Origin of the sequence: Amycolatopsis sp. lyj-84 (assembly GCF_046549075.1) — a bacterium.
In the GTDB taxonomy this organism is placed as follows: domain Bacteria; phylum Actinomycetota; class Actinomycetes; order Mycobacteriales; family Pseudonocardiaceae; genus Amycolatopsis.
In genome coordinates, this window is record NZ_JAJPWO010000009.1 from 283,770 (window position 1) to 339,686 (window position 55,917).

The window sequence follows — 55,917 nt, forward strand, 5'->3', positions numbered from 1 at the left end:
CTAGCTACTACATAGCGCCGGCTCTGGAGCACACCCACACCCGTAAGCCTCCCTGGCGACGCCGCTGACCCACGGAAGCTGCTGAAAGAGGGCCGGGGCCGCGATCATCGCGGTCCCGGCCCTCTCGTGTCAGCTGGTCGCCGCGTTCTTGGCGATCCTGTCCGCGAACTGGGTGGCGGTCGCGGCCCGCTTCACCTTGCCCGAAGGCGTCTTGGGCAGGCTTCCCGCCGGAAGCACCACGACCGCGAAGGGCCGCATGTCGACCGCGCCGCGCACCTTGGCCGCGACTTCCTTCGCCAGCGCTTTCTCCGTGTCCGGATCCCCTGCGAGCTTCGATTCGAGGACGACGGCGAACCGCTCCCGGCGGCTGCCCGCGTCGATCCGCACGGCCACGGCGTTCCCGGCCCGAACCCCCTCGACCGACGTCGCCGCCCGCTCGATATCGGTCGGGTACAGGTTCCGGCCGCCCATGATGATGACGTCCTTGCGACGGCCGCAGATCACGATCATGCCGTCGACCAGGTAACCGAGGTCGCCGGTGAGCAGCCAGCCGTTCTCGTCCTGTGTCGCGAGAGGACCTTCCATGGTCAGGTACCCCGGCGTCACGGCCTCACCGCGCAGGCGGATCTCCCCGACCTGGCGCTCGCCGAGCACGGTGCCCTCGTCATCGACGATCTCGGCCTCGAGCCCGTCGAGCGGCGGCCCGAGTACCGCGAAAGAACGGACGTCGTCGGTCCCGCGCCGAGGGTCGCCCTCGGGCACCGGCACCGCGCGGTTGTCCGCCTCGAGCGCGTCGGCTTCGACGATGTCCAACGTCAGTCCGGTGAACAGCGGCGCGAACGAAACCGCGAGAGTCGCCTCCGCCATGCCGTAAGCCGGGAAGACGCACTCGGCGGGCATCTTGAACCGTGCCCCTGCCTCGACAAACGTCTGCACAGCCGTTTCGTCGATGGGTTCGGCACCGTTCAGCGCGATCCGAAGCTTCGAGAGGTCGTACGCGTTGTCGTCGTCGACACGAGCCATCCGCCTGCCGACGATCGCGTACGCGAAGTTCGGCGCGGCCGTGGTCGTGCCGTTGTACTTGCTGATCAGCTGCGGCCAGATCAGCGGACCGGACAGGAACTCGAGCGGCGTGATCTTGACGAGTTCGACGCCGAACGTCATCGGAACCGTCAGGAAGCCGACCATGCCCATGTCGTGGAAGGTGGGCAGCCACGAGACCATCACGTCGACGTCGAAATCGAACTCGGCGCGATCGACCATCGCCTTGACGTTCGAATACAGGTTTCCGTAGGTGATCTGAACGGCCTTCGGATCGGCCGTCGACCCACTGGTCAGCTGCAGGAGCGCGGTGTCGGACTCGGCCGTCGGCACGGGCTCGGCCAGTGGTTCGGCCTCGAGCAGCTCGGTGATCACCTGGAACGCGATGCCGTGCTCGGTGAGCACGGGCGCCAGCTGGTCGAACGGCTCACCGAGCAGAACCAGCCCGGAGCCGATCATCCGCAGCACGCGAACGGTGTCCTCGGCCCACTCGGCCAGGTCGGTGCGCTGGGTCGGCTGGTGCAGCATCGTCACGCTGCCACCGGCGAGCCATACCGCCTGCACCGTCGGCGCGATCAGCGACGGCGCCGCGGCCAGCACCGCCACCGCCTTGCCCTGCTCGAGCCCTGCTGTGACCAGACCCCCGGCGACCCGTTTGGCCTGCTCGTGAATCTCGGCCCAGGTCCGCCGAACCGGCTCCTTGGGCTCCCCGGTGACCATTCCCCGCTGCTGACCTCGCCCCGCCGCGGTGGCGACGAGCGTGTCCACGAACCGACTCATGCGCGTCACAGTACTGTCCGCCCTGGAAGACCCGCTCGCCGTCGAGTGAACTCACTCGATAGCTTCGGAGGTCTCGAGCCACTGGGCCTCGACCTCCTCCTTCTCCGTTTCGACAGCCTTCAGTTCAGTGTTGAGCTCGATGAGCTTCGACGGATCGGTCGCCGCGGCGAGCAGGGCCGCGTGCAGCTTCTCTTCTTTCGCGTGGAGCTGGTCGAGCTTGCGCTCGAGGCGGGACAGTTCCTTCTGCGCCGCCCGCTGTTCCGCGGCGCTCTTCTTGGGCTCGGAGGCCTGCTTGTTGCCCGGCTTCCTGTCGCTCCCTGCCTTCTCCAGGCTCTTGGCGCGCCGGTCCAGGTACTCCTCGATCCCGCCCGGCAGATGGGTCACCTGCCCGTCCCCGAACAAGGCGACGATCGTGTCGCAAACGCGTTCCACCAGGTACCGGTCGTGCGAGACGACGACGAGGCTGCCCGGCCAGGAATCGAGCAGATCTTCCAGTTGCTGCAAAGTGTCGATGTCGAGATCGTTCGTCGGTTCGTCGAGCAGCAGCACGTTGGGCTCGGCCATCAGAAGCCGGCACAGCTGCAGACGGCGCCGTTCACCACCGGAAAGGTCTTCGACCGGGGTCCATTGCCTCGCCGCGGGGAACCCGAGCTTTTCGGCCAGCTGCGAAGCGGAGAGCTCCTGCTTGCCGAACACGACCCTTCCTGAGATCTCTTCGATCGCCTGCAGGACGCGCAGGTCACCGGGCAGATCGTCGAGTTCCTGCCGGAGATGCGCGAGACTGACCGTCTTCCCCTGGACGCGGCGCCCAGTCTCAGGCTCCTTGTCACCACCGAGCAGCTTTAGCAGCGTCGTCTTGCCCGACCCGTTGACGCCGACCAGGCCGATCCGATCGCCGGGACCGATCCGCCACGTGACGTGATCGAGCAGGGTGCGGTCGCCGACGGTCAAAGTGGCGTCCTCGACCTCCAGGACGGTCTTTCCCAGCCGTCGCCGGGCGAACGCCTGCAATTCGACCGAATCACGCGGCTCCGGCACGTCGGAGATCAGCGCCTCCGCCGCCTCGACTCGATAGCGCGGCTTCGAAGTCCTGGCCTGCGGACCACGACGTAGCCACGCGAGCTCCTTGCGTGCCAGGTTCTGCCGCTTCTCCTCGGCCGTCGCCGCCAGCCTCGCTCGCTCGGCCCGCGCGAAGATCCAGTCCGCGTAACCGCCTTCGTACTGCTCGACGCGACCGTTGGTGACCTCCCAGGTCACACTCGCGACGGTGTCGAGGAACCACCGGTCATGGGTCACGACCACGACCGCGATCCTGCGGTTGAGCAGATGATCCGCGAGCCAGCGCACACCTTCGACGTCAAGGTGGTTGGTCGGTTCGTCGAGGACCACGAGGTCCAGCTCACCCGTGAGGGCCGCCGCCAGCGCGACACGGCGGCGCTCGCCACCGGACAGATTCGTCGTCGATTTTTCGACACCGAGAGCGGTGATCCCCAGACCGTCCATAATGGACCGTACTCGCGCGTCAGCGGCCCACTCGTGCTCCGCGCCGTAGCGCTCCAGCACGACGTCGCCGACCGTGCTGCCGACGGGGAGTTCGGTCCGCTGGGTGACCACGGCCATCCGCAGGCCGCGGACTTGGCTCACCCGCCCCGTATCCGGCTCGCTGATCCCCGCGAGGACCTCCAGCAGCGTCGTCTTCCCGCCCCCGTTGAGACCGACGACGCCGATGCGCTGCCCCTCCGCGACACCGAGCGAAACACCGTCGAGCAGCGGGCGCACCCCGAAGGACTTGCTCACCGACTCCAGGTTGACCAAGTTGGCCATGCCTCAGCCGATCCTTTCCAAAAAGCTTGCACCACAACGAATTAGTCGATGTCCATTTCGGACATCCTCATGCGTGCACCCGAGGCGGCGCCGGCCGCGGCGCGTCGTCCCCGCCCACCAGCCGGGCTCCGGGAACAGGCCCGTGCGCGACGCGCACCGTACGACAGACACCAGCGCCGGACAGTTCCGCGGCTACCTCGACGGCCGACTGCGCGTCCGCGCACAGAAAAGCGCAGGTCGGCCCGGATCCGGACACGGTGCCGGCGAGCGCACCCGCGTTGACTCCAGCCCGCAACGTCCGGCGAAGCCCGGGACGCAACGAGACCGCGGCCGCCTGCAGGTCATTACCGAGAAGCAACGCCAGCTGCCGCGGGTCACCGGACGCCAGTGCCTCGACCACCGGAGTGTGCGAACCGATCCGCGGCGGGCTGCCCTCTTCACGCAACCTGTCGAGCTCGCCGAACACCCGCGGGGTCGAAAGACCGCGCTGATCGAACGCCAGGACCCAGTGGAACGTGTGCCTCGACAACACCGGCACCAGCTGCTCACCCCGGCCGGTGCCCAACGCTGTCCCGCCGTAGAGCGCGAAGGGAACATCGCTGCCGAGCTTGGCGGCGATACCAGCGAGTTCGTCTCGGGAGATCTCGAGCTTCCACAGCGACGCGAGCCCGACCAGGGTCGCGGCCGCGTCGGCACTGCCCCCGGCCATCCCGCCCGCTACCGGGATGCCCTTGCGAAGTACCACCCGGACCTTGGACTCGCCATCGGCCTTGCCGACGTGGGCCGCCAGGGCCTGCGCCGCCTTCCAGGCGAGGTTGTTGGCCCCTGTCGGTACGGAACCTTCACCTTCGCCATAGACCTCGATGCCGGGCTCCTCGGTGACCGCGACAGTCACCTCGTCGGTCAGGGAAAGCGCCTGGAAAACGGTCACCAGCTCGTGGTAGCCGTCCGGGCGTACGTCACCGACCGACAGGTGCAGGTTGACCTTGGCGGGAACCCTGACGGTAACTGGGGGCGGTACGACGGCGAGCACGAGACAAGCCTACGTGCCCGCTCCACTTGTACTGCCACCAGGAGAAAGAGAACAGGACGACGCGGACGCAAACGGGCCGCCCTGGACAGAGTTCGTCCTGAGCGGCCCGTTCGTCGGGGAATCAAGCAGCGACGCCCTGCGGCCCGCGGACCGGGTGGGTCACGTGGCCACCACGTTCGGCGATCCAGGCGAGTGCGGCATCCGCGCGCTCGCCACGCACACCGAGGCGGAACCGGCCGACGGGCGTGTCGCCGATCCGGGTGAGGCCGCCTCCGATGGTGGCGAGTTCGACGTCGAAGCGACCGGCCGCCTCAGGCAGCAGCGCACCGACCGACGCGAAGCCGACGAGCACGACGTCCACCGCGCGGTCGTACTTCGAAGCCTGCGCACGGCCGGTTTCGATCGAAGGCAGGAGCGCCTGCGCGGTCCGGCTGTTCGGGTCGGAGACCAGGTCGAGCACGGTTCCGCGTTCGATGATCGCCCCGGCTTCCAGGACCGCGACGTCGTCGCAGACACGGCGCACCACGCCGGCGTCAGGAGTGGTGAGCAGCACGGTGACCCCGAGCTCGGCACGCGCACGGTCGAGCACGGTCAGGACCGCGCCGGATTCCTCGGGCTGCACACCCGCGGTCGGGTCGTCGGCCAGGAGCACGGAAGGTCCGGCGGCCAATGCCTTGGCGATGGCCACCCGGCGCAGCTGCCCCTCGGTCAGCTCGCCCGGACGCTGCCCCGCTCGCGGGGTGAGTCCGACCAGATCGAGCAGATTGCCGACCCGGTTACGGCGCTGCGGCCCGTCGAGGCCGAGTTGTTCGAGCGGCGACGCGATGTTGCCGGCGATGGTGCGCTCGGCGAGCAACTCCGCCTTGGTGTTCACCACACCGACCTGACGGCGGATTTCCCGCAGACGGCGCCCGTCGAGGGTCCCGGTGTTGAGGCCGTCGAGGCGGACGACACCTCGGTCGGGGCGCTCCTGAAGCCCGATGCAACGAGCGAGGGTGGACTTGCCGGAGCCGGCCGGACCGACGACTCCGAACAGCGAGCCGGCTTGGATGTCCACGCTGACATCGCGCAGGGCGACGACGGGATTTCCGTTGAGAGGAAAGGACTTGGACAAGTTTTCGACAGTGATCACGAAGGGCTCCATGCGAATGGGGCGCTGCTTCTTTCGAGCGCGCCAACCGTCACCGATTGCCCGTCCGAACGGACAGGCTTCAGAGGTAAGGGAAAGACTCAGGCAGTAACGGTTGAGCGTCGACACGCACTTACCGTGCGGCGACCTTCGTCGACTACGCGTCGCCTGGTCAGCAGGAGCGGGTGGGTGACCCTGTTCATTAGGCACAGCCTCCATCGGTCCTGGCGGTAGCACCTGCCCTGTGGAGGGTGGTTGCTGCGACTTCGGCGAGCCAGGTCTCTCAGTCGCTCGGGATGGCTCACTGAGTAAAACCGATCCCACTGGATGAAAGCAAGCACGTAGGCGCAGATCACACGTCTGGTCGCGTCCATCATACAGGATCGCCTGTCCATATAATGGGAAGGCGGCGAGTGTTATCGTGCCGGACCAGAGCCCCTGCCTGCTAAGACAGGTTTGGATCATGCAGATCCAGAAGAGGATTTACGCAGTCGTGCTGACCTTGACCAACTCGCTTCCGCGCGGTGCCGGTCACAGCTGCAACAGGGGAAACACCGCTCCCCTGACCGGGCCCGTGTCAGCCTGCGAGACGGTCTTGCCTGCCGTGGTCAGTCGGTCGCCGCTGCGATCCGAGCGAACTGATGAACGTCCAACTGCTCGCCGCGGGTCTTGGGGTCGATACCCGCTTTCTCGAGCAACTCCCCCGCGCGTTCGGCAGAGCCGGCCCAGGACGCCAACGCCGCACGCAAGGTTTTCCGCCGCTGCGAGAAGGCCGCATCGACCACCGCGAACAATCGCTCCCGGCTCACGGACGACACGACGTCGTCGCCTCGCTCGAAAGCGACCAGTGCGGAATCCACGTTCGGAACGGGCCAGAACACCGAGCGGGGAACCGCGCCGACCTTGCGCGTCTTCCCGTACCACGCGAGCTTGACGCTGGGGACGCCGTAAGTCCTGCTCCCCGGGCCGGCCGCCATGCGGTCCGCGACCTCGGTCTGGACCATCACGAGACCGCTGGTCAGCGACGGCAACTCGGCGAGCAGGTGGAGCACGACGGGAACGGCGACGTTGTACGGCAGATTCGCGACGAGTGCCGTCGGCCGTTCAGGCAGGTCGTCCGCCTTGATCCGCAGAGCGTCCGCCCCGACGACCGTCAGCCTTTCGGCTCCGCCGCGTTCGGCCACGGTGTTCGGCAGCCGCCCGGCCAGCACGGGGTCGATCTCGACCGCGACGACCTCGGCGCCGGTCGCGAGCAGTCCCAGCGTCAGTGAGCCGAGGCCCGGTCCGACTTCCAGTACGACGTCACCTTCACCGACCCCGGAAAGGTCGACGATACGGCGCACCGTGTTGGGGTCGTGCACGAAGTTCTGGCCGAGCTTCTTGGTCGGCCGGACGTCCAGCTCGGCCGCCAACGCCCTGATCTCCGCGGGCCCGAGCAGTTCAGTCACCCGACGATCGTAGCCAGCCCTGGCGGGCGCCTCCGATCGCCCGACCCGCCCGCATCATCCATCCGCAGTTTCCAAACCGGCCTGCTTCCCACGCAAGAGTGATCGGTGCAAGTTGGCATCGCCGGAGCGTGATCATCATCTACCCGATCGATACCGTGCATTCGTTCGACTCTGGGCCGACAATCGAGGGATGACCAGCACAAACACTCCCAAGGCCTTCCCGCTCAATCTGCCGGAAGGTGACCCCGAGCTGCTTCTCGACGAGTTGCAGACACGGCTGCGCGAAGGGCGACGTCTGTTCGCCGAAGTCGGCCAGATCCTGGCCGAAATCGAGTCACGAGGTGTCCGAGAGCTCTACGGATACAACTCGATCGCCGTCTTCTACGAGCATGTGGCCCGGGTCCCCCGGGCCGAGGCGCAGAAGGTGACCGGTCGGGCACTCGCGCTCAACTCGAGACGCTCGCGCGACGGGACTTCCACTCCGCCCGTCGCGCCTTTGACCGGAGCCGCGGCCGCCACCGGCGTACTGGCCGATGGCAGCATCGATCGAATCGTCAAGGTGATGCGGAGGCTGCCCGAGCACGTCCCCGCAGACACCCGGCTCGACGCCGAGAAGGTCCTGGTCGATCTTGCCGGCGTCGCGAGACCGCGCGACGTCACGATCGCCGGGACAGACCTGCTCGCGCGTCTCGATCCGGACGGAGGTGACACCAAGGACCCCGGCTCGAAAAACCCCCGAAGCGAATTCTGGTTGCGTCAGAAACGCACCGGCCGGTGGGACCTGCGCGGCAACCTCGATCCCGAGACCGGTGCCCGCTTGAACGCGCTTCTGGTGCCACTGGCACATCCGGCCCCGAACGGAGAACCCGACGACCGCACTCCGGCGGAGAGACGTGGTGACGCTTTCGCGGAGATCGTGGATCTCGCGGCAGACGGCCCGGAGATCCCCTTGCCTCGGCGAAGCTCGGAGCAGGCCGCCGAGCAGCCTCCGCACGCGGAGCCTGTCGAGAAACCTGAACGAGTACGGGATCTGGCCCACATAAGGCCTCCGCGCTGGTGGGCACGGCTGTCGAGACCGAGACCCGGCGCGCGAACCTCATCCGCATCGGAGCCCAAAGCGGCCTGAGGGCCACCTTGCGGGCGGAACCCACAGATGACCCTCAGGAAGGAGAATTTTCTGGCTGTCAGGCCTTCTTGCCGCAGTGCGGCCAAGCGCCGTAGCCACCGCGGTCGTCGCGGACCTTCTCGGCGACGGCGATCTGCTGGGCCTTGCTGGCCTGATGCGGGTACGCGGCGTACTGCGAGCCGCCGTAGGCGTCCCAGGTGCTCTTGTTGAACTGCAGGCCACCGTAATAACTGTTGCCGGTGTTGGCGGCCCAGTTGCCGGTCGACTCGCACTGCGCGATGCGGTCCCAAGCGCCGGCGTCGCCGATGACCGGGTCCGCAGGCTTCTTCGTTCCGACCTTGACGATCTTGGGCTTGGCCTCGGTGATGACCTCTTCCGAGACCTTCTCGCGGCCGACCTCTTTGCCGTTGCGCTTGGTGACCTTGTAGGTCACGGTCTTCTGGCCCGGGGTGCCCGGGTCTTCGACCTTGGTCTTGCCCTTTTCGAGCTCCGGGTCGTCGACCTTCTGCTCGGGCGGCGCGATTTCCTCGTTCTGCTTGACCATGGTGACGCCGGTCCGGCTGACGTGGACCTCTGCACCGTCGACCAGCTTGACGTCGAGGCCACCGACGGCCTCGTCGTCCGGGCCGAGGGTCATCCGCAGCTCACCGAGGAATTCCTTGGTGGTGACCGAGTTGGTCTGAACCTTGCGCGGTTCGTTCGCGCCGTCGTAGACGGTGACGTTCTTGAGGGTCCTGACCTCGACGGTGGCGCCCTCGAGCGGGAGTTCACCGTTCTGCGGGAGCGAAGTCCAGGTGCCGGCCTTCGCGAGGTCAGCGCGACCAAGCTGGTTCAGCGCTTCGCCGAGGTTGGCCGCGCGGACCCAGGACTCCTGCTGCGGCGCGCCGTCGACGATCAGGTTCAGCTTGCGGCCACGCTCCAGCTTGATGACGCCGCCGTCGCCGACCTCGGCCTGGGGCGAGGGCGAGAGGGAGTCGTGCGCGCCGACCGAAAGACCGGCGTCTTCGAGGACTTCGCCGACCGTGTCGCCGAAGCTGTGCACGGTCTGCTGCTTGCCGTCGATGTCGAGCGTGACGCTCTTGTTCATCGCCATCGCGGCCGCGCCGCCACCGCCGAGGGTGAGCAGCACCGCCATGACGGTTCCCTTGAGGAAACGCTTCTTCCAGACGCGGGTCGCGCTCGCGATGACCTCGTCCTTGGTCGCGGCCTTCATCGCCGCGCCCGCGGTGCGGTCCTCGGCCATCTCGTCCGGAATGACGATCGGCGGGAGCATGGTGGTCTCGGCGCTGATGAGGCGGATCAGCTCGTCGACATCGACGTCGATCTCGGCCATCAGGGTTTCGGCGTCGGAGCCGAGCGCGGCCAGGACGTCCTGGTGCGTGATGCGCGGATCGTCGGAGTAGTCCAGCTCGCCGTAGTGAGTGTCGCGGTCGAGCACGGCAACCGAACCGGCGGAAGCGAAGGTGTTCGTCTCTGCGCCGAGGCGCGAGCCATCCTGCCTACTGCTACCAGTCACTGGGTCGTTCCCTTTCCCAAGACGTGAAGGAGCTCGACAACCGCTCCACAACGTCCTTCGTCTCGATGCGCACTTCGGCACACCTCTAGAAGTCCGACACCCGCAGTCAGCGCCATCGTCACGGTTCCAGGCCGTACCGCTCCTGGTTCCGCTTCCCCGACGTGCACTGACGTGACTGTGGGCGTAACAGCCGGAAACCGCATGAGCGGATACCGACCGGCACGATCACGGGACAGTAACGAACCTCGCCGGGTTGCGCAAACACCCCCCGGAGTGTCGTGACGTTGGTCACTCATCAGAGTGGACCATTGATGATCACTAATGTCGCAATCCGTTCAACTGGGGGTGACTGTCGGCAAACGAAAGACCCGCTCAGCGGTCACTCGCACTGATTCGGCCACCTCGTGCACCGCCTCGCCCCTGAACGTGGCGAGGTGGCGAACGGTGTAGGCGGCGCAGTAGGGCTCGTTCGGTCGCCCACGGAACGGATGAGGGGTCAGGAACGGTGCGTCCGTTTCGACGAGGTACTGGCCCGCCGGAACGATGCGTGCCGCCTCGTGCAACCCGCGCGCGTTGCGGAAACTGACCGTTCCCGCGAAAGAAAGGACATAACCTGCGTCGACGCACCGGCGTGCGATGTGCTCGTCCCCCGAGAAACAGTGGAAGACGACCTGCTCGGGTGCTCCCTCTTCCTCGAGGATCCGGAGGACGTCTTCGTGCGCGTCCCGATCGTGGATCATCAAGGGCTTGCCGATCCGCTTGGCGAGATCGATGTGCCACCGGAAGGCGTCCTGCTGCGCATCGTGAGGCGAGTAGTCCCAGTAGTAGTCGAGGCCGGTCTCGCCGACCGCAACCACTCTGGACTCCTTCGCGAGACTCTCCACTTCGGATTTCTCGGCCTCGCCGAATTCCTTGGTACGCGTGGGATGGATCGCGACGGCTGCCCAGACCCGGGAGTCCCAAGTGGACGCTTGCGCGGCCCATCGGGCGGCCGCGAGATCGTCCGCGACGGTGATCACCCGCGAAACGCCGGCGCGTTCGGCGCGATCGACCATGGCTGTCACGTCAGCCGCGGTGACCGCGCCACACGCGTCGAGGTGGGTATGCGCGTCCACCACCGAAACCGGCAACCGGTCCGGGATCGGCGGCAGTTCCTTCTTCTCCGCACCCATCAGCTGATCACTTCGAGATCGGTGCCCATTCGGGACCGGTCTCGCCTAGTTCCGGGTCCAGTTTGGCGAACAACGGGGTCGGCTTCTCCAGCGGCTTGCCGACCTCGATCGGCACGGACTTCCAGCGTGCCTGTTCGGTCTTGTAGTCCCCGGTGATGATGGGGTTGATCCGGCCGGGGATGTCGAGATCCTCGACTTCCTGGAGTTCCGGCTGCGCCGCCCAGACACCGGAGCCGCCGAGTGCCTCGTGCACCTTCTGAGCCGAGTGCGGCAGGAAGGGGGTCAGCAGCGTGTTGGCGTCCGAGACGACCTGCAAAGCGGTGTGCAGGACGCTGTCGCGGCGGGCGGGGTCGTCCTTGAGCTTCCACGGCTCCTGGTCCGACAGGTACCGGTTCGCGGCGGTGACGACGCGCATGGCCTCACTCGCCGCCGCCTTGAACCGGGACCGCTGGAGGTGGGCGCCCGCGGTGTCGAACGCCTTGCGGGAGAGCTCCTTGAGCTCCTCGTCGGCGGCCGTGGGGGCGTCCGGACGCGGAATGGCGCCGACGTTCTTGTGGGCCATGGAAATGGACCGGTTGACGAGGTTGCCCCACTCGTTGGCCAGTTCGAAGTTGGTCCGGCGGACGAACTCGTCCCAGGTGAAGTCGGTGTCCTGGGTCTCGGGGCCCGCGACGGAGATGAAGTACCGAAGGGCGTCCGGGCCGAACTCACGCAGGAAGTCGTGGACGTAGATGACCGTGCCGCGCGAGGTCGAGAACTTCGAGCCGCTCATCGTGAGGAACTCGCTGGAGACGATCTCGTCGGGCAGGTGCAGCTTGCCGTACTTGCCGGGCACACCACCGCGGTCGCCCTCGCCGTTGTGGCCGAACAGCAGGGCGGGCCAGATCTGGGCGTGGAAGGTGATGTTGTCCTTGCCCATGAAGTAATAGGAGCGGGCGTCCGGGTTGCTCCACCACTCCTGCCAGGCGTCCGGGTTGCCGGAACGGCGCGCCCATTCGACGCTCGCGGAGAAGTAGCCGATGACAGCGTCGAACCAGACGTAGAAACGCTTCATCGGCTGGTCACGCCAGCCGTCGAGCGGGATCTTCACACCCCAGTCGAGATCGCGGGTGATCGGCCGCGGGCGCATGTCGTCGATCAGGTTCTTGGTGAAGTTGAGGACGTTCGGGCGCCAGTCGGTCTTGCTGGACAGCCATTTGCCCAAGGTCTCGACGAACGCGGACAGGTCGAGGAAGTAGTGCTCGGTCTCGACGAACTTCGGCGTTTCACCGTTGATCCGGGACTTCGGGTTGATCAGCTCCGCGGCGTCGAGCTGGTTGCCGCAGTTGTCGCACTGGTCACCGCGCGCGCCGTCGTAGCCACAGATCGGGCAGGTGCCCTCGATGTAGCGGTCGGGCAGGGTGCGGCCGGTCGAAGGGCTGATCGCGCCCCGCGTGGTCTTGGGAACGACGTAGCCGTTGCGGTGCAGCGCGAGGAAGATCTGCTGCGTGACGTCGGCATGGTTGCCCGTGGTGGTGCGGGTGAACAGGTCGTAGGTGAGACCGAGTCCCTGCAGGTCCTGGCCGATCTGACGGGTGTACTTGTCCGCCGTCTGCTGGGAGGTCAGGCCTTCGTTGTCCGCCTGGACGGTGATCGGGGTGCCGTGTTCGTCGGTGCCGGACACCATGAGCACCCGGTTGCCGGCCATTCGCTGGTAGCGGGAGAAGACGTCGGACGGGACGCCGAATCCGGACACGTGGCCGATGTGGCGGGGGCCGTTGGCGTAGGGCCAGGCCACCGCAGTCAACACTGGGGTGCTCATGCTTGTTTAGCCTACGGACGTCGTCTAAGGCATTGTTGTCCGGGAGAGGATCGGAGGCCTCGGTGTCCGCCACGCGTCTGCTGGTGCTGGGTGTCGTGCGCATGCACGGGAAGGCACACGGCTACCAGGTCCGGCGCGAACTTCTCTCGTGGGCGGCCGACAAATGGGGAAATGTCCAGCCGGGGTCGATCTATCACGCGCTGAAGAAGATGACCGCCGAAGGCCTCCTGGAACAGGTCGACGACATCGAAGCGGGCAGCGGGCCCGACCGCGTCGCGTACAAGCTGACCGAAGACGGGGAGACCGAGTTCCTCGTACAGCTCGGCAGGGCGTTGTCGAGCGACGACGCGACCGGGTACTCGTTGTCGGCGGCAGTCACGTTCATGCCGACCCTGCCCCGCACGCAGGTGCTGGCCCTGTTGAAACAGCAGCTGGCGAATATGGAAGCGCACGCTCAGTCGACCCACTACGCCCGTGAGCACGCCATCGACCTGGGGAAGCCGCCGCACGTCAGCGAGCTGTACCGCCTGTGGAGCGTGCACGCGGAAGCGAACGTGACCTGGATGCGAGACCTGATCGGCCGCCTTGAAGCGGGCGAGTACGTGATGGCGGGCGAAGGCGACGAAGCCGTGTTCGGCGCGCCACCCAGGTAATCAAATTTGACCAAGGAACGACTACTAGGGCACAGTGCGTCCTGCGGCTAGTCAAATTTGACTAGCCGGACACCGGAAAGGGGTAGACATGATCAAGGCACGCGGCCTTGAGCGGCGTTTCCGCCGCAAGGGCCGCAATGGGGGCGAGGTCCACGCGGTCAAGGGCGTCGATCTCGACGTGTCGGCCGGGGAACTGGTCGGCTTCCTCGGACCGAACGGCGCGGGGAAGACCACCACCCTGCGCATGCTGACGACGCTTCTCAAGCCCACCGCCGGTGAAGCCACGGTCGGCGGCTGTGACCTGCTCGCCGACCCACTGGGGGTGCGCCGGCGAATCGGCTACGTCGCACAGGGCGGCGGCACGGCACCGACGAGCAAGGTCGTCGAGGAGATCGAGTTCCAGGGGCGGCTGTACCGGATGAGCAAGGCGGACGCGCTCGCGCGCGGGGCCACCCTCGCCGACCAACTGGACCTCGCCGGACTCGACCAGAGGCAGACCGCTACCTTGTCGGGCGGGCAGCGCCGCCGTCTCGACATCGCGCTCGGGCTGATCCACTCGCCCGGTCTCGTCTTCCTCGACGAGCCGTCGACGGGACTCGACCCGCAGAGTCGCGCGAACCTGTGGGAGCACATCCGCAGGCTGCGCGACGAGCAGGGTGTCACGGTCTTCTTGACCACGCACTATCTCGACGAGGCCGACGCGCTCTCCGACCGGCTGATCGTCATCGACGACGGGAAGATCGTCGCCGAGGGCACGCCGGATTCGCTGAAGGCGAGGGTTTCCGGCGACAGTGTCGTCATCGGGCTCGCACCGGAGTCGGCGGCGGAGACGGCGGAGATCGCCGGCCGCCTCGAAGGGGCACACGAAATGACCGTCACCGACGGCACGGTGCGTTTCCGGGTACCGCGCGGGGACACCGCGATGCCCGAACTGCTGCGGGCCTTGGACGCGCGTGGCATCCCGATGATGTCCATGCAGGTGCACCGGCCGACGCTAGACGACGTCTTCCTGACCCTGACGGGCCGAAGCCTGCGCGACGCCGAGGAGGGCGCGCCGGTCGAAGACGCTCCGGAAAAGGAGGCCAAGCATGTTGCATGACACCTGGTTGATCTTCCGCCGGGACATGCTCGCGGCGTTGCGCAACCCGACCTGGCTGGTGATCGGCATCATGCAGCCGCTCCTCTATTTGTTCTTCTTCGGGCCGCTTCTGGTGAAGGCACTCAACTTGCAAGGCCTGTCCGATGTGGACGGCTGGATGATCTTCACCCCGGCGATCATCGCGCAGCTCGCGCTGTTCGGCAGTTCCTTCGTCGGGTTCGGTCTCCTCGCGGAATACCGCTCGGGCGTGGTCGAACGGATGCGGGTCACGCCGGTGAGCCGGGTGGCGTTGTTGCTGGGCAAGGTGCTCGCCAACGCGCTGCAGACGGTCGTCCAGGCGTTGATCATCATCGCGTTGGCGTACCTGGTCTTCGATTTGAACGCACCGTTCGGCGGCGTCGTGCTCAGCCTGGTGATCGTTTTCCTTCTGTCGATCACGTTGGCGTCGTGTTCGTACGCGCTGGCGCTGACCCTCAAGAGCGAAGACTCCTTCCCGGCTTTGCTCAACGCGGTTCTCATGCCGTTGCTGCTGCTGTCCGGAATCCTGTTCCCGATCACCGCGGGCTCGGCGCCGGATTGGCTGTACACGATTTCCCGCTTCAATCCGTTCCGGCACGTGGTGGATGTCGAGCGGAACAGTTTCCGCGGTGACTTCTCGATGGACGCGCTGTTCACCGGGAGCGTGGTGGTGCTGGTCATGGCCGTTCTGGCCATTTGGTGGGGCTCGCGGACGTTCCAACGCGAAAACGCCTGAGACACGCTGTAGCGAAAGGTCACCTTGCGGCCGCTCCGCGGACGTAAGGTGACCTTTCGCGCGTACTGGGGCAAAATTCGAGGACAGGTGACTTTGATCGATCCGGAAGGTGAGCACGGAGTCACCCTGTCCCACCGGGAGACGGTGACGGACTGGGCGGCGGTACGTGGTGCCGACATCCGGTTCGCTTCGGTCACCGTCAGCGAGAACACCAACTGGCGGGACGTCGCCGCGGAACGCAATCTGGCGGGCGCGCAGCACGCCGGGATCCACACCGGCGCACGGCATTACGCGCGTCCCGGCGCGGTCCACGACCAGGCCGACCATTTCGTGCGGACGGCGAGTGCGCTCGGCGCCTTCGCGCCCGGTTCGCTCGCGCCGGCGCTCGAAGTGGAGGCGCCCAGTGTCGACGACCGGTTCATCAAGGCGTGGATCAAACACGTCAGGCACGCGGCGCGCGTCGAACGCGTTCTGGTGTACGCGGGGCTCGATTGCTGGACGAACCGCCTGCATCCGGACAAGTGGGCGGACAGCGAAGTGGTGTTGTGGCTGGTCAGGCACAACGAGATCCCGGGAAGGCCGGGCTGGTTCCACTCGCGGCTGGGATTGCACCAGCACGGTTTCGGCACCGGGCTGCCCGGCGTGAACGGGCCGATCGCCCAGGACGCCGTGGTCTATCCCTTCGCGCTCTCGGACCTGCTTTTGTAATGCCTCCGTGACGGCGGGTATGCGTGACGTCACCGAGGCCGGCCCGCGTGGTCGCGGATCTCACTTTCCGGCCGAGGCGGGTTGCGTTTCCGGCCACCCGGGCGGAGACAATGTCGCGTGCGGTTGATGTGCCGGAGGCTGCGGACGGACGTCGCGCCCGAGCGGGCGCTGGCGGCTCTCGGGGTACGCGCCGCGGCCCTCGGTCTCGCGCCCCCGGCCGCGCTTTGCGGAGACTGGTTTTCCTCGCGCGCGGTCATCGCGCTGAGCGCTCCCCTCGCTCCTGTCGAGGACGTGGCCGAGGCGTTCGCGATTCCCACCCGGATGCCTTCCGTCCGTGACGCGGTGCCCGGCGCGGTCGGCGGCGGCTGGTTCGGCTACCTGGGTTACGACCTGACCGACCCCTCCGGCCGTTCCGGCGGCCTGCCCCCGGCCGTCTGGGGCTGGGTCGACCAGGTGCTGCGGCTGGACGCGGACGGTTCGTGGTGGTTCGAAGCGTTGGTTCCCGAGGATGCCCCGGATCCGATCGGTGAGGTTTCCGCGGTGGAGTCCTTGCTCGCCGATCTTCCCGAAACGACGTCTTGGAGTTCCGGCCCGCTGTCTCGGCCGCTTCCGTCGGAGCACTACGACGCGGTGAAGGCCTGCGTGCACGCGATCGAAGCCGGTGAGCTGTTCCAGGCGAACATCTGCGCTCGCTTCAGCGGAGGATTCGACGGGGATCCGATCGCGTTGTTCGCCGAAGGTACGCGCCGCCTGGGGGCCCGCAGGGCGGCGTTCCTCACTGGCGAGTGGGGCTCGGTCGTATCGTTCTCGCCTGAGCTTTTCCTTGCCAGACAAGGGCGACATGTCCGGTCGACGCCGATCAAGGGCACCATGCCGCGGCGGAACGCCGACGACGAGCATCTCGCCCGGCGACTGCGGGAATCCACCAAGGACGTCGCCGAGAACGTGATGATCACCGATCTCGTCCGCAACGACCTCGGCCGGGTGTGCGCCACCGGCAGCGTGCGCGTCCCCGAACTGCTCAAGGTCCGGCCGGCGCCCGGGGTCTGGCATCTTGAGTCCACAGTGGAGGGTTTGCTCGACGACGGGGTCGACGACGCGGCCCTGCTCGCGGCCACCTTCCCGCCGGGTTCGGTGACGGGCGCGCCGAAGATCCGCGCGCTGGACCTGATCGCCGAGCTGGAGCCCGCGGCGCGCGGTGTCTACACGGGCGCTGTCGGCCTCGCTTCGCCGATCGCGGGGCTGGAACTGAACGTCGCGATCAGGACCTTCGAAATCCACGACGGCACGATCGAGCTGGGAGTCGGCGGCGGGATCACCGCCGACTCCGACAGCGAGGCGGAATGGCAGGAATGCCTGCACAAGTCCGCTCCGCTCGAGCGCCTGCTCGGCTGAACTACTTCGCAGGATCCAGGAGGAGCTTGCCCGCGGTGCCGCGCGAGCGCAGGGCCTCATGGGCGGCGCGCGCGTCGGAAAGCGCGTACTCGCCGCCGGCGACGGCGCGGATCCGGCCGTCCAGTGCCAGCGAGAAGAGCTCGTCGAGCGTGCGGCCGAAGACGTTTCCGGGAAGTTTGAAGGCGTGCGGCAGCCACATCCCGGACACGGTGGTGCTGTGCCCGAGAAGGTTGCGGGCTTCGATCGGCTTCGGCTGCTCGCGGCTGGCCATCCCGTAGAACGCGAGCCGGCCGAACGGCGCGAGGGCGGCGATGCTCTGGTCCGTGACGGTGCCGCCGGTCATGTCGAGAACGATGTCGACACGCTTGCCGCCGTTCGCCTCGCGGAGCGCGTCGGTCATGTTCTCGGCGCGCGAATCGATGGCGACGTCGGCGCCGAGTTCGAGGGCGAGGCCACGCTTCTCGTCACTGCTGGCGGTCGCGATGACGCGGCTCGCGCCCCAGGCCTTCGCGAGCTGGACGGCGATGGAGCCGACCCCGCCCGCCGCCGCGTGCACGACGACGGATTCACCGGGCTCGAGATGGGCACTCTTGCGCAACAGGAGCGAGGCGGTGGTGCCTTGGACGATGAAGGAAAGCGCGGTCAAGTCGTCGATGCCGTCGGGCACGCCGAAAGCGGTGACCTCGTCGGCCACCGCGCGCTCGGCGTAGCCGCCACCGCCGTTGAGCAGCGCGACGACACGCTTGCCCTCCGCGGTGCGCCCGACGACCTCGCCGCCGGGCACGAGCGGGAGCTTGCTCGGCGCGAGGTAGGAGTTCTCGGCTTGATGCGTATCGGCGTAATTGACGCCGATGCGATCGACGTCGACGAGCAGCTGACCCGGGCCGGGAACGGGATCGGGCAGGTCGACGAGGTTGAGCACCTCGGGTCCGCCGAATTCGGTCACCTGTACTGCGCGCATCCGCTTCCTCCTCATCGAGATGAGACATTCTTGCATATGTCTCATCCGTGAGACATAGCGTGATATGTTTCACTCATCGAAACCGCACTCGAACGCCAGCTGACCTCGCCGCGCCCGGACGCCCTGCGCGCGTTCACGATCGCGCGCGCCTGGTTCCTCGACGGGCGCCGGGTGGACATGGGCGAGCTCGCGGGTGAACTGGGGATCAGCCGGGCCACGCTGCATCGCTGGGTCGGCGGCCGGGATCAACTGCTCGGCGAAATCCTGTGGTCGATGACCGTGGAGGTTTTCGAAGCGCGGGCTTCCGGCAAGCTCGGACGCGGCGCGGAGGGCATCGCGGAGCTCGTCGGCACCTTCGTCCGGACCGTGAACGACTCGAAACCGTTCAGGGAGTTCTTACGCGCTGAACCGGAACGGGCGCTGCGGATTCTGACGACGAAGGCCAGCGTGGTCCAGAGCCGGGCGATCGCGAAGATGTGCGAGTTCCTGGGCGAGGAGGTCACGGCCGGACGGCTCTCCCCGCCACTGCCGGTCGAGGACCTTGCTTACCTGCTGGTCCGGATCGGCGAATCCTTCATCTACACGGACGTCATCACCGGCGCCGAGCCCGACGCCGCAAAGGCGTACGCGGCCGCGAGGGCCCTACTGCCCTAGTCCTTACTTACTTACTCACTCACTCATTTACGGGACGCGAGGACGGCGTCGTAGAGCTCCTTCTTGGAGACTCCCGTGGCCTCGGCGACTTCGGCGGCTGCGGATTTGAGGCGTTCGCCCGCAGCGACCCGCGACGAGACTTCCGGGACCAGGTCCGCGACGCTCACCGAACGCGGAGGCGCACCCGCCAGGACGACGGTGATCTCGCCTTTGACGCCGTCGGCCGCCCAGGCGGCCAGGTCCGGCAGATTGCCGCGTTTGACCTCTTCATAGGTTTTGGTCAGTTCGCGGCAGACGGCGGCGCGACGGTCGGGGCCCAGGACGTCGGCGGCGTCGGCGAGCGTGCTCGCGAGACGATGCGGAGACTCGAAGAACACGACCGTGCGGGGCTCGTCCTTCAGCGAACCCAGCCATTTCGCGCGTTCACCGGGTTTGCGCGGGGCGAACCCGTCGAAACAGAAACGGTCGCAAGGCAGTCCGGACAACGCGAGCGCCGTGGTCACCGCGGAGGGGCCGGGGAGGCAGGTCACCGGCACGTCCGCCTCGACGCAGGCCGCCACCAGGCGGAATCCGGGGTCGGAGACGCTCGGCATCCCGGCGTCGGTCACCAGCACCACCGTCTCGCCCGACTGGAGCGATTCGAGCAGTTTGGGCAGACGGGCGGTCTCGACGTCCTCGTAGAAGCTGACCACCCGCCCGACCGGCGAAACGTCGAGGGCGGCGGTGAGGGAGCGCAGGCGCCGGGTGTCTTCGGCGGCGATCACGTCGGCCGTCGCGAGGGCTTCGGACAGGCGCGGCGAAGCGTCACGGACGTCTCCGAGCGGGGTGGCTGCCAGCACGAGGCGTCCTTCGGTCATTCCCGAAGGTTAACCGGTTCGCAGATCCGGACACCGAGTTCACTCTTCCGCCCGTAGGATCATGCCCCGTGACCGCACTGCTGACCCGTGACGACGAGAGCGTGCGGCCGGATCCGGTCGACGCGCTCCGGCCACCGAGCGACCGCGAGGCCACCCTCCTCGGCCGCGGCATGCCGACTGACCGCCTTCGCGGCTGGATCGTCACGCTGGTGCTGACGCTCATCGGTGGCATCGTCCGGATCCAGAATCTGGCAACGCCCACGGACAAGGGCACCCCCGTCTTCGACGAGAAACACTACGTCCCGCAGGCGTGGCAGATGCTGCGCAACGGCGGTTACGAAGACAACTACGGCTATGAGCTGATCGTGCACCCGCCGTTGGCGAAGCACCTCATCGCGATCGGTGAGTGGCTGTTCGGCTACAACGCCTGGGGCTGGCGGATCATGCCGGCGCTGGCGGGCACGCTGATCGTGTTCCTCACCATCCGCGTCGCCCGGCGGCTCACCCGTTCGACACTGCTCGGCGCTGTCGCCGGGATCCTGGTGATCAGCGACGGCGTGCTGCACCTGCAGTCGCGGATGGGCATGCTCGACATCTTCATCGCGGTGTTCGTCCTCGCCGCGTTCGCCTGCGTGCTGTGCGACCGCGACCAGGTGCGGCGGCGGCTGGCCGTCGCCGTCCGCGAGGGCTGGATCGAAGAATCCCGGTTCGGCCCGAAGCTCGGTTTCCGGTGGTGGCGGTTCGCCGGCGGCCTGATGATCGGGCTGACCTTCGGCGTCAAGTGGTCGGCGCTGTACTACATCGCCGCGTTCGGCCTGCTCACCGTGTTCTTCGACGTGGCCGCGCGCCGCGCCGCCGGGGTGCAGCGGCCTTGGGTCGGCACGCTGCGCCGCGACGTGCTGCCCGCACTGTGGGCGATCGTCGTCATCCCGATCCTGGTGTACCTCGCCTGCTACTGGGCCTGGTTCGCGAGCGAGACCGCGACCGACCGCAACTACGTGGCGATCAAGGACCTCGATCCGGGCTTCTGGGCCTGGATGCCACCCGCGCTGCGGTCGCTCGGCGACTACTCGATGAACGTCCTCGACTTCCACGCGAACCTGGTGACGCCCAAGGACAAACCGCATCCGTGGGAGTCGAAGCCGTGGACCTGGCCGATGGGGCTGCGGCCGATGCTCTACGCGTACGCGGGCGGCACCGACGCGACCGGCTGCGGCGAGTCGACCTGTATCCGGGCGACGATGCTGATCGGGACACCGGCGATGTGGTGGCTGGCCCTGCCGATGCTCGGCTGGAGCCTGTGGCGGTCGTTCTTCCGAGCGGACTGGCGCTACGCCGCCGTGCTCGTCGGCTACTTCGCCGGGTTCCTGCCCTGGTTCACCAACCTCGACCGCCAGATGTACTTCTTCTACGCGACGCCACTGGCGCCGTTCCTGGCACTCGGGTTGACCTTGATCCTCGGCCAGATCCTCGGCGGCGTGAAACGCGGGTTCGAAAGGCGGGGCACGGGCATGCTCGTCGTCGCCCTCTACGTGGGTCTCGTCGTGGCCAACTTCGCCTGGCTGTGGCCGATCCTCAACGGCAATGCGATCACCAATGAGCATTGGAACGCCGAGTTGTGGCTTCCGTCCTGGAAGTGACCTCGGCCTGATCCGGTGACCGGCGGCGTGTGAACCGGGCGCGGGCGAAGACGCCTGCCGCGACCAGTGCGGTGATCGCGACGATGCACACGAGCGACACCGCCGACGGCCTCAGCCGGGGATCCGGCAACTGCAAGAGCAGCGCGAACACCGGCGACAACGTTGTGATCAGTGCCGCGGTGATCGGTTCGGTATGCCGTACGCCGACTTGGAACAGGTACATCGGCAGGGCCACGCCGATCACCGCGAGCACGGCCGACGGCACGAACGCTTCCCCGAGCCGGGGCGTTTCGTCGAAGGCGGTGAAGGCCCAGCCGATCGCGATGATCAGCCAGAAGCGGGTGGCGAGCACCGAACGCGGGCTGTTCCCCGCGTCGCTGAGCCGCTTCGAAAACATCACGTTGCCGGTGGACGCGAGCCCGCAGACGAGGGTGAGAACGATGCCGAGGACGATCTCGGCGCCGGGGCGCTCACCGACACCGCTGTGCCCGGCGAGGGAGGCCCAGACCAGCACGACGAGCAGGCCGCAGATACCGATCGCCGTGGCGATCTCCGCACGCAGGACCGCGCTGCCGCGGCGCAGGAAAGTTCCGAGAAGCACCGTCAGCGCCGGGCCGATCGCCAGGCTGATCACGTTGACGATGGCGGGCTCGAGGAACTTGAGCGCATACAGCATGCTCAGCCAGGTGACCGCGGTGGTGACGTTGATGGCGAGGACGTCGGCGCGCTGCTCGCGGAACGGGCTCAGGGCCGCCGTCAGCCCCCTTCTCACGACGTCGGCGCCGAAGAAGAAGGCCGCCGCGAGACTGAGCGAAATCGCCGCGACGCTGAGCGGACTCAAAGTCTGGACCTGGTTGCCGGCATAGACGTCGAGCGTCGCGGTGAACACCGCGAACGCCACCAAGGGCACCAGACCGGTGCGCGCGGACGTGACCATCATTCCCCCATTTGCATGTACGTACATCAAATGCAGATACATGCAGATGTTTTCAGCGGGCATGTCGCCCGTCAAGGTCGGATTTCTTCCTTTGCCTGTGACACTCAGGGCCCAGTTGTTACTCTTCCCCGGTCAGCAGCACTTCGACAGGGGGCACCATGACGATCCGACCGCTCGCCACGACCTTCGCGGCCGCGGCCCTGTTCCTACTCGTGGGGTGCGAGGAACAGACGGCCGGGAGCGCGTCGCCGCAGCCTTCGGCGGTTCCGGGCACCTCGACCGCGCCGACGAGCAGCAGTTCGAGCGCTCCCGCTACGACCGCTTCACGGCCTTCAGCGGCTTCGGCGACCGCTTCGCCGGTCACCAAACCCGCCACCGGTGGCCCGGCGGCGCATACGCCGGTCGGCGCCGCGAGCGTGATGGAGGAGTTCCACCACGCGCTGGGCGCCAAGAACCTGGAAACCGTCTGCCGGATTTCGGCGCCCGCCTACGACGGCGGGATCAAGGAGTGCCGCAGTCTCACCCCGATGCTGTTCGAGATGTTCACGCCCGAGGATCTGAAGAACCTGAAAGCCACCCGGGTCGATCCCGCGAAGGTGCGGAGCAAGGGTCCCGACCAGGTGACCGTCCCGCCCAAGGCGATCGCGCCGAAGGCGACGATCATGGACAGCGACCCCAAGACGTTCACGATGGCGTGGCGCGACGGGACCTGGGTCATCATCGACTGAGAGAGCAAGGGACCTTTGCTAGCGTTCGTTAGCACACTAACTAACGCTAGCAAAGGTCCCTTGCTCTCTTTTCGCAGGTCAGCGCGGGTGGCGCTGGGCCTGCGGTTGCTGGTGGGGCTGAGGTTGTGGCGGCTGCTGCGGAGGGCGGCGCTGCACGATCTGGGTCACCGGGCCGTCCGGCGACTTGCCGGCGCGGGCCAGCCAGCCTTCGACGTCGCGGCGCACGGCGGTGAGCGTCGGGCGGCGGCGGGGCTCCTGGTCGAGCGACGCGATGAGGATCCGGGCGTGGGCGCTGCGATTCGGCAGCTTCGAGACCGGTTCGGCGCGGGCGGCGGCCATCAGCGCGGCCATCGGGGTCTCCCGGGTACCGCGGGGAGGCTGGCCCGACAGCGCGTAGCTGACCGTCGCGGCGAGCTGCCAGGCGTCCGAAGCCGGGCTCGCCGGGGAGCCCATCGCCTGCTCGGGAGCGACGAAGTCCGGCGTGCCGATCATCATCCCGGTCGCGGTCATCTTCGAGTCGCCCTGACTGCGGGCGATGCCGAAGTCGATGAGATGGGCGAGCCCGTTGCGGTCGAGGATGATGTTCGACGGCTTGAGGTCGCGGTGCAGCACACCCTTCTCGTGTGCCGCGGCGAGCGCGCCCGCCATGGTCGACCAGAGGCGCCCGGCGGCGATGTCGTCGAGCGGGCCCTGCGAATCGACGATCTCGGCCAGCGACTTGCCTTCGAGGTACTCCATGACCAGCGCGAGCCCGTCCGGCTCCTCGACGAGGTCGTACACGCGGACGCAGTTGGGATGGTTCACGACGGCCAGAGCCCTGGCTTCGCGCTGCATCCGCTCCTCGGTGTCACGGTCCGGCGCGTGCGCGATCTTCAGCGCGACAGTGCGGTTGAGCTGAGTGTCGACCGCTTCCCACACGGTGCCGAAGCCACCGTGGCCGAGCCGCCGGACGCGCTTGTAGCGGCCGCCGCCGGAGTTGCGGGACCCCGGAGGGGCCGGGACCGGTCCCGGCACAGCGGCCAGGGCGGGCGGTTCGGGCGCCTGCGCGAGCGCCGTCGCCGGGTACTGCTTGGGCGGCGGCGGGGGCGGCAACTGCTGCTGCGGCTTCGGCGCGGGCGGCTCCGGGCGGTACGGCTCGATCTTCTGCCGGGGCTGCGGGTCCGGCCGGTTGATCACCGACCACGGCGGCGGGCCGACCAGCGCGACCGGGATCAGGCCCAGCACACTGAGCGGCAGGAAACCGAGCCAGAAGTGCACGGCGGTGTTCGCGCCCATGCCGACGCTCGCCAGCACCATCAGCACGAACGGGATCCAGAAGAAGCGCGAAGGCCACTTCGGTCCGCGGCGGAACGCTGTCCGCGCCTGCAGCATCACGAACAGCAGCGACAGCGCGGGCAACCCGACCAGCAGGATCAGATAGACGATGTACGAGAGCTGCATGCCGTTCGGGTAGAACAGCACCTCGTAGACGTTCTGGCCGCCGCCGAGGTACACGCTCTGCTTGCCGATCAGCGGGCTCTGGTCGGAGGTGAACGTCGCCAGGTCGCTGGAGCTGAACCCGGATTCACCGCCCGACTCCGTCGAGGCGGCCTCCTGGTAGACCTGCGAAAGGCCGGTGGCCAGCACCCATGGCAACAGGAAGACCGCGACGACGCCGATCCCGCCGAAGACGGACAGGGTCACCACGTCGTAGCGGTTGCCGGTGCCTTTGCGGATGATCGCGACGATCATCGCTCCCAGTGCGGGCAGTAGCGCGACCAGCGCTCCCGCGGTGCTCGTCGCCCACACCCAGTCCCCAGGCCAGATCCCTGGCCCGAACAGGCTGTGCGCGAACGAAAGCAGCGCGCTCGCTAGCCCCATGGCCCTGCTCCCCTCGCTGATTCGGCCGTTTCCGGCGGTTTTTCCCTAGTCCAGCTTAGGACGCTCTACCGGGCCGAGGGGTTGCCGGGTTATATCCCGTGTCTCCAGATGACCGGTGTGACCCGTTCGGCATCGATCTGCCAGCGCTGCTTGCGCCGGGCGAACACGAGCGCCGCCAGACCGGCGCTGCCGAGCACGCCCGCCGCCACGACCACGGGGATGTTCCCGGACAGCGCGCCCAGCACGACGACGGCGAGCCCGGCGGCCACGACGACGATCACCAGTGCCAGGGAAAGGTGACGATTCCGCCACACCCACTCCTCACCCGCGCTGAGTTCGGCTTGCAGCGCCGTCGCGGACGCCTGGACGGCTTCACCGCCCACGCCCAGCTCGATCAGCCTTCGCGCCGCGTACCCGCAGAACTCGCGCTGCCGGGCGGAAGTGAAGACCGGGATCCGGTCCCGGGTGAGACTGCGGACGTCGACGGTCAGCGCGGCGAGTTCGGCGGCGAGACCGTCCCTCAATTCGACGTCATCCGGTCTGGTCATGAGCTCGGCCTCGAGGCGGGAAGCCTCCGCCAACCGATCACCCGGCGTCCTGTCCATTCGAACTCCCCTCGGAACCCCGTCATCCGACCCGGCGAATCATGCTACGCTCTGTGCCCGTTCGAACACCCGCTCTTTGTTCGCGCCGTGCCTGGGGAGGTCACGAATGTCGGCGAGCAACGCGCGGTTGGCGCTGGGCGCCGCCGCCGCGAATTTGACCTTGTGCGCGCTCGTCGGCGCCACTTTGCTGATCACCACGGCGAAAGAACCACCGGTGACCGCGCCGATCGCGGCGTCGGCGGTCTCGTCGTCGGTGGATATCTCGCTTTCCCCGTCCTCTCGGCAAGCGACGACGACCACCGGCGTGACGGCGCGGCCGGACGTCGATCAGGCGAGTGGCACCGGCGGTTTCCGGACCGTCGTCCCGCGCGGGTGGAATCCCGAACCGATCAAAAACCAGCCTGGTTCCTTCCAGGCCACCGATCCCACCAGGGCGAGCCACTACGTCCGGTTCGGAAGCTATTCCGCTTCCGGCGAGATCGGGCAGTTCCGGGCGGCTTCGGAACAAGAAGCGAAAACCCGGCTTCCCGGTCTCAGCAGGCTCCGGATGGAACCGCGCGCGGTTCGCGGTTTCGAAGGGGTGGACTGGGAATTCACCTGGGACGGACGGGAAGGACAACAACGGCGGGTCCGCGGGATCTATTGGCGTACCGGCGGAATCGAGTATTTCGTCTACGTCTCGTCGCCCGCTTCCGACTGGACGGCCTGGGAACCGTTCGTCGCCGTGATGCTCGACAACTCGACACCTTGAACGCACCGACGGAGACCGGATGACGAACTGGGCCGCTTTGGCGGCTTCGCACAACGTCCCACCCGATGACAGCACCAGATATCTCGCCGCGGCGGCCCATCTCGATTCGTCCTACGCCGATGACGCCATCCGCGAATATCTCGTCGAACCGACACGGCCGGTCCCGCCGTCACCGGGTTTCCACGCGCCGACGGTGCTCGCCGAGGCGATTTCGGCCCGGTCGCGGCGTAAATACCGGGACGCTCTCCTCGGCGTGCTCGCCTTGGTGTTCCTGTACTTCTCGATCGGAACGGCCCTTTTCTCCATTTGGGTGTTCCTCGCGGGCCTGCTGTCCATCCGGTCGATCTGGAAGAGGATGCGGACGGGGAGGCCAGGCGCGGCGCTGCGCGGATTCGGCAGTTTGTTCGCGCTGGCCGTGGTGCTCTTCTTCGTCACGGCGTTCACCTTCGGCGGACTGTTCCTCGAAGATCTGGGCGTCAGCAAGTATTCTTCGTCGTCCTCCGGCCGTTACGGCGATAGCTATGGCAGTGACTATTACGGTGGCGGGACAACGGTTTCGGATCCGTCGCTGGCCTACATCGGCGCGATCGCCGCCGTGGTGATGCTGCTGATCCTGGTCGCCGACCGGATCACCGTGTGGCGGCTGCTGACCGTCCGGTACGGCCGCCGGGCGCGAAGCCGTCCGTTCGGAGGCAAGTCCCTCGACGAGCGCCCGTCCATCGCGGCCGCGCCGCCGCGATTCCGCACCGAACTGGAACGCCATCGCCACGATCGGCAGGTCCACAGCGGCGACGGCGTGGTGCCCTTGGTCGTCTATCGCGGCTACAACCCGTTCGTCGGCGCCGGCGTCGCCCGGCAGTCCTGGTCGATGGTGCTCCCGCTCGAGAAGCTCGACGAGACCGCCAAACCCGACGGGACTCCCTTCGACGAGCTCACCACGGTGGCCTTCTACCAGCGGATCCGCGCCGCGATGCAGGTTCTGCAGCGAAGCGACGCGCTGACCCCGGACAGGCGGCTGCGCGAACTGCGGATCCAGGACGTCGTCTACGCCTCCGCCGACGAACTGGTGGACCACGCCCACGAACCCGTCGCCCTTCCCTACCTGCCCCGTCACGACGGCCCGCCGTCGTATCTGCTCCCCGCCGCGGAAGCCGAGCAGGTGCGGCGCCAGCCGAGGGAATGGGCGAGGCATTACCTGACCTTCCAGGTCGAAACCTGGGACAGGGACCTGATGATGTCGGCGTTCCTGCACGCCGCCGTCGACAGCAGCACGCTCTACCTCGAGTGGACGCCGTACGTGCTGCCCCCGATCCGCGACGAGTACCGCGTGGTCGACCGGATGACGATGAACTACCTGACCGCGATCGGGCAGGGCGTCCTGCGCTGGCTCAAACTGCCTGCCACCACACCGGGCCGGGTCTGGCACGCGATGCGGACGATCCGGGCGCAGCCGCACGACATCGACACACCGAACCCCAGCCGGTACGGCTCGGCCGAAACGCTGCGGGAACTGGCCGCCGCGGAAGAGGTCCGCGACTACTTCCAGCTCGTCGACGTCGAGCGGTACGAGAAGATCCTCGAAAGCAGGCTGGTCCCGGCGATCAGCCAGGTGATGCGGGACTGCGGCTATTCCGCGGCCCAGTTCGAGCGCCAGGCCGCGACGGTGATCAACAACGACATCACCATCACCGGCACCAACAACGCGCCCATCGTGACCGGTGGCGTGAACCAGGGAACGATCTCCGGCGGCACCGTGCAGCAGCCGAGGAACGAGGAGAAATGACCAGGGAGCCCACCAATCGCATTGCGGTGACCGGGGTCAGCAACGCGCCGATCGTCACGGGCGGCGAGAACCACGGCACCATCAGCGGCGGGACGATCCACTACGGCGCCACGCCGGAACAGGTCAGCGACCTCGTCGAACTGCTCACCCGGTTGAAGACCGAGGTCGGCCAGTCGGGCGTCGAGAAGCGCGAAGTCATCGAGGACAACCTCGACGACCTGGCGGAGGACGTCCGGAATCCGGCCGAGGCCAACTCCGCGGTCGCGCTGAGTCGCTGGGAGAAGGTGAAGAAACTGCTGGCCGGTGCCTCCGACTTCACGGAACTGATCGGCAAGATCTCGGAGAGCGTCGGCAAAATCTTCGCCTGAGGGGCGATCGCGTGACGGCCGGGACATGATGGGTCCGGTACCCGAGCGCGAAGGAGCTTTCGATGTACGCCGAGTCGTACCAGCGGAGCCTCGAAGACCCGGAGGGTTTCTGGCTCGAAGCCGCGGAGGCGATCGACTGGACCCGTCCGCCGACGCGAGCCCTCGACGTGTCGAAGGCGCCCTTCTACCGCTGGTTCCCGGACGGGGAACTGAACACGGCGTTCAACGCGCTCGACAGGCACGTCCGGGACGGCCGCGGCGGGCAGACCGCGCTGATCTGGGATTCGCCGGTCACCGATTCGGTACGCCGGTTCACCTACGCGGAACTGCTGGACGACGTCGCCCGGTTCGCCGGCGCGCTCGCCTCTCTCGGTGTCGGGAAGGGCGACCGCGTCATCGTCTACATGCCGATGGTCCCCGAGGCCGCGATCGCGATGCTCGCTTGCGCCCGGCTCGGCGCGGTGCATTCGGTGGTGTTCGGCGGGTTCGCGCCCAAGGAACTGGCGGCGCGGATCGAGGACGCCGAACCGAAGGTGATCGTGGCCGCGTCGTGCGGGATCGAACCGGCACGGGTCGTCGAGTACAAACCGATCATCGACGAGGCGCTCGCGGGCACCGTCCATCAGCCGGACAAGGTCGTGGTGCTGCAGCGCGAGCGTGCCCGCGCCGAGCTGGGCGAGCGCGACGCCGACTGGGCCGAACTGGTCGCGAACGCCTCCCCCGCCGATCCGGTGCCGGTCGCGGCGACCGATCCGCTGTACATCCTGTACACCTCCGGCACCACGGGGAAGCCGAAGGGCGTCGTGCGCGACACCGGCGGGCACGCGGTCGTGCTGGCCTGGTCGATGGGCGCGATCTACGACATCCACCCCGGTGACGTGTGGTGGACGGCTTCCGACGTCGGCTGGGTCGTCGGCCATTCCTACATCGTCTACGCGCCGCTCCTCATCGGGGCCACGACGCTCATGTTCGAGGGCAAACCGGTCAATACCCCGGACGCGGGCGCGTTCTGGCGGGTCATCGCCGACCACGGCGTGAAGGCGCTGTTCACCGCGCCGACGGCGTTGCGGGCGATCAAGAAGGTCGACCCGGACGCGAACGAAACGAAGAAATACCAGCTCGGCGGGTTCGAAACCCTGTTCATGGCGGGTGAACGGCTCGATCCGGAGACGTATCACTGGGCGCACGAGAAGCTCGGCGTGCCGGTGATCGACCACTGGTGGCAGACCGAGACCGGCTGGCCGATCGCGGCGAATCCGCGCGGGCTGGAACCGATGCCGGTCAAACCCGGTTCCGCGACGAAACCGGTGCCGGGCTGGGACGTGCGGATCCTGGACCAGTCGGGCGATCCGCTTCCGGCGGGCAAGGAAGGCGCGATCGCCATCAAGCTTCCGCTTCCGCCGGGATCGCTGCCCACGCTGTGGCAGGACGACGAGCGGTATCGCGAGGCGTATCTTTCGCGGTACGAAGGCCACTACCTGACGGGTGACTCCGGATACGTCGACGAAGACGGCTACCTGTTCGTCATGGGCCGCACCGACGACGTCATCAACGTCGCGGGTCACCGGCTTTCGACCGGTTCGATGGAGGCCGTGCTGGCCTCCCATCCCGCCGTCGCCGAATGCGCGGTGATCGGCGTCCGTGACCAGCTCAAGGGGCAGCTTCCGCGCGGATTCGTGGTGCTGAAATCCGGGGTCGACGCCGACGCCGAAACGCTCAAGGCCGAGTTGGTCGCGCTGGTCCGGCGCGACATCGGCCCGGTGGCCGCGTTCCGTGACGTGTCCATTGTGGACGCGCTGCCGAAGACGCGATCCGGGAAGATCCTGCGCAAGACCATGCGCGGAATCGCCGACGGCCGCGACGAACAGGTGCCCTCGACGATCGAGGACGCGAGCGTTCTCGATGCCTTGAAAGCGGTTCTGCGCGGCGAATGACCGGTGATCGGTACGCCGTCCTAGTCCGATCGGGTGTTGTCCCGTTTGCCCTATTGGTCTATACCTCTAAAGGAAGAGAGTCTCCAGTTCCCCGACCGGAGGTGCTCCATGAGTAAACGCCTGTCCACAACCGTGCTCGGTGTGGCCGTCCTGGGTCTCGTGACCTTCGGCCTGCCCGCGACGGCGAGCGCAGCACAGCACGCGAAGGCCGAACGGACCGTCACCGACGTCGTCCCGGCGCCGGTCGACGCGAAACCGGATCCCCGCGCGAACTTCCGGCTCAGTCCCGGGACCGTCATCCGTGCCGATCGCGACGGCAAGCAGGTCGCCGAGTACCTGGCCGGGCTGCTCCGGCCCGCCACCGGCTACCGGCTGCCCGTCGTCACCGGCCACCGCGGCGGCGGCCCCGCCATCTCGCTCGAAACCGGCCACGCGAGCGGCCGGGTCGGCACCGAGGGTTACCAGCTCAAGGTGTCGTCCTCGGGCGTGACCCTGAAGGCGAACACCGACAAGGGCCTGTTCTCCGGCGTGCAGACACTGCGACAACTGCTCCCGTCGGCGATCGAAGCGAAGACCGTCCAGAAGCGTTCATGGGTGGTTTCGGGCGGCACCGTGCTCGACTACCCGCGCTTCGGCTACCGCAGCGCGATGCTCGACGTCGCCCGGCACTTCTTCAAGCCGGAGCAGGTCAAGCTGTACATCGACCAGATCGCGCAGTACAAGATCAACACGCTCCACCTGCACCTGAGCGACGACCAGGGCTGGCGGATCGAGATCAAGAGCTGGCCGAAGCTGGCGACCGTGGGCGGGCAGACCGCCGTCGGCGGCGCTCCTGGCGGGTACTACACCCAAGAGCAGTACAAGGACCTGGTGCGCTACGCGGCTTCGCGGCACATCACGATCGTTCCCGAGATCGACATGCCCGGGCACACCAACGCGGCCCAGCACTCCTACGCCGAACTGAACTGCGACGGCGTCGCGGTGCCGCCGCGCACGGACATCGAGGTCGGCTACAGCTCGCTGTGCATCAAGAGCGACATCACCTACAAGTTCGTCGACGACGTCCTCCGCGAACTGGCGGCGATCACCCCCGGCAAGTACCTCAACATCGGGGGCGACGAGGCACACGCGACCACTCCGGAGGATTACCAGACCTTCGCCAAGAAGGTGCAGCCGATCGTCGCGAAGTACGGCAAGACGATCACCGGCTGGCACGACATCGCGAAGACGACCCCGCCGCTTTCGGCCGTCCCGCAGTTCTGGGGCACGACCGGCACCGACGCGAACGTCGCCGCGGCGGCGGCCAGGGGCAACAAGATCCTGATGTCGCCCGCCAACAAGGCCTACATGGACATGAAGTACCACCCGCAGACGCCGCTCGGGCTGAGCTGGGCCGGGCTGATCGAGGTCAAGACCGGTTACGACTGGGATCCGGCGACGTACCTGCAGGGCGTGACGGAGCAGAACGTCATCGGTGTCGAGGCGCCGCTGTGGTCGGAAACGCTCGTGACCAGTGAGCACATCGAGTTCATGGCGTTCCCGAGGTTGCCGGGTTACGCCGAGATCGGCTGGTCGCCGAAGGATTCCCGGACGTGGGACGCCTACCGGCTCCGGCTGGCGAAGCAGAGCCCGCGGTGGGTTCAGCAGGGCATCGACTTCTACCGGTCCACTCAGGTCGACTGGAAGTAGCCCCGCTCACGTGACAGGAAAGGCCCGTTACTTGCGAAATTTGCAAGTAACGGGCCTTTCATGTCACCGCGGCGGCGTCGAGACGGGCGGTGATGGCGGCGCGGGCCAGCGCGTAGGGCTCGGTGCCGCCGAACATCACCGAGTCGGCGTTCGCGGCCCGGCCGAGGGCGTGCAGTTCGAAGGCCAGCCGCGCCACGTCGACGGACTCGCGAAGGTGCCCGGCCTTCCTCGCCTCGACGGCGGTCGCCCGGATGAACTCGGCGAAACCCCGGCTCGCGTTCGCCACCGCGTCGTGGACCCGGCCGGTCCGCGCGTCGAATTCGGCGCCGGCGTTGAAGAAGAAGCAGCCGCCGGGGAACACCCGGCGTTCCGAGTAGCCCAGCCAGTTCGCGCACAGCGCGCGCAGCCTGGCGATCCCCTGCTCGACCTCCAGCGTCGGCCCGACGACGTTCTCTGCGAAGATCGCACTCGCCGTCTCGACCGCCGCGAGCTGCAGCTCCTCCTTGGAACCGAACAACGCGAAGACCCCGGATTTGCTCAGTTCCAGCTCGGTCGCGAGCCTGCCGAGGGACAGCCCGTCGAGCCCTTCGACGGAGGCGATGTCGACGGCGCGCCGCAGCACGATCCGCCTCGTCGCGTCGCCGCGGGCCACCCGGCCGTCAACCGGCATCCCGTTCCTCCCGCCGCCGTTTCGCCGATTCCAGGCCGTCACGGTACTGCCGGGAGAGCGACGGCGCCGCCAGCACCCGATCCAGCAGCGCCCAGTACGCCGCCCGGCGAGCGTCGTCCAGCTGGGCGACGTTGGTGAACGACGCGACGTACACCTCGGCGATCGTCGGACTCGCCGGATCGCGTTCTTCGAGCGTCATCCGGCCCGAAGTCGGGACCTCGCCCGTCCGCAGCACCCGCAGGTACCAGCCGCTCCGGCCGGAATCGATCATCGCCGGGATGACGTCCTTGCGCCCGGTCTTCATCGCGAGCTTGAAACACGGCGTCCGTGGCTGCGAGACCTGGACCAGCGCGTCTCCCCAGGCCCAGACGTCGCCGACGCGGACGTCGTGTTCGTCGGCGCCCACCACCGACGCGTTCTCCCCGAAGTCGCCGGCCACCACCGCGAAGCCCTGCTCCGACCAGGTCGCGTAGTGCGTCGCCGGATAGACGTAAACGGCTTTGTCGACCCCGCCGTGGACGGTGCGATCCGCCTGGTCGTCACCGGCCAGATTGATCTCGTCCAGCTTCAGTGACGACGCGTCGACACGCGACTTCGCGATGGCGCTGTACACCGGGACGTCGCGCTTCAGCCCGAGTACGGACGGCCGCCCGACGAAGACCTCGTTCACTTCGAGTGTGCTCACAACCCCGAAGATAGCACGACCGTTCGTTTACTCAAGCAACCTCGAGCGGGTCAGGAAACGCACGCCTTCGGGCACTTCCAGAGAGAACCCGCTCCCCCTGCCGGGCACGACGTCGATGGTCAGATGCGCGTGCTTCCAGTACTCGAACTGCGGTCCCGCGGCCGGTGTCAAAGCGACCCGCTCGGTCATCAGAAGAACCCGAGCGCACTGTCCGAATAGGACACGAGCATGTTCTTGGTCTGCCGACAGTGATCCAGCATCATCTTGTGGTTCTCGTGCCCGATGCCGGACGCCTTGCGGCCACCCTGGTTCAGCGCGAAGAGCGCGAACCCGCGTCGCGCGGTCGCCTTCACCCATCGGGCTCGCCTCGGCCGCTGAGTAGACAGCGTCTACTCGGGTTTGATAGACAGTGTCTACAAGGTGAACTCGCGGTTACGGAGATCTGGATGGGCTACCAACGTTTCGTCGCGCTCGGCGACAGCTGCGCCGAAGGGCTGGCCGATCCGCATCCGTCGGGTGGCTTCTACCGGGGCTGGGCGGACTTCGTCGCGGCACGCCTCGCCGAGGAAGAGCCCGGTTTCCGCTACGCCAACCTCGCGGTCCGAGGGCGCAGGCTCGACCAGATCCACGCGGAGCAGACCGAGGCGGCGAGCAGGCTCCAGCCGGACCTGATCGCGTTGTTCGGCGGCGGCAACGACGTGATGAGCCGCGGCTGGGACGCGCGCACGGTCGCGCGCCGCGTCGACACGGCCATCCGCGCCTGCACCGAAATCGCGCCGAACGTCGTGACCTTCACCCTCAGCGACATCTCGCACCGCATGCCGATGGGCCACCGGATGCGCCCGCGCCTCACCGCGCTGAACGACGCCATCCGGGAGGCGTCCGTCAGTTACGGCGCGACGCTCGTCGACCTCTGGCCGGACCACGCCGCGCACGATTCCCGCTACTTCGGCCCGGATCGGCTGCACTTGTCCGAGCAGGGCCACCGGCGCCTCGCCGGGCACGTGCTCGGCAAACTCGGTGTCACCCACGACCCGGCCTGGCTCGAACCGCTCCCCGGTTCGGCGGGACGCCCCGGTCTCCGCGCGGACCTGAACTGGTTGACGCGGGAGGTACTCCCGGTCGCGGTCAGCCGCTTCCGCAACCGGCTCAGCGGCCGCCAGCCGGGCGACGGCTTCCTGCCGAAGCGCCCGGATCTCCTGCCCGTCCTCGAGGAGACCCGGTCGTGGGCGCCCGAACCCGCCTGATCGACACCGCGGCGAACCTGCTGGCCGAAGAGGGCGTCGGCGCGGTGACGCTGCGCGGGATCGCCAAGGCCGCCGGCGTCTCGCACGGCGCGCCCTTACGGCATTTCTCCGGCCGCGCGGCCCTGCTCTCGGCGGTCGCCACCCGCGGCTACACCGAACTGCTCGACCGCGGCGACGGCCTGCCCGCCGGGACACCGCGCGAACGGCTCATCGCGGCCTGCCACGGATATCTCGACTTCGCACTGGCCCATCCGGCGATGTTCGAGCTGATGTTCCGCCGCGACCTCATCGATCCGGACGATCCCGAACTCACCCGGGTGAGCAGCGCGGTGTTCGACTTCTTCGCCGCGCTGGTCGCCGAGGTGCAGAACGGCGACTGGCATCCCACGACCGATCCGCGACTGCTCGCGTCCTCACTGTGGGCGTCCTTGCACGGCCTCGCCCAGCTGTGGCTCTGGGGCGGGCTGGCGGGCGCCAGCTTCGCGCCGTCGCCGGAAAGGGCGCTGGCCGTCACCCTTGACGCTTACCTTGGCTGAAGCTCGGCGAAGAGGCGGCCCGTTCCGGATATCCCCTCCCGAAGGCCCTCTTACCCGGGGCAGGTCATCCTCTTCGCCGAGTCGGGGGAATGGAAATGTCCATCCTGTTCCGACGGTAACCGGACAGATCACCGAGCGGAATCCCCTCGAGTCGGAGGCCGGGGTAAACCTTGGCGGTATATCGGCGGGCGAATACCGCGATGGTTGCAGGAATTGGGCCCGTTAACGCTGCGGCGGTAGTTTTCGGAAGTGCCGTCCCTCGCTCAGCCCTTTCAGCTCCTTCGCACACGGCCGCTGCTCCTCGACTGCCTGATCACGGCGGCCTCGGCCACTCTCCTCGCGCTGGGCGCGGCACCTCGCGGCGGTTCGTTCGGCGACCCGGTCGAGCCCGGGGTCGTCGCCCTCGCGGTCCTCATCGCCCTCCCGCTGGTCGTGCGGCGCCGTCATCCGATCGCGGTCCTGCTCGCCTCGGTTTCGGTCATGACCGTCTACACCGCGCTGGGCTACCGGGCCACTTTGGGCGAACCCGCGGCCTTCATCGCGGCGTACACGGTGTGGGCGCGCTATCCGCCCGCGAAGGCCGTGGCGCCGACCATCGTGTGGGTCGTCCTTTTCGAGCTGGGGCTCATCCTCGGCGAAGTGCCGTCCTTCGTGGTCGACACGACCCGCCTGATCGCGCAGTGCGTGGGCACGATCATCGTCGGACGGCTCGGCTACGTCCGCGCGGACCGGATGGTCGAGCGCGCCGTCCGCGCGGAACGGGAGATCCGGCTCGAAGCGGAGCAGGCCGTGGTCGAGGAACGCATCCGCATCGCGCACGAGCTGCACGACGTCGTGTCCCACCACATTTCGGTGATCTCGGTGCAGGCGAACCTCGCGCGCTACGTCTTCGAGTCCTCCCCCGACACCGCGCGCACCGCGCTGGACACCATCGCCGGGACCACGACGGAAGCCCTCGACGAACTGCGGCGCCTGCTCGGCGTGCTGCGCCCGCCGCGGCGCGAACCCCACGAATACCGCCCTCAGCCCGGCCTCGCCGACCTTCCCGCACTGGTCACCCGGGTTCGCGAGGCGGGCCTCACGGTGAAGACGCGCACGATCGGCGAACCACGACGACTTCCGCCGGGACAGCAACTGTGCACCTACCGTATCGCTCAAGAAGCGCTTACGAATGTACTGAAACACGCGGAGAAGGCGTGTGCGGAACTCGTCCTCGAATACGGCGAGGAAGCGCTCGTACTCCGCGTCAGTAATTCCGCTTCGGACGAGACGCCACCGCCCAATCCGGCGGGGCAAGGCCTCATCGGAATGCGTGAACGAGCGAGAATGTACGGTGGTTCGATAGAAATGGGACCGGCCGGATCAGGCGGTTTCGCGATCGAACTGACCCTTCCCTATCTGCCGCAGGAGCGAGCCCGGTGACCAGTGTGCTGGTGGTCGACGACCAGGATCTCGTCCGGGCGGGCTTCGTCGCCCTGCTCGGCGCGGTTCCCGACGTGCACGTCGCGGGCGAAGCGCGAGACGGGCTCGAGGCCGTCGAGAAGGCACTTGAACTGCGTCCGGACGTGATCCTGATGGACATCCGGCTGCCCGAACTCGACGGCGTCAAGGCGACCGAGCGGATCCTCGCGCATGCAGGGCCGGACAAGCCGAATGTGCTCATGCTGACGGTCTTCGACTTGGACGAGTACGTCTACACCGCGTTGCGTGCGGGCGCCGCAGGTTTCCTGCTCAAGGACAGTCCGCCGGAGACGCTGATCGCCGGGATCCACGCGGTCGCGCGCGGCGACATGCTGTTCGGCCCGACCATCACCCGGCGGCTGGTCGAAGCCTTCACCCAAGGCCCGCCGGAACAACCGTCGGCCCCGCCCGCGCTGGCCGGGCTGACCGAACGCGAACTCGAGGTGCTGCGTTTCGTCGGCACCGGCATGCCGAACGCCGACATCGGCCGGAGCCTGCTGGTCAGCGAGGCCACCGTGAAGACGCATCTGAACCGGCTCATGACCAAACTCGGGATTTCGAGCCGCGCCCAAGCCGTGGTGGTCGCCTACGAAACCGGCCTCGTCCGGCCTCGCGGATCATGAATTACGCGCTCGAAGTCCTTTCCCAGTACGGATTTCGCGGCGTGCCAGCCGCCCATGCCGTGCACGCCCGGCCCTGGCGCGGTCGCGGCCGAGCACAGGAAGACGCCGCCGAGCGGGGTCTTGTGCGGATTCCACCGCACGACGGGCCGTCCGAGCACCTGCCGCAGATTCACCGCGCCGGCGGCGACGTCACCGCCGGGGTAGTTCGCGTTGTACGCCTCGAGTTCCGGTGCGGTGACGCACCGGCTCGCCAGGATCGTGTCGGAGAACCCGGGCGCGAACCTTTCGATCCGTCGTCGGACGATCTCGGTGACGTCTCGCGGATCCCCGTGCGGCACATGGCAATACGCCCACACCGGCCGCTTGCCCGGCAGCCCGCGCGACGGATCGATCGCCATCGGATCGGACACGAGCACGAAGCGGTCGTCCGGATCTCCTCCGCGCGCGATGGCGTTTTCGGCGGCGTACACCGCGTCGCGCGTGCCTCCGAGGTGGACGGTGCCCGCCTTGCCGACCTCCGGCACCGCCCACGGAATCGGTTCGGACACCAGGAAATCGACCTTCGCCGCGCCGGGTCCGTAGCGGTAGGACTCCAGTGCCTTCCGGTATCGCGGCGGCATCAGATCGCGGGCGATGTCGAGGAACCCGCGCGGGGCGATGTCGAGGATCACCGTCCGCGACTTCGCCAGTTGCCGCAGATCGGTGATCCGGCTGCCGGTGTGGATCCGCCCGCCGTGCGCGCGGACGTCGGCGGCGAGGGCCTCGGTGATGGTCTGGCTTCCGCCTCGGGCGATCGGCCAGCCTGTCGAGTGCGCGAGGTGGCTGAGCAGCAGAGTCGCCCCCGCCGCGGCGAGCGAAGGCTGGCGGCCCATCACATGCGCGGAGACGCCGGAAAGCAGCGCGGGCGCCTCCTGACCGGTGAACAAGCGGCGCTCCAGTCCGGCCGCGAGCGTCGCGATCCGAGCCGGGAGCAGGGCTGCGATCCGGGGATCACGGGGCGGATGGCGAAGGTCGCCGAGCAGGAGATCGGTCAGTTCGCGGCTGTTCCCGGCCAGCGGTCCCAGCAAGCGGCGCCACCGGGGGCCGTCCGTACCAAGGACGTCACAGGTCCGGTCGAGATCTTCATAGGCGAGTCCGGCCCGGTTACCGTCGATCGGGTGTGCGTACGCGATCTCCGGCCGCAGGAGGTCGACACCGTGCTCGGCGAGGCCGAACCAGCGGAAGAACGGGGACGCCGCGGCCATCGGATGCCCGGTGGCGCAGATGTCGTGCAGGACGTCGTCGTCGAACAGCGGAGCCGTGCGCGTCCCTCCGCCGATCTCGTCCGCCGCCTCGTGAACCTCGACCGACAGGCCCGCCCTGACCAGCAGGACCGCCGCCGCGAGCCCGTTCGGACCCGAACCGACCACCGACACCTCGACCGACATAGCACCCCCTTGCCGGGATCCGGAGATCTTGCCCGAATATTGTCGGACCTCTCTCCTAGGTTGATCCGCTCCAACCCAATCAGGAAGGGGGGCCATGCCCGACCATGACACGCTGCTCGCACGCGTCCGGAAACTTCTCGCGAAGGCGGAGGACCCGGCGGTCACCGAGGCCGAAGCAGAGTCGTACAACACCAAGGCCGCCGAACTGATCGCCCGGTACGGCATCGATCAAGCACTGCTGGCCGCCTCCGGGGCGACCGCCGACGAGATCACCCAGATCATGATCCCGCTCGACAATCCGTACAGCCGCGACAAGGCGGGACTGCTCACGAACATCGCGCATCCCCTGCGCTGCCGGGCCCTGCTGCACCGGCTCGGCCAGTCGGTCACCGCGGTGACCGTGTTCGGCTTCCGCTCCGATCTGGAACGGACCGAACTGCTGTACACGAGCCTGCTGTTGCAGGCGACCACGCAACTGACCAGGGTCCGCCCGGAGAACCGGGTGTTCATGGGCGAATCACTGGCCGCGTACCGGCGGACTTGGCTGCACGGGTTCTCCGGCGCGGTCTACGAACGACTCCGCAACAGTGAAGACACCGCGGCCCGCACCCACACCACCGCCGCCGGCCACCGCTCCGCCGAACTGGTGATCCAGGACCGGACTGCGATGGTCAAGCAGGCATACGACGAGCAATACGGCGATCTGCGCTCGGCACCGCCGAGGCGGCTGTCCGGCAGCGGCTACCTCGACGGTCATTCCGCCGGAGAGCGCGCCAACCTCAACACCACCGGGATCACCGGACGGCGCCGCGCGCTGCCCGTGCGCTAGACGGTACCGAAAACCACCTCGTGAGAAACGCTTGTCCTCGGGTCTACTGAGGACATGATCGTGATCGAAGACCTGGCCACCCGGCCTGAGCTGCGCGAGCCCGCGCTCGGCCTCGGCGGCGTCGGAGGCGAGTTCCTCCAGCACGACCTGACGGGCCTGCTGGCGAAATCGTCCCACTTGGCCGCGCGCTGGCCGGAATACTTCCTCGTGCTGCTGGAAAACGGCGTCCCGGTGGCGAGAACAGCCGCCGTCCCGGTCGGTTTCCCGACGGCCGACCGTCCGGAACTGCCGGACCACGGCTGGGACGCCGCCCTGATCTGGGCCGCGGAAGACCTGATGAGCGCCCGTGAGACGAACACTCTGATCGCCCTCGAAGTGATGGTCGAGCCAGGCCGCCGCGGTGGCGGCCTGGCCACAAAAGCTTTGAAAGCACTGAAAACACGTGCCTCGGAAACCGGGATGCGCAACCTCGTGGTGCCGGTTCGCCCGGCGGGGAAGGAGAACGAACCCGAACTGTCCTTTGAGGACTATGTGGCTCGCCGTCGCCGGGACGGGCTGCCCGAAGATCCGTGGCTGCGCACGCACGAACGGCTCGGCGCCCGGTTCGTGAAAGTGGCACCGTTCGCGATGACGGTCACGGGCACTTTCGCGCAGTGGAGGGCGTGGACCGGTGTCGAACTTAGCGACGGTCTCACGGCCGTGCCGGGCGGTATCGCACCGGTGCTCGCCTCCTCGGCGCAGGACGTCGGCGTCTACGTGGAGCCGAACGTCTGGATGGAACACCTGGTAGATCGAGCCAGCACCTGCTAGATTTCTTTGGCATGTGCAGGAGCTCGGCATGACCGCCACCGGACCCACCGGCGACGAGCTGCTGCGGCTGCTGGGGGCACTGTCGAATCCGCACCGGTTGCGGATCGTCGCGGCGCTCCGCGCGGAGCGCGCGTACGTGAGCCAGCTGGCGCGGGAGCTCGGCATCAGCCGGGCACTCCTGCAGCTCCACCTGCGCAAACTGGAGGCGGCCGGGCTCGTGTCGGCCACCCTGGAGCTTTCGGAGGACGGGAAAGCGATGAAGTTCTACGAGGTGACACCGTTCCTGGTCGAGCTGAGCCCGGACACCATCGCCGCCGCGGCGCCGACGCTGAGCACACCGGCACCGGGCGATGAGGGGGAACGACCGTGAAGTGGCATCAATGGCAGGAGGTCGCCGGGGTGATCGGCATCTTCGTGTTCCTCACCGTGGTGATCACGGTGGTCGTCTGGCAGTTCGGCGCGACCGTCCGGGCCAGGGGCGCGCTCGCGCGCGAGCAGGAATACCGCAGGCTCGCCGAGAAAGCCGTCCAGGCGCAGGAAGAGACCGAACGCAAACTCACCGAACTCGACGGGCGCCTCGCGGATCTCCAGAAGAGCGTGGGCTCGGTCGAGCGGATCCTCAAGGAGGTCGGCTGATCGGCCGGTGAAGACCCTGGGCCGCCGAGCGGCAACTCGACGGCCCAGGAAAGAAGAAGCAAAAACCTCGCCCGAGGCATCTCACTCCTTCACGCAAAGGACTGTAGTTCATGCTGCCCGAAAAGATCGCCGCCTGGTCCGTGCGGCACCGCGCGCTCACCCTCGTCGGCTGGGTCGCCCTCGTCCTCATCGCCCTGCTTTCGGGCCTGCTCCTGGACGGCGAAAGCCGCCGGAGCACCGATCCCGGCGAATCCGGCCGCGCGCAAACCGCCTTGAACGCCCAGAACGCCTTCGACCCCTTACGCGAGAACGTCCTCGTCCAGGCGAAGGATCCCGGCTCTCCACCGTTCGCCGCGAACGACGAGCTCCGGCGGGCGACCGACGACCTGGTCGCCACGCTCACCCGATCCGGCGCCGTCACCGAGGTCCGCTCGCCGCTGGCCGCCGACGGCGCCGAGCGGATCTCGGCCGACGGTGCGGCTGGTCTCGTCGGTTTCTCGATCGCCGGCGGGGAGAACGACCTTCGCCCGAACTTCGAGACGGCGGCCGCGCAGATCGACGTGGTCGCCGCCCGGCATCCGTCGGTCCGGCTGGGCCTGTCCGGGGATCTCAGCTTGTCGACCGTGGTCGACAAGGGCATCCGGGAGGACGTCAAACGCTCGGAATTCCTTTCCCTGCCGATGACGCTGGTGATCCTGCTGATCGTCTTCGGGGCGCTCGTCGCGGCGTCGGTTCCACTGCTGCTGGCGGGCACGAGTGTCGCGGCGACGTTCGGGTTCCTCTCCGTCGTCGACGACTTCACCCCGATCAACAGCGCGACGACGGTGATCACCCTGCTCATCGGGATGGCGGTCGGCGTCGACTACTCGCTGTTCTTCCTGAGGCGGCAACGAGAAGAACGCGCACGAGGCCACTCCCTTGACGACGCGATCCGAATCTCGGCCAGGACGTCCGGGCACGCCGTGGTCGTCTCCGGGGTCACGGTCGTCCTGTGCGTGAGCGGGCTGGTGTTCACCGGCCTCGACAACTTCACCGGCCTCGCGATCAGCTCGGCGTTCGTGGTCGGCTTGGCCGTGCTCGGCGCGGTCACCGTGCTGCCCGCCTTGCTCTCCCTGCTGGGCGACAAGGTCGATCGCGGCCGGATTCCCTGGCTGGGCAAGCGGCGCACCGCTGCGGAGAACTCGCGGTTCTGGTCCGCGACGGCCCGCACGGTCACCCGGCGGCCTTGGCTGTGGGGCGGGCTCGCGACGGCGCTGATGGTCCTGCTCACGCTGCCAGCGCTCGGCATGCGCCTGCAGGATCCGACACCGGCGGAGAGCCTGCCCCGGTCGATGGCGACGATCGACGCCGCCGTCCGCACCCAGGAAGCGTTCCCCGGCGTGGTGTACCCCGCCACGGTGGTGCTGACCGCCGAGAACGGCGGCCCGGTCGACAGTCCGGCGCTGCGGTCGGCGATCACCGATCTCGAACGGCGAATCGGGGAAACCGAGGGCGTCCTGAACAAACCCATCGCGGTCGCGAACGTCGATGAAGCGGTGGTCGTCCGGGTTCCGCTGTCCGGCGCGGGCCGCGACCCGCGAGCCGATTCGGCACTGGCGAAACTGCGCACCGAGGTGCTGCCCGAAACCATCGGCAAGGTGGACGGTGTCGAGTACGCCGTGTCCGGCCGCACGGCGAACGCCCGCGACTTCGCCGACCGGGTCATCGAGCGGATGCCCCTGGTCCTCGGTTTCGTGCTGCTGGCGGCGTTCGTGTTGCTGTTGCTGGCTTTCCGGTCCGTGGCGGTGGCGATCGTGTCGATCGTGCTCAACCTGCTGTCGATCGGCGCGGCCTACGGCGTGCTCACCTGGATCTTCCAGGACGGCCATTTCGCTTCCCTGCTGGGATTCACCCCGTACGGCGGGGTGGTCGGCTGGCTGCCGATGTTCATGTTCGTCCTGCTGCTCGGCCTGAGCATGGACTACCACATCTTCATCCTCAGCCGGATCCGCGAACACCGGGCGGGCGGCGCCGTCTCCGCGATCGTCCGCGGTACCGGCACCAGTGCGGGAGTGGTCAGCGGCGCGGCGGTGATCATGGTCGGCGTGTTCAGCGTCTTCATCACGCTGAGCGCGATCGAGTACAAGATGATGGGCGTCGGGATGGCGGTCGCCGTGCTGATCGACGCCACGCTGGTCCGCGGGGTGCTGCTGCCCGCCTTCCTCGCACTGCTGGGAGAACGGGCTTGGCGGACCGGCCGTAAATCCGTCGCCCCCGAACGGGTCCCGGAACTATCGTCACCGCATGCCTGACGCGCTCTTCGCCCACGCCCGGCTCGCACCGATCTACGACGCCTTCGACGGCTCTCGCGACGATCTGGACCATTACCTCGCCCTCATCGGCGAACTCGAGGCGAAGAGAGTGCTCGACGTCGGCTGCGGTACCGGCTGCCTGGCCGTGCTCCTCGCCGAACGCGGGATCGAGGTCGTGGGGGTCGATCCCGCCGAGGCGTCGCTGGAGGTCGCGAAGGCCAAGAAACCGGAAGGGAAGATCACCTGGATCCACGGTGACGCGAAGGCCGCGGGCGAGGCCTGCGCCGATCTGGCGGTGATGACCGGGAACGTGGCCCAGGTCTTCCTGACCGACGACGAATGGAGCCGGACCCTCGAAGGCGTCCACACCGCGCTCACGCCTGGTGGTCACCTGGTGTTCGAGATCCGGCGCCCCGGTTACCGGGCGTGGGAGGGCTGGGCCGCCGACACCGCGCACGAGACCATCGACGTCCCGGGCGTCGGCGAGGTCGAGCAATGGCGCGAGGTCACCGAGGTGAACCTCCCGTTCGTCTCGTTCCGGTACAGCTACCGGTTCCCCGACGGGGAGGTCGTCACCTCGGACTCGAAACTGTGGTTCCGCGAACGCGAAGACCTGGAATCCCTGCTGGCGGAACACGGTTTTCGCGTCCTGGACGTGCGGGACGCCCCCGACCGTCCAGGACGCGAGTACGTGTTCATCGCCCAGCGGGACTAGAGAGTTTCGCCGTCCGGAACGGTTTTCGGCCCGGCGACCTTCACATCGCCCCGGATGACGACGTTCTTCCCGAAGGTGACGTCACCGTCCACTTCGAGGCTCGTGCACTCCTTGAGCGAAGGAGCGGAAGGGATCCGCGCGTCGAAGTCCGGCAGGAGCTTGTAGAACTCCTTGCTCAGCGAGACGACCGGCGGGGTGGTGGTGAACTCCGGGATCATCTCCCCGCCGTCGTCGAGCACGTACGCGTCGGAGCGGACGACGAGCAGGTCGTCCGTGGTCTTGACCGGCGCGAACCGGGTCCGCGGGATCTCGATCGCCCGCGCGCCCTCGACCGAGCCGATCGCCGCGCCCATCGCCGTTTCGAGCTGGATCACCGGCGTGCTGGCCGAATCGGCCGGATCGACGGTCTTCCGGTTCACGATCAGCGGCAGCAGCGGGGCGGCCGGGTCGGCGTCCTGCAGGGTCTTCAGCCGTTCGAGGTCGAACCAGATGTTGTTGGTATTGAAGAAACGCCACTTGGCGACGTCGCCGAACGAGTCGTCACCGTCGGGCACCTGCGCGGATTCACGCAGGACGATCCGGCCCGCGCGCCGCGCGAGATGCCCGCCCTTGCGGTCGGCCGCGGTGCCGAGCACGGTCTCCATCGCGAACGGGATGTTCTCGTCCGCGAGCCAGGCGGCGATCCGCGCGTCCGGGAGCGCGCCGAGGTTGTCGGCGTTGGACACGAAACACCAGCGGATGCCCTGCGCCAGCAGCAGGTCGAGCATCCCGCTCACGGCGAGCGCGATGAAGATGTCGCCGTGCCCCGGCGGGCACCACTCGAGTTCCGGGTTCGCCGGCCACTCGGCGGGCTGCCCGTCGGCCGTGATCTTCGGTTCGCGCCCCTGCAGGAAGTCGGCCGGGATGACCTCGTCGGCGAGCTCGGGATACCTCTTCAACAACTCCAGCGAAGGCTCACGGGTGCCCGCCGAATTCATCAGGATCAGCGGAAGGCGCGCGTTGTACTTTTCGCGGGTCGAGAGCACCTGCATCGCGATGACGTCGAGGAACGTCTTCCCCGGTTTGATTTCCAGCAGTGATTTCGGGCCGGTGAGCCCCATGCTCGTGCCGAGCCCGCCGTTGAGCTTGAGAACGGCCGTGCGGTCCAGGACCCGGCGCGCTTCCTCGGCGTCCGGCTCGGGAAGATCCACGAGCCGGGAGATGTCATCGAGAGGTTCGAGTTCGTTTCCCGGCAATTCACCCGCGCCGGGTTCGGACAGCTGCTCGAGACGCCTTCGCAGGGCCGCCAGTTCCATGGCGTGGGCCCCCGCGGAGCGCATTTTCGACAGCGTTCCGGCGAAACGATCGGACAGGTGCGCGTCAGAGCTCATTGTGCCCTTTCTGAACCACTGCGTCGGGGCGTCAGTGTATTACCGGCCGCGGAGCAGCCCCCTGGTCCGGGGTCAGCACTCCGGTCATCCAGGCATTACCGGCCGCGGAGCAGCACTTTGGTCCGGGGTCAGCACTCCGACTATCCAGGCATTACCGGCCGCGGAGCAGACCCCTGGTCCGGGGTCAGCACTCCGGTCATCCGGACGTCGTGCGGTTCCGCGGGCAGGGCGCGCACGAGTTCGGCGTCCCGGACGACGGCGACCAGCGCGGCACCCGGCGCGGCGAAGGAGAGCGACCGGTCGTAATACCCGGCGCCCCTGCCGAGCCGGACGCCTTCGTCGTCGACGGCGAGCGCGGGGATCAGCACCAGTTCGGCCGTCCCCAGCGTGTCGGGACCGAGCCGGCGACCGGTCGGTTCGAGCAGCCCGCGCAGCCGGCCGGGTCCGAGACTCCGAGGACCTTCATAGGCGGCCCACTCCAGCGGCCCCGGCTCCGCGGGGACGATCGGCAGCAGCACACGTTTGCCCTGGTCGAGAAGTTGATCAAGGAGCTGTGTGGAGCCCGGTTCGGTGCCGAACGGGACATACGCGCAGACGACTTCACCCGGGATCCGAGCGGCCGCGACGGCCAGCGCCGCCGCCTCCCTGGCCCGCTTTTCCGACACCAGTGAACGCCGTTCGGCGGTTATCCGGGAACGCCACTCCGCTTTGCTCAGGTGTTCATTGCCGGGCTTGACCACGTGGTCAGGTTAGGCTTCACGCCTATGACAGGCGCAGCGACCACCCCGGCGGCACGGACCACGAGGAGCTTGCCCGATCGGGCGATTTCCACGGCTTCGGACCGCATCACTCCTGGTAACGGTGGTGAACTTCAGTTCACCGACGGGCCTTCATCGCGTGCCTGGTCGAACGAACGGATCGAGATCCCCCAGTCATGACGGAGCCCATCGCAGAAGCGGCCGAGACCGAAGACGCGGGACAGTTCCGTTCCGTCGAGGATCAGATCGCGCTGACCCTGGACGCCGCGGTACGCCCGCGCCCGGTCCGGGTCGCCATCTCCGAGGCCCAAGGCCTCCTGTGCGCCGAAGAGGTCGTCGCCGAACACGCGCTGCCCGGTTTCGACCAGGCCGCCATCGACGGCTACGCGGTACGAAGTGTCGACGTCCGCACAGCGGGCCAGGAACCGGTGCAGCTGCCGGTGGTCGGCGAGATCGCCGCCGGTTCACGCCAGCCTCGACGGCTGCAACCGGGCCAGGCCGTCCGCGTAGACACCGGCGCGCCACTGCCCACGCTCGCCGACGCCGTCGTCCCGACCGCGTACACCGACGGCCACCAAGCGAAGGTCACCGTGCACAAGTCGGTCCCGTCCGCGGGCTACGTGCGCCGTACCGGCGAGGACGTGCAGATCGGCGACGTCGCCGTCCGCAAGGGCGACACCATCGGCTCGGCCCAGGTCGGCCTGCTCGCCGCGGTCGGCAGGGCGAAGGTCCTGGTCTACCCGCGGCCGCGGGTTTCGATCGTGTCCGTGGGCGACGAGCTGGTCGACATCGACCGCACCCCGTCGGTCGGGCAGGTCTACGACGTCAACTCCTACGCATTGTCCGCGGCCGCGCGGGACGCGGGCGCCGAGGTGAGCCGCGTCGGCATCGTCCCCGGCGACCCGAAACGGCTGCGCGAGATCGTCGAAGGCCGGCTGCTGATGTCGGAGATCGTCGTCGTCGCGGGCGGCGCCGGCGGAAGCGCGGGCGACGAGGTGCACGCGGCGCTGTCCGACCTCGGCCACATCGACATGACCCGCGTCGGCATGCACCCCGGTTCGGTGCAGGGCTTCGGCAGGCTCGGCCCCGATTCGGTGCCGACGTTCCTGATCCCCGGCAACCCGATGAGCGCGCTGGTCGTGTTCGAGGTCCTGGTCCGCCCGCTCATCCGCGCCGCGCGCGGCACCCGCAACCCGCACCGCCGGATCGTCGGCGCGCGGCTGCTCTCCCCGATCACCTCGACCAAGGGGCGCAAAGGCTTCCTGCGCGGGCAATTGCTGCGCGACGAGGGCAACGGCGAGTACCTGGTGCAGCCGCTCGGCACCTCCGGCGCGCACCTGCTCGCGTCACTGGCCGAGGCGAACTGCCTGATCAACATCGACGAAGACCTCACCGAGGTCGCCGCGGGCGAGCAGGTCAAGGTGACCTTCCTGGCCCAGCGGGCGTAATGGGCGCACCGATTTCCGGCGTCGCGTATCCGATCGAGAGCAGGCATCCGGGCTGGCCCGCGAAACTGGGGCCGCTCCGGGTGCCCGCCGGCGTACTCTCCGTCCGGCCGGTCCGACTGCGGGACGCCGGCGAGTGGAGCCGCGTCCGACTGAGGGACCGCGAGCACCTGGAAATGTGGGAACCGACCGGCGTCGGACCGTGGCCGGACCGCAACGCGTTCTGGTCATGGCCGTCGCAATGGATGGCTCTGCGCGGCCTCGCCCGGCGCGGACAGTGCCTCCCGTTCACCATCACGGTGGACGGACGCTTCGCCGGACAGATCACTGTGGGTAACGTCATCCGCGCTTCGCTCCGGTCCGCATGGATCGGTTACTGGGTGTCATCGGACATCGTCCGCGGCGGCGTCGCGACCGGCGCCGTCGCCCTCGTCACCGACCACGTCTTCGACTTCGGCGGACTGCACCGGCTCGAAGCGACCGTTCGCCCCGAAAACACCCCCAGCCTGCGGGTTCTCAACAAAGTCGGGTACCGGCAAGAGGGCCTTTTCGAGCGCTACCTCGATGTCGCGGGCGGCTGGCGGGACCACTTTTGCCACGCCGTCACCAAGGAAGAAACCGGTGACGGACTGGTGTCCCGGCTCGTCGCGAAGGGCCTCGCAGAGCGAGTTTGACCCCATCATCTGGTCGTTCCAGTAACCGCGTTACCACAAACTGTGAGATTCACCTAATTTGGTGATGCATTTTCCGTGATCGAAACCGGCGAGTCTGCGCGGCGTGTGTGACTGTTGTGGCTAGCGTGACTACAGCAGTGGATCGGGGGAGGTGACGGGAGATGCCCAGTTCGGTGATCATCGTCGCGCTCGCAGCGGCATGGCTCGTCGTTCTCGTGCCCATGGTCGCTCGCAAGCGCCAGCAGGTCGCGCGGACGACGGACTCGGCCTTGGCGGCGCGAGTCGTGCGGAGCGGGAGCACACGCCAAGAGGGACCGGAGGAGTTCGCCATGGCGGAGAACACGGAACCGTCGGTAGAAGACGACCTGGCCGAGCTCGAGGCGGAACTCGACGCCGACCTCGAAGAAGAGGAACTGGAAGCCGAACCGCTTCCCCAGCCCTCGCGCGGGCCCCGCGCCGAAAGGGAACGCCAGGGCGCCGGCTACCGGCCGGGCCGAGGCGGTTTCGACCCCGAGGCGGCGGACATCGCCGCCCGCGCCAAGTACGCGTTCCGGCAGCGGATCGTCATCGCGCTCCTGGTACTCGTGGTGACCACGGCGGTCGTCGCCGGCTTCCTGACCCCGACGGTCTGGTGGGCCAACGGTGTCGTCGACGCGGTCCTCATCGGCTACCTCGCGTACCTGCGCCGTCAGGTCCGCATCGAGAACGAGATCCGGCAGCGCCGCCTCGCCCGCTTCAACAACACCCGCGCCCCACGCCGGACGGCGGCCGACGACGAATCCCACGAGTCCCACGAAGACGTCGAGGTCGTCGCAGCCGAACGCCCGGACGTCGTGGAGCGCAAACCGTCCCCGATGTCCCGCCTCCGGCGCCAAGCCGTCGTCGTCGACCTCGACGACGAGGACCCGGCCTTCCACGAGCTCGACGAGCCCGGGACCAGGCCTTTCCGCCGGGCCGCCGGAGAGTGACCCCCGCGTTCGGGGCTCCGTGAGCCACTGATAAGCTCATGGAGCCCTGAATGAGGGGCAGGCTTTACCAGGGGCTGTAGCGCAGTTGGTAGCGCGTCTCGTTCGCATCGAGAAGGTCAGGGGTTCGATTCCCCTCAGCTCCACAACAGGTCAAAGGCTCTTCCCAGGAATATGGGAAGAGCCTTTTGCTATTCGTGCAGCAGCGAAATACAGCAGCGGTCGCCTGAACTCGAACTAGACGTCGACCGCCCTTTCGACAGGGGTCTCACCGCCGACAACCACGTAGACGCGGCCAGCGGTTTCAGGCCGGTCGACGGCTGCCGACATCGTCCCTGGCGACCTGGTCGTACGTCGCGCCTTTCGGCCCGACCCTGTTCCCGGCGATGAGTTCGACGATGCCGTCGCCGTCGGTGAGCACGCCAGGCCGCAGCACCGTCCAGTCGAGCTAGTCCCTGGCGAAAATGCGTTCCACGGCGGGCCCGGTCCATTTTGTCCCGGCGTGCGGCGGAGGCATTGCTGCCCGAGCCTGCCGAGAAGACGACAGCGTCCGCGCCGACAAGGATCGAGGCCATCTCGTCCACCGTGGCATGCTCGAGATCGAGGACGACGGCCTCCACGCCCGCGCTCGGGACGCTGTCGACGAGCTTCTCCGCTAGACCAGGTCGCGATACTGGTGCAGGAGCCTGTTGAACCGCCGCAGCTTTTCGACCGCGTCCTCCGGCACCGGGTCGGGATGGAAGTGCATGACGCTGTTGCGGACAATCCGGATTTCGTCCAGCCGGGCGATGAAGGCGGAGCGATCCAACGGCCAGCCCAGTTTGATCCAGGCATCATTGTTTTGCAGCACTCGCAGGTAGTCGCCGAAGGCGAGATGATCGAAGCTCTCGACCGGCTTTTCGCAATACGACCGGATGGATTCCACGTCGAAAGAGCGTCCCAGAATCCAGCGGAGAGTCTGATCCAGTTCACCGAGCTGCAAGAACGGAGTGGCCAGCTCGCCGTAGCGCTGTACCACATCCGCCGTCGTGACAATGCCGCTGACGACCTTGCTTTCGTTCAAGACGAAGACGAAATCGCACTGTTGAAGCGCTGGAAGCACCTCGAAGAGGTCTCGATCGTAAGGAACGACCTCCGGTTGAGGATCGATCGCGTCGGCGACACTCGCATCGGGCTTCTGATGCATCGCCTGTGCGATCGAGCGCCAGGTCACGGCACCGCGCAGACTTCGGGGGCCGTTCAGGACCGCGAGCTGCGAATAGTCGTTGAGAAGCATCTTGGTGATCGCTTCTTCGAGCGCGCTGTTGGGATTGACGGATTCGACACCCTCTAGCGGAGACAGGTTCCCCACGGTCAGGCGGACATTCAAATCGTCACCACCCTCGTCGTCCTCGACGACCGGCAGGTTGTCCATGTCGGACCTTCCTGCCGTCGCGGGCTCGTCCGACTCATCGGGCGGCGTGATCAGCGAAACCACCGTATCCAGTGTCACCGCCCGGAAGCTGGGCGAGGTCACCAGGCCATGATTCGCGAGGTCCGCTTCGATCTGGCTGACCTGATCGCTGCGATCCTTGACTCTCCAAAGCGCGATGAGCTCCCGGACGGAAAAGCTTTCGGGATTCCGGGCTTCCGCGCGACCACGCGCCTCACGCAAACGCGAATGGATGCGCTGACGGTCCGCGTCCTCCTCCTGCCGGTTGGCCGCGACCGCCGCCGTCGAAATCGCCCGGTCGAGCAGTTCCTGACGGAGGGCGTCCAGCATCCGCCCTTGGTCGACGACCTGCCAGGCATGCCAGCCGTCGACAGCCCGCATTCCCGCCGCCACCATGGCTGCCCGGGACGGGGAGCGGAACTCTCCACCGTCCCGGTCGAGCCGGATTCGTCCGTTACCGGTCACCATCGCGCCGTAGACATCACCTATACGTCGCCGGGTGAACCTGAGCTTCGCCCCTTCTTGGAGCAGCCCGGCGTCCAACAGGTCTGAGACCGTGACACGACGTCCACGGATCAGGTGCATCGCACGGCCGCCGGTACCTCCGGACGGTTCCGCCGACATCCTCACCACTTCCCCAGTCCGGAAAACTTGCGGCGGGACCCGATCGCTTGTTTGAGCACCCTCTTCTCCAGCTCTGGCTGACTCAACCGGGTCACCCGCGTGAGTTGCAGTTCGGCCGCGAGAACGAGGAGGCTCTCCCGATCCAGTTTGTGAGAGCGGAGATAGGCAGCGCCTTCTTCCACGGTGTCCATTTCACGCAGCCGCGAGGCGATGGCCGCAACGTCCGCGTTCGAACGTGCCGAGCTGGGCTGAGGTGCCGACGTCGGCGGCATGCTCTTCCGAGTGGACAGCTGCTGCTCAACGCTTGAATCGTGAAAGACCAGCTGATCGATAAGCTTCTCTCGGTTGAGCCTGCTGTAACCGCGCAAGCCACACAGTTTTGCCACCTCTTTCAAAGCGGGCAATTTCAATCCTGCCGCCTTCAAGAAGATCAGCCGCTGGTCTTCCGACGCCGGTTTCAAAAGCTCCAACGCGACGAGCTTGGGATCATCGGAAGGCAACCGGACGTCGGGTGGCGCGCTGGGAGTGGAGACCTGCGCGTCATCGCCGTGCCAGACGGCCAAATGCGCTTCCCCGCTGAGAATCGCCAGCAGCGTGGTCTCGTCTTGTCGCTCGAGGAACTCATACAGCCGGGCTTGCAGGGTAACGAAAGTCTTCAAGTCACTCACTGACGATCACCCGACAACGAGAGCTCACTCAGCACCTCGTCCACCAACTGGTCGAACTCGCTCACGACCTCGTCCTTGCCCGCGGCGGCCAGCATCGCCGGTACGCCACCCTCCCCGGCGTCACCGAAGTGGCGTGGACTGTTGCGGATCTTGCTTTCCAATACAGGAACCCGCGAGTTGAGACGCACCTCTTCGATGTAGGCGTGCTGAGCGAGAACCACTTGCTGCGAGTAGATCTGAACCATGGTGAAGACCACCCCGAGGAAGCCGGGGTCGATCGGCCGGTAATCTCCGGCATCACGCTTATGGTTGACGTAATCGTTGAACTGCTGGACAAGTACCTTGCAGTTCCCATCCAGATAGTCCAATCCCAGCGTGGACAGGTAATCCGCCTTGGCAGGTACCAGGATCTTTTCACTGGCCACGATCGCCGTCTTGGTGACGAGGCCGAAATTGGGTGCACAGTCGATGAGCACCAGGTCGTAGTCAGCGAACCGGTCGTCCTCCAGCGCTCCTCGCAGGCAATTGTGCAGATCCAAGAACTTCCGCTTCGATCCGTCGAGAGTGGTCGTCCCGCCCAAGCGCGCGGCGAGTTCGAGGTCGATGTCGATGAGACCCAGGTGCGAGGAAATGAGGTCGAGCCGCCCACCCGTGTTCACGAGGGCGTCCTCCGCCCGCTCAGGAGTGACGATCAAGTCCGCCAACGAGATACCACGACCGGGGAGCTCACTTTCGTACCACCGCTTGATCGTAAGATCGTCTTTCAGTCTATTATGCCAGGCATCGACCGTGAAGAATGAAAACGTCAAATTCGTCTGCGGGTCGAGGTCGATGAGCAGCACGCGCAGACCGCGACTGGCAGCGACCGCGCCGAGGTTGGCGGTGACAGTCGTTTTTCCCACCCCGCCCTTGTAGTTCATGACCGCTACGACCCGCATACGCCTCTCCCCGTGGTCTCGTATCCGACGACCTCGCCGCAATGATCGAATTCATCAGCCGAACCGGTCTGACGACCCTTGCAGAGGCGCCACGCGGGAAGCAACCAGCGGACAAAGATATCGACCCTAACGTGCGCGACACTAGGCCGTTTGCCGGTCATTTCGGTCCTGCCGCCCGGCGCCCGCTGTTTCGAAATACGCACACATAGTCGATCGGCGCACGTATTCCGCAATTCTTCACGGGCCAGGGCCACAGAAACTGACTCGTCGTCGCCGCCATCCGATGTCGGTCGCCACGTCGGCGAAGGCCAAGAGCGTTGTACTGAATTTTGTTCGGTACCGGCTTGAACTCGCGCGGAAGCGCGTGTATCGCCAAGCAAGACAAGGTTGCCAACTGCGGATTCCGTTGCCTGGAAGCAGGAGGTCGCCCACATGGCGGAGTTCGTTGCTGAATGCGCCAATAGCGTGACGACCCGACAGAATGACGGCTCAGATACAGAGATCGACAACTTCTGCGACAAGCGGTCGATCTTTCGCGGCAAACAGCATTGCACGTGCGGTTGCACGGCAAGTTGCTTGCGCGAAGGCACAACACCGAAGATCGGGTTCGCCATTGCCACCCGTTAGATACCAAACCGCCATGCGTTACCACAAAGTAGCAACTCGGTCGTTCACAGAGCTCGCACGTGAAGCGCTGTCAATACACACTTTCGTGTGTATACTAGGAATTCAGAGAATCTGAATAGTCGCCCTACATCGGAGCGACCGCGACCACTCGACCGTTTAACCTCGCTTAGAGACCGGTCGGCGATTAATCCTGCCCGGGGCTCGCTCTCGACTCCGATCTTCTGCAAGCTGGCCTCAGCGACGGTCTGGGAGGGCGAGTCGTGCAGCCGGCACGTATGCCGCTCTCCCGCACTCAAAAACAAGTAAGGACGCGGCCCCCTGCGCGAACAGGGAGCCGCGTGAGTGTTCGTCGCGATACCAAAATCCCGGATAAGAGATCAGGAGACACGAGAACATGAAGACCGTACCGGTTGCTACTGGGGAACCGCCAGAGAAACCATCGCCCGATCCGGTCACACACCTGCCCGAAAGTGGCGTAGTCGTGCCCTTCGCCGCGGCGGAGTACATCAGCTTCGACGAGCTGTTGGACGCCGCGCTGGTGCTTCAACCGCCCTGCCGGACACAGTCCGACGGCTGGCTGGGCATGGCGGACCGCGTCACCTCCGGCGAGTGGAAACACACATGGCAGGCCGCGGTGCTGCTCACTGTGGCCGGCATCGTCACCTCCGGTGTGCTGCTGGCCGGCTCCGTGCTGCTGCGAGCCGCGGCGCTTTCAGCGCTGGGGCTCGGCGCCTTGCTCTGGCTGAGCAGGAGAAACACGGCTCCGACGCGGCAGGCGTAGCCCGGATCGACTGAAACGAAGGGAATATGCCGTGCCGCTGTTGCTGCCAGCGGCACGGCATACCCAGCTCAGGCGGCGAAGCCACGCTGCCGCCGTCGCCGCTTGTGGGACAGGTTCCACACGTGGTTCTGATGCGGCTGGTTCAAGATGACGGCGCATTCACTCGGTTGCCTCAGGGTTGACTGCACGCTGTCGACCGAGACGGCGTCCTGCGCACTCTTCCGGGGGTAGCCGGAACGCGGCGATCGCGGCAGCGGCCAAGGCAACGGCGAACAGCGCGTACGAGGCGAGCAGGCCGGTGCCCGTGGAACTCAGGGCGCCGCCGACGGCCCGGCCCAGTAGCTGCCCGACGCATTCCGCCGTGATGACGGCGGTGGCGAGTTCCGCGGCGGAGAAACCGCTGGAGCCCGCCGTCGTGGCTCTGATGTACAGGCCGGGATAGGCGAGGCCGACGCCGATCCCGGCCAAGGTCCAGGCGACGAGCGCCACTGTGAACGAACCGCCGAAGGCCAGGACGGCAGTGCCGAGAGCGGTCAGACTCAAGCCCACTACGGGAAGATACGTCGAAGCGAGCCGGGTCGCGACGAGGCTGGTCACCGCCCAGCCCAGGGGTGCGGCGCTCAGGACGATCGCGGCTTCGCCGAGGCTCACTCCGAATCCGCTCGTCAGGAGCACGGTGATCAGGCTGTCCGCGCCGAAATAGCCGATCGCGAACAGCACCATCGCGCCGAGCGCGGCGGGGGTTCCTGGGCGGAGACGTGCGGTTCCGGCCGGCAGGATCGCGATCATCCCGACGACGGTGATCGCCGCCCCGGCGAGCGCGATCGGCCAGAACCCCTTGCTGAACACGACACACGCCGCGCCGAGCGGCACTGTCAGGGTCCGCAGCAGCGGGCGTGGCACCTCGGTGGAATCCCGGGAGCCGCGGGTGGCGCGCACCACCAGCAACCGTCCGAAAAGGACGAACGGCACCGGCAGCAGGAGGGTCCAACGCCAGCCCACGAGATGTTCCAGACCCAGTGTCGCGGCCGGGCCGACCAGGGCGGGGACGATCCACATCGCCGAGGACGCCGCGACCACGCGGATCCGCAGGCGGTCGTCGAGATGCCGGATCGCCGAGCTGATACCGAAAACCGCGAGGAGGCCGCTGGCGAGCCCGGCGGAGAACTGGCCCAGGGCGAACATCCATGCAGTCCGCGACATCGCGGCCAGGAGGAGTCCGCTCAGGTAGGCGATCATCCCGGCAGCGAGGGTGCCGCGAGGGCCCAGGCGGGCGAGAACCCGGCTCGCCAAGGGAAGCGCGACGAAAAGGCCCAAGGACGAGCCGGCGATCAGGAGTCCGAGGCTGTCCCGGGCGTCGAGATCATCGGCGACGACGGGCAGCAGCGTGGAGGCGACGAAACCGGTCACCGCGGCCGCGAACTCGAGCGCGACGATGCCGACCGCCAGCCGGACTCCT

The 55,917-nt window shown here is 67.4% G+C and carries 53 protein-coding genes, 1 tRNA gene, 1 pseudogene and 1 riboswitch (2 of these 56 running past the window's edge); of the genes and pseudogenes, 30 read left to right on the top strand and 25 right to left on the bottom strand.

All coding sequences use genetic code 11. The features are described from left to right. On the top strand, positions 1–68 hold the final stretch of the coding sequence (locus ACLJRM_RS27340) for a DivIVA domain-containing protein (RefSeq protein ID WP_101610624.1). It extends 262 nt beyond the left edge of the window; the window shows 68 of its 330 coding nt (coding positions 263–330); the start codon falls outside the window, past its left edge; it ends in the stop codon at positions 66–68. A 61-nt stretch (positions 69–129) separates the two neighbouring features. Here ACLJRM_RS27340 and ACLJRM_RS27345 read toward each other — a convergent pair whose 3' ends face one another. From ACLJRM_RS27345 to rsmA, 5 genes are all read right to left on the bottom strand, one after another. Continuing rightward, entirely contained in the window at positions 130–1,821 is a 1,692-nt protein-coding gene (locus ACLJRM_RS27345) for a fatty acyl-AMP ligase (RefSeq protein WP_410664646.1), read from the bottom strand. 51 nt (positions 1,822–1,872) lie between these two features. Next, positions 1,873–3,645 carry an ABC-F family ATP-binding cassette domain-containing protein gene (locus ACLJRM_RS27350; RefSeq protein ID WP_101610626.1) on the bottom strand — a complete coding sequence of 591 codons (1,773 nt, stop codon included), beginning with the start codon at positions 3,643–3,645 and terminating at the stop codon, positions 1,873–1,875. A 67-nt stretch (positions 3,646–3,712) separates the two neighbouring features. Continuing rightward, a complete protein-coding gene (locus tag ACLJRM_RS27355; RefSeq protein ID WP_101610627.1) occupies positions 3,713–4,678 on the bottom strand; it encodes a 4-(cytidine 5'-diphospho)-2-C-methyl-D-erythritol kinase in 966 nt (321 codons plus the stop codon). 121 nt (positions 4,679–4,799) lie between these two features. After that, entirely contained in the window at positions 4,800–5,810 is a 1,011-nt protein-coding gene (locus ACLJRM_RS27360) for a methionine ABC transporter ATP-binding protein (RefSeq protein ID WP_101613516.1), read from the bottom strand. Between the two features lie 209 nt (positions 5,811–6,019). Beyond that, positions 6,020–6,110: riboswitch (SAM riboswitch) on the bottom strand. 305 nt (positions 6,111–6,415) lie between these two features. Further along, positions 6,416–7,255, bottom strand: a complete 840-nt coding sequence (gene rsmA / locus ACLJRM_RS27365; protein WP_101610628.1) for a 16S rRNA (adenine(1518)-N(6)/adenine(1519)-N(6))-dimethyltransferase RsmA — start codon at positions 7,253–7,255, stop codon at positions 6,416–6,418. A 190-nt stretch (positions 7,256–7,445) separates the two neighbouring features. On the opposite strand from rsmA, the gene ACLJRM_RS27370 reads away from it, so the two are divergent. Beyond that, positions 7,446–8,381, top strand: coding sequence for a DUF222 domain-containing protein (locus ACLJRM_RS27370; RefSeq protein WP_410664647.1), 936 nt, complete (start codon positions 7,446–7,448; stop codon positions 8,379–8,381). A gap of 58 nt (positions 8,382–8,439) precedes the next feature. Here ACLJRM_RS27370 and ACLJRM_RS27375 read toward each other — a convergent pair whose 3' ends face one another. The 3 genes from ACLJRM_RS27375 to metG form a co-directional block, all read right to left on the bottom strand. Continuing rightward, positions 8,440–9,819: a transglycosylase family protein gene (locus tag ACLJRM_RS27375; RefSeq protein WP_410664736.1), complete on the bottom strand. Its 1,380-nt coding sequence runs from the start codon at positions 9,817–9,819 to the stop codon at positions 8,440–8,442. Between the two features lie 413 nt (positions 9,820–10,232). Beyond that, a complete protein-coding gene (locus ACLJRM_RS27380; RefSeq protein ID WP_101610631.1) occupies positions 10,233–11,069 on the bottom strand; it encodes a TatD family hydrolase in 837 nt (278 codons plus the stop codon). A gap of 7 nt (positions 11,070–11,076) precedes the next feature. Beyond that, positions 11,077–12,870, bottom strand: a complete 1,794-nt coding sequence (gene metG / locus ACLJRM_RS27385; protein WP_168214412.1) for a methionine--tRNA ligase — start codon at positions 12,868–12,870, stop codon at positions 11,077–11,079. Positions 12,871–12,932: 62 nt separating this feature from the next. On the opposite strand from metG, the gene ACLJRM_RS27390 reads away from it, so the two are divergent. From ACLJRM_RS27390 to ACLJRM_RS27410, 5 genes are all read left to right on the top strand, one after another. Then, the gene (locus ACLJRM_RS27390) at positions 12,933–13,523 is read left to right on the top strand and encodes a PadR family transcriptional regulator (RefSeq protein ID WP_101610633.1); all 591 of its coding nucleotides are present in this window, start codon (positions 12,933–12,935) and stop codon (positions 13,521–13,523) included. A gap of 88 nt (positions 13,524–13,611) precedes the next feature. After that, positions 13,612–14,622, top strand: coding sequence for an ATP-binding cassette domain-containing protein (locus tag ACLJRM_RS27395; protein WP_101610634.1), 1,011 nt, complete (start codon positions 13,612–13,614; stop codon positions 14,620–14,622). Then, on the top strand, positions 14,612–15,376 hold the full coding sequence (locus ACLJRM_RS27400) for an ABC transporter permease (protein WP_101610635.1): 765 nt from the start codon (positions 14,612–14,614) through the stop codon (positions 15,374–15,376). Before ACLJRM_RS27395 ends, ACLJRM_RS27400 begins: the two co-directional genes overlap by 11 nt. Positions 15,377–15,469: 93 nt before the next feature. After that, positions 15,470–16,084: a glycoside hydrolase family 25 protein gene (locus tag ACLJRM_RS27405; RefSeq protein ID WP_101613517.1), complete on the top strand. Its 615-nt coding sequence runs from the start codon at positions 15,470–15,472 to the stop codon at positions 16,082–16,084. A gap of 117 nt (positions 16,085–16,201) precedes the next feature. Then, positions 16,202–17,479 (top strand): aminodeoxychorismate synthase component I, encoded by a 1,278-nt coding sequence (locus ACLJRM_RS27410; protein ID WP_410664648.1) that lies wholly within the window; start codon positions 16,202–16,204, stop codon positions 17,477–17,479. 1 nt (position 17,480) lies between these two features. Here ACLJRM_RS27410 and ACLJRM_RS27415 read toward each other — a convergent pair whose 3' ends face one another. Continuing rightward, positions 17,481–18,440: a zinc-binding alcohol dehydrogenase family protein gene (locus tag ACLJRM_RS27415; protein ID WP_101610637.1), complete on the bottom strand. Its 960-nt coding sequence runs from the start codon at positions 18,438–18,440 to the stop codon at positions 17,481–17,483. A gap of 177 nt (positions 18,441–18,617) precedes the next feature. Here ACLJRM_RS27415 and ACLJRM_RS27420 point away from each other — a divergent pair, with 177 nt between their 5' ends. Further along, entirely contained in the window at positions 18,618–19,094 is a 477-nt protein-coding gene (locus ACLJRM_RS27420; protein ID WP_410664649.1) for a QsdR family transcriptional regulator, read from the top strand. Between the two features lie 23 nt (positions 19,095–19,117). Here ACLJRM_RS27420 and rsmI read toward each other — a convergent pair whose 3' ends face one another. Beyond that, positions 19,118–19,951, bottom strand: coding sequence for a 16S rRNA (cytidine(1402)-2'-O)-methyltransferase (rsmI, locus tag ACLJRM_RS27425; protein WP_101610639.1), 834 nt, complete (start codon positions 19,949–19,951; stop codon positions 19,118–19,120). A 68-nt stretch (positions 19,952–20,019) separates the two neighbouring features. Here rsmI and ACLJRM_RS27430 point away from each other — a divergent pair, with 68 nt between their 5' ends. Continuing rightward, positions 20,020–21,591, top strand: a complete 1,572-nt coding sequence (locus tag ACLJRM_RS27430) for a dolichyl-phosphate-mannose--protein mannosyltransferase (RefSeq protein ID WP_101610640.1) — start codon at positions 20,020–20,022, stop codon at positions 21,589–21,591. Here the strand turns inward: ACLJRM_RS27430 and ACLJRM_RS27435 are convergent. Beyond that, positions 21,542–22,528 carry a DMT family transporter gene (locus ACLJRM_RS27435; protein ID WP_158255725.1) on the bottom strand — a complete coding sequence of 329 codons (987 nt, stop codon included), beginning with the start codon at positions 22,526–22,528 and terminating at the stop codon, positions 21,542–21,544. The genes ACLJRM_RS27430 and ACLJRM_RS27435 overlap by 50 nt on opposite strands. Before the next feature lie 158 nt (positions 22,529–22,686). Here ACLJRM_RS27435 and ACLJRM_RS27440 point away from each other — a divergent pair, with 158 nt between their 5' ends. Further along, on the top strand, positions 22,687–23,256 hold the full coding sequence (locus ACLJRM_RS27440; RefSeq protein ID WP_410664650.1) for a hypothetical protein: 570 nt from the start codon (positions 22,687–22,689) through the stop codon (positions 23,254–23,256). 78 nt (positions 23,257–23,334) lie between these two features. Here ACLJRM_RS27440 and ACLJRM_RS27445 read toward each other — a convergent pair whose 3' ends face one another. Together ACLJRM_RS27445 and ACLJRM_RS27450 are read right to left on the bottom strand one after the other, a co-directional pair. Beyond that, a complete protein-coding gene (locus tag ACLJRM_RS27445; RefSeq protein ID WP_101610643.1) occupies positions 23,335–25,116 on the bottom strand; it encodes a serine/threonine-protein kinase in 1,782 nt (593 codons plus the stop codon). An 89-nt stretch (positions 25,117–25,205) separates the two neighbouring features. After that, positions 25,206–25,664, bottom strand: coding sequence for a hypothetical protein (locus ACLJRM_RS27450; protein WP_410664651.1), 459 nt, complete (start codon positions 25,662–25,664; stop codon positions 25,206–25,208). A gap of 163 nt (positions 25,665–25,827) precedes the next feature. Between ACLJRM_RS27450 and ACLJRM_RS27455 the strand changes: the two genes are divergently transcribed. The 5 genes from ACLJRM_RS27455 to ACLJRM_RS27475 all read left to right on the top strand — a co-directional run bounded on the left by ACLJRM_RS27455 (position 25,828) and on the right by ACLJRM_RS27475 (position 32,246). Continuing rightward, positions 25,828–26,472 (top strand): hypothetical protein, encoded by a 645-nt coding sequence (locus ACLJRM_RS27455; RefSeq protein WP_410664652.1) that lies wholly within the window; start codon positions 25,828–25,830, stop codon positions 26,470–26,472. A gap of 19 nt (positions 26,473–26,491) precedes the next feature. Continuing rightward, positions 26,492–28,255 (top strand): hypothetical protein, encoded by a 1,764-nt coding sequence (locus ACLJRM_RS27460; RefSeq protein ID WP_410664653.1) that lies wholly within the window; start codon positions 26,492–26,494, stop codon positions 28,253–28,255. Next, positions 28,252–28,623: a hypothetical protein gene (locus ACLJRM_RS27465; RefSeq protein WP_101610647.1), complete on the top strand. Its 372-nt coding sequence runs from the start codon at positions 28,252–28,254 to the stop codon at positions 28,621–28,623. The genes ACLJRM_RS27460 and ACLJRM_RS27465 overlap by 4 nt, the downstream gene beginning before the upstream one ends. Positions 28,624–28,685: 62 nt before the next feature. Beyond that, positions 28,686–30,557, top strand: coding sequence for a propionyl-CoA synthetase (locus ACLJRM_RS27470; protein ID WP_410664654.1), 1,872 nt, complete (start codon positions 28,686–28,688; stop codon positions 30,555–30,557). A gap of 108 nt (positions 30,558–30,665) precedes the next feature. Beyond that, entirely contained in the window at positions 30,666–32,246 is a 1,581-nt protein-coding gene (locus ACLJRM_RS27475; RefSeq protein ID WP_410664655.1) for a beta-N-acetylhexosaminidase, read from the top strand. Between the two features lie 58 nt (positions 32,247–32,304). On the opposite strand, the gene ACLJRM_RS27480 is transcribed toward ACLJRM_RS27475, so the two are convergent. From ACLJRM_RS27480 to ACLJRM_RS27495, 4 genes and pseudogenes are all read right to left on the bottom strand, one after another. Further along, positions 32,305–32,916: a TetR/AcrR family transcriptional regulator gene (locus tag ACLJRM_RS27480; protein ID WP_410664656.1), complete on the bottom strand. Its 612-nt coding sequence runs from the start codon at positions 32,914–32,916 to the stop codon at positions 32,305–32,307. After that, positions 32,906–33,601, bottom strand: coding sequence for an MOSC domain-containing protein (locus tag ACLJRM_RS27485; RefSeq protein WP_410664657.1), 696 nt, complete (start codon positions 33,599–33,601; stop codon positions 32,906–32,908). The genes ACLJRM_RS27480 and ACLJRM_RS27485 overlap by 11 nt, the downstream gene beginning before the upstream one ends. Positions 33,602–33,628: 27 nt before the next feature. Further along, a pseudogene (locus ACLJRM_RS27490) lies at positions 33,629–33,760 on the bottom strand (DUF779 domain-containing protein); the annotation flags it as partial. A 29-nt stretch (positions 33,761–33,789) separates the two neighbouring features. Then, positions 33,790–33,954 carry a hypothetical protein gene (locus tag ACLJRM_RS27495; protein ID WP_410664740.1) on the bottom strand — a complete coding sequence of 55 codons (165 nt, stop codon included), beginning with the start codon at positions 33,952–33,954 and terminating at the stop codon, positions 33,790–33,792. A gap of 93 nt (positions 33,955–34,047) precedes the next feature. On the opposite strand from ACLJRM_RS27495, the gene ACLJRM_RS27500 reads away from it, so the two are divergent. The 4 genes from ACLJRM_RS27500 to ACLJRM_RS27515 all read left to right on the top strand — a co-directional run bounded on the left by ACLJRM_RS27500 (position 34,048) and on the right by ACLJRM_RS27515 (position 37,468). Then, positions 34,048–34,848, top strand: coding sequence for an SGNH/GDSL hydrolase family protein (locus tag ACLJRM_RS27500; RefSeq protein ID WP_410664658.1), 801 nt, complete (start codon positions 34,048–34,050; stop codon positions 34,846–34,848). Next, positions 34,827–35,384, top strand: coding sequence for a TetR/AcrR family transcriptional regulator (locus ACLJRM_RS27505; protein ID WP_101610653.1), 558 nt, complete (start codon positions 34,827–34,829; stop codon positions 35,382–35,384). Before ACLJRM_RS27500 ends, ACLJRM_RS27505 begins: the two co-directional genes overlap by 22 nt. Positions 35,385–35,633: 249 nt before the next feature. Then, the gene (locus tag ACLJRM_RS27510; protein ID WP_410664659.1) at positions 35,634–36,806 is read left to right on the top strand and encodes a sensor histidine kinase; all 1,173 of its coding nucleotides are present in this window, start codon (positions 35,634–35,636) and stop codon (positions 36,804–36,806) included. Beyond that, a complete protein-coding gene (locus ACLJRM_RS27515) occupies positions 36,803–37,468 on the top strand; it encodes a response regulator (RefSeq protein ID WP_101610655.1) in 666 nt (221 codons plus the stop codon). The genes ACLJRM_RS27510 and ACLJRM_RS27515 overlap by 4 nt, the downstream gene beginning before the upstream one ends. Here ACLJRM_RS27515 and ACLJRM_RS27520 read toward each other — a convergent pair. Beyond that, positions 37,432–38,895: a phytoene desaturase family protein gene (locus ACLJRM_RS27520; protein ID WP_101610656.1), complete on the bottom strand. Its 1,464-nt coding sequence runs from the start codon at positions 38,893–38,895 to the stop codon at positions 37,432–37,434. The genes ACLJRM_RS27515 and ACLJRM_RS27520 overlap by 37 nt on opposite strands. 94 nt (positions 38,896–38,989) lie before the next feature. Between ACLJRM_RS27520 and ACLJRM_RS27525 the strand changes: the two genes are divergently transcribed. The 6 genes from ACLJRM_RS27525 (at position 38,990) to ACLJRM_RS27550 (ending at position 44,176) form a co-directional block, all read left to right on the top strand. After that, on the top strand, positions 38,990–39,724 hold the full coding sequence (locus ACLJRM_RS27525) for a DUF2786 domain-containing protein (protein WP_101610657.1): 735 nt from the start codon (positions 38,990–38,992) through the stop codon (positions 39,722–39,724). A 54-nt stretch (positions 39,725–39,778) separates the two neighbouring features. After that, on the top strand, positions 39,779–40,534 hold the full coding sequence (locus tag ACLJRM_RS27530) for a Long-chain-fatty-acid--CoA ligase (RefSeq protein ID WP_410664660.1): 756 nt from the start codon (positions 39,779–39,781) through the stop codon (positions 40,532–40,534). A 28-nt stretch (positions 40,535–40,562) separates the two neighbouring features. Beyond that, positions 40,563–40,904 (top strand): ArsR/SmtB family transcription factor, encoded by a 342-nt coding sequence (locus tag ACLJRM_RS27535; RefSeq protein ID WP_101613519.1) that lies wholly within the window; start codon positions 40,563–40,565, stop codon positions 40,902–40,904. After that, positions 40,901–41,170 (top strand): hypothetical protein, encoded by a 270-nt coding sequence (locus ACLJRM_RS27540; RefSeq protein WP_101610659.1) that lies wholly within the window; start codon positions 40,901–40,903, stop codon positions 41,168–41,170. Before ACLJRM_RS27535 ends, ACLJRM_RS27540 begins: the two co-directional genes overlap by 4 nt. 110 nt (positions 41,171–41,280) lie before the next feature. Then, entirely contained in the window at positions 41,281–43,461 is a 2,181-nt protein-coding gene (locus ACLJRM_RS27545; RefSeq protein ID WP_410664661.1) for an MMPL family transporter, read from the top strand. Further along, positions 43,454–44,176 carry a class I SAM-dependent methyltransferase gene (locus ACLJRM_RS27550; RefSeq protein ID WP_410664662.1) on the top strand — a complete coding sequence of 241 codons (723 nt, stop codon included), beginning with the start codon at positions 43,454–43,456 and terminating at the stop codon, positions 44,174–44,176. Before ACLJRM_RS27545 ends, ACLJRM_RS27550 begins: the two co-directional genes overlap by 8 nt. On the opposite strand, the gene ACLJRM_RS27555 is transcribed toward ACLJRM_RS27550, so the two are convergent. Next, positions 44,173–45,546 carry a UTP--glucose-1-phosphate uridylyltransferase gene (locus ACLJRM_RS27555; RefSeq protein ID WP_410664663.1) on the bottom strand — a complete coding sequence of 458 codons (1,374 nt, stop codon included), beginning with the start codon at positions 45,544–45,546 and terminating at the stop codon, positions 44,173–44,175. The genes ACLJRM_RS27550 and ACLJRM_RS27555 overlap by 4 nt on opposite strands. Before the next feature lie 140 nt (positions 45,547–45,686). Continuing rightward, positions 45,687–46,262: a 5-formyltetrahydrofolate cyclo-ligase gene (locus tag ACLJRM_RS27560; RefSeq protein ID WP_410664737.1), complete on the bottom strand. Its 576-nt coding sequence runs from the start codon at positions 46,260–46,262 to the stop codon at positions 45,687–45,689. A gap of 218 nt (positions 46,263–46,480) precedes the next feature. Between ACLJRM_RS27560 and glp the strand changes: the two genes are divergently transcribed. The 4 genes from glp (at position 46,481) to ACLJRM_RS27580 (ending at position 49,534) form a co-directional block, all read left to right on the top strand. After that, positions 46,481–47,752, top strand: coding sequence for a gephyrin-like molybdotransferase Glp (glp, locus tag ACLJRM_RS27565; protein WP_101610663.1), 1,272 nt, complete (start codon positions 46,481–46,483; stop codon positions 47,750–47,752). Beyond that, the gene (locus ACLJRM_RS27570; protein ID WP_410664664.1) at positions 47,752–48,423 is read left to right on the top strand and encodes a GNAT family N-acetyltransferase; all 672 of its coding nucleotides are present in this window, start codon (positions 47,752–47,754) and stop codon (positions 48,421–48,423) included. The genes glp and ACLJRM_RS27570 overlap by 1 nt, the downstream gene beginning before the upstream one ends. Before the next feature lie 161 nt (positions 48,424–48,584). Next, positions 48,585–49,391 (top strand): gephyrin-like molybdotransferase receptor GlpR, encoded by an 807-nt coding sequence (gene glpR / locus ACLJRM_RS27575; RefSeq protein ID WP_101610665.1) that lies wholly within the window; start codon positions 48,585–48,587, stop codon positions 49,389–49,391. A 70-nt stretch (positions 49,392–49,461) separates the two neighbouring features. Beyond that, positions 49,462–49,534 (top strand) — tRNA-Ala (locus ACLJRM_RS27580). 158 nt (positions 49,535–49,692) lie between these two features. Here the strand turns inward: ACLJRM_RS27580 and ACLJRM_RS27585 are convergent. From ACLJRM_RS27585 to ACLJRM_RS27600, 4 genes are all read right to left on the bottom strand, one after another. Continuing rightward, a complete protein-coding gene (locus tag ACLJRM_RS27585; protein WP_410664665.1) occupies positions 49,693–49,824 on the bottom strand; it encodes a hypothetical protein in 132 nt (43 codons plus the stop codon). Positions 49,825–50,043: 219 nt separating this feature from the next. Further along, positions 50,044–51,444 (bottom strand): CBS domain-containing protein, encoded by a 1,401-nt coding sequence (locus ACLJRM_RS27590; protein ID WP_410664666.1) that lies wholly within the window; start codon positions 51,442–51,444, stop codon positions 50,044–50,046. Between the two features lie 2 nt (positions 51,445–51,446). Further along, positions 51,447–52,112: a hypothetical protein gene (locus ACLJRM_RS27595; protein ID WP_410664667.1), complete on the bottom strand. Its 666-nt coding sequence runs from the start codon at positions 52,110–52,112 to the stop codon at positions 51,447–51,449. After that, complete coding sequence (locus ACLJRM_RS27600; RefSeq protein ID WP_410664668.1) at positions 52,109–53,050, bottom strand: ParA family protein; 942 nt, start codon at positions 53,048–53,050, stop codon at positions 52,109–52,111. The genes ACLJRM_RS27595 and ACLJRM_RS27600 overlap by 4 nt, the downstream gene beginning before the upstream one ends. A gap of 1,021 nt (positions 53,051–54,071) precedes the next feature. Here ACLJRM_RS27600 and ACLJRM_RS27605 point away from each other — a divergent pair. Further along, complete coding sequence (locus tag ACLJRM_RS27605) at positions 54,072–54,458, top strand: hypothetical protein (RefSeq protein ID WP_410664669.1); 387 nt, start codon at positions 54,072–54,074, stop codon at positions 54,456–54,458. 159 nt (positions 54,459–54,617) lie between these two features. Here ACLJRM_RS27605 and ACLJRM_RS27610 read toward each other — a convergent pair whose 3' ends face one another. Further along, positions 54,618–55,917, bottom strand: the 3' portion of a protein-coding gene (locus ACLJRM_RS27610) for an MFS transporter (protein WP_410664670.1). The gene runs 5 nt beyond the window's last position; the window shows 1,300 of its 1,305 coding nt (coding positions 6–1,305); its start codon lies off the right edge, out of view; the stop codon is at positions 54,618–54,620.

Coding starts and splice junctions, on each gene's coding strand:
- ACLJRM_RS27345 (WP_410664646.1), bottom strand. CDS start 1,821: ATGAGTCGGTTCGTGGACACGCTCGTCGCCACCGCGGCGGGGCGAGGT.
- ACLJRM_RS27350 (WP_101610626.1), bottom strand. CDS start 3,645: ATGGCCAACTTGGTCAACCTGGAGTCGGTGAGCAAGTCCTTCGGGGTG.
- ACLJRM_RS27370 (WP_410664647.1), top strand. CDS start 7,446: ATGACCAGCACAAACACTCCCAAGGCCTTCCCGCTCAATCTGCCGGAA.
- ACLJRM_RS27380 (WP_101610631.1), bottom strand. CDS start 11,069: ATGGGTGCGGAGAAGAAGGAACTGCCGCCGATCCCGGACCGGTTGCCG.
- metG (WP_168214412.1), bottom strand. CDS start 12,870: ATGAGCACCCCAGTGTTGACTGCGGTGGCCTGGCCCTACGCCAACGGC.
- ACLJRM_RS27395 (WP_101610634.1), top strand. CDS start 13,612: ATGATCAAGGCACGCGGCCTTGAGCGGCGTTTCCGCCGCAAGGGCCGC.
- ACLJRM_RS27400 (WP_101610635.1), top strand. CDS start 14,612: ATGTTGCATGACACCTGGTTGATCTTCCGCCGGGACATGCTCGCGGCG.
- ACLJRM_RS27415 (WP_101610637.1), bottom strand. CDS start 18,440: ATGCGCGCAGTACAGGTGACCGAATTCGGCGGACCCGAGGTGCTCAAC.
- ACLJRM_RS27420 (WP_410664649.1), top strand. CDS start 18,618: ATGGGCGAGCTCGCGGGTGAACTGGGGATCAGCCGGGCCACGCTGCAT.
- rsmI (WP_101610639.1), bottom strand. CDS start 19,951: ATGACCGAAGGACGCCTCGTGCTGGCAGCCACCCCGCTCGGAGACGTC.
- ACLJRM_RS27435 (WP_158255725.1), bottom strand. CDS start 22,528: ATGGTCACGTCCGCGCGCACCGGTCTGGTGCCCTTGGTGGCGTTCGCG.
- ACLJRM_RS27440 (WP_410664650.1), top strand. CDS start 22,687: ATGACGATCCGACCGCTCGCCACGACCTTCGCGGCCGCGGCCCTGTTC.
- ACLJRM_RS27445 (WP_101610643.1), bottom strand. CDS start 25,116: ATGGGGCTAGCGAGCGCGCTGCTTTCGTTCGCGCACAGCCTGTTCGGG.
- ACLJRM_RS27450 (WP_410664651.1), bottom strand. CDS start 25,664: ATGACCAGACCGGATGACGTCGAATTGAGGGACGGTCTCGCCGCCGAA.
- ACLJRM_RS27455 (WP_410664652.1), top strand. CDS start 25,828: ATGTCGGCGAGCAACGCGCGGTTGGCGCTGGGCGCCGCCGCCGCGAAT.
- ACLJRM_RS27460 (WP_410664653.1), top strand. CDS start 26,492: ATGACGAACTGGGCCGCTTTGGCGGCTTCGCACAACGTCCCACCCGAT.
- ACLJRM_RS27465 (WP_101610647.1), top strand. CDS start 28,252: ATGACCAGGGAGCCCACCAATCGCATTGCGGTGACCGGGGTCAGCAAC.
- ACLJRM_RS27470 (WP_410664654.1), top strand. CDS start 28,686: ATGTACGCCGAGTCGTACCAGCGGAGCCTCGAAGACCCGGAGGGTTTC.
- ACLJRM_RS27475 (WP_410664655.1), top strand. CDS start 30,666: ATGAGTAAACGCCTGTCCACAACCGTGCTCGGTGTGGCCGTCCTGGGT.
- ACLJRM_RS27480 (WP_410664656.1), bottom strand. CDS start 32,916: ATGCCGGTTGACGGCCGGGTGGCCCGCGGCGACGCGACGAGGCGGATC.
- ACLJRM_RS27500 (WP_410664658.1), top strand. CDS start 34,048: ATGGGCTACCAACGTTTCGTCGCGCTCGGCGACAGCTGCGCCGAAGGG.
- ACLJRM_RS27520 (WP_101610656.1), bottom strand. CDS start 38,895: ATGTCGGTCGAGGTGTCGGTGGTCGGTTCGGGTCCGAACGGGCTCGCG.
- ACLJRM_RS27525 (WP_101610657.1), top strand. CDS start 38,990: ATGCCCGACCATGACACGCTGCTCGCACGCGTCCGGAAACTTCTCGCG.
- ACLJRM_RS27530 (WP_410664660.1), top strand. CDS start 39,779: ATGATCGTGATCGAAGACCTGGCCACCCGGCCTGAGCTGCGCGAGCCC.
- ACLJRM_RS27535 (WP_101613519.1), top strand. CDS start 40,563: ATGACCGCCACCGGACCCACCGGCGACGAGCTGCTGCGGCTGCTGGGG.
- ACLJRM_RS27545 (WP_410664661.1), top strand. CDS start 41,281: ATGCTGCCCGAAAAGATCGCCGCCTGGTCCGTGCGGCACCGCGCGCTC.
- ACLJRM_RS27550 (WP_410664662.1), top strand. CDS start 43,454: ATGCCTGACGCGCTCTTCGCCCACGCCCGGCTCGCACCGATCTACGAC.
- ACLJRM_RS27555 (WP_410664663.1), bottom strand. CDS start 45,546: ATGAGCTCTGACGCGCACCTGTCCGATCGTTTCGCCGGAACGCTGTCG.
- glp (WP_101610663.1), top strand. CDS start 46,481: ATGACGGAGCCCATCGCAGAAGCGGCCGAGACCGAAGACGCGGGACAG.
- ACLJRM_RS27570 (WP_410664664.1), top strand. CDS start 47,752: ATGGGCGCACCGATTTCCGGCGTCGCGTATCCGATCGAGAGCAGGCAT.
- glpR (WP_101610665.1), top strand. CDS start 48,585: ATGCCCAGTTCGGTGATCATCGTCGCGCTCGCAGCGGCATGGCTCGTC.
- ACLJRM_RS27590 (WP_410664666.1), bottom strand. CDS start 51,444: ATGTCGGCGGAACCGTCCGGAGGTACCGGCGGCCGTGCGATGCACCTG.
- ACLJRM_RS27600 (WP_410664668.1), bottom strand. CDS start 53,050: ATGCGGGTCGTAGCGGTCATGAACTACAAGGGCGGGGTGGGAAAAACG.
- ACLJRM_RS27605 (WP_410664669.1), top strand. CDS start 54,072: ATGAAGACCGTACCGGTTGCTACTGGGGAACCGCCAGAGAAACCATCG.